47 protein-coding genes (1 of these 47 cut by a window edge) are annotated in these 57307 nt (G+C 71.5%); 25 read left to right on the top strand and 22 right to left on the bottom strand.

The genetic code is table 11. The features are described 5' to 3' along the window. From AB0J64_RS34860 to AB0J64_RS34840, 5 genes are all read left to right on the top strand, one after another. Positions 1–2016, top strand: partial view of a protein kinase gene (locus AB0J64_RS34860; RefSeq protein ID WP_364036701.1) — the 3' portion only. 246 nt of this gene lie to the left of the window's left edge; 2016 of the gene's 2262 nt are visible here — the last part of the coding sequence; its start codon lies off the left edge, out of view; its stop codon occupies positions 2014–2016. 239 nt (positions 2017–2255) lie between these two features. Beyond that, positions 2256–3788: a carboxyl transferase domain-containing protein gene (locus AB0J64_RS34855; RefSeq protein ID WP_364036763.1), complete on the top strand. Its 1533-nt coding sequence runs from the start codon at positions 2256–2258 to the stop codon at positions 3786–3788. Continuing rightward, positions 3785–5662 carry a biotin carboxylase N-terminal domain-containing protein gene (locus AB0J64_RS34850; RefSeq protein WP_364036698.1) on the top strand — a complete coding sequence of 626 codons (1878 nt, stop codon included), beginning with the start codon at positions 3785–3787 and terminating at the stop codon, positions 5660–5662. The genes AB0J64_RS34855 and AB0J64_RS34850 overlap by 4 nt, the downstream gene beginning before the upstream one ends. Next, on the top strand, positions 5659–6420 hold the full coding sequence (locus AB0J64_RS34845) for an enoyl-CoA hydratase-related protein (RefSeq protein ID WP_364036695.1): 762 nt from the start codon (positions 5659–5661) through the stop codon (positions 6418–6420). The genes AB0J64_RS34850 and AB0J64_RS34845 overlap by 4 nt, the downstream gene beginning before the upstream one ends. After that, a complete protein-coding gene (locus AB0J64_RS34840) occupies positions 6417–8216 on the top strand; it encodes an acyclic terpene utilization AtuA family protein (RefSeq protein ID WP_364036692.1) in 1800 nt (599 codons plus the stop codon). The genes AB0J64_RS34845 and AB0J64_RS34840 overlap by 4 nt, the downstream gene beginning before the upstream one ends. Here the strand turns inward: AB0J64_RS34840 and AB0J64_RS34835 are convergent. Further along, positions 8205–9134, bottom strand: a complete 930-nt coding sequence (locus AB0J64_RS34835) for an ROK family protein (RefSeq protein ID WP_364036689.1) — start codon at positions 9132–9134, stop codon at positions 8205–8207. The two genes, AB0J64_RS34840 and AB0J64_RS34835, sit on opposite strands and share 12 nt — an antisense overlap. 238 nt (positions 9135–9372) lie before the next feature. Between AB0J64_RS34835 and AB0J64_RS34830 the strand changes: the two genes are divergently transcribed. The 5 genes from AB0J64_RS34830 (at position 9373) to AB0J64_RS34810 (ending at position 12598) form a co-directional block, all read left to right on the top strand. Next, complete coding sequence (locus AB0J64_RS34830; RefSeq protein ID WP_364036686.1) at positions 9373–9912, top strand: hypothetical protein; 540 nt, start codon at positions 9373–9375, stop codon at positions 9910–9912. A gap of 88 nt (positions 9913–10000) precedes the next feature. Further along, positions 10001–11014 (top strand): phosphotransferase family protein, encoded by a 1014-nt coding sequence (locus tag AB0J64_RS34825; protein WP_364036683.1) that lies wholly within the window; start codon positions 10001–10003, stop codon positions 11012–11014. A gap of 79 nt (positions 11015–11093) precedes the next feature. Next, positions 11094–11354, top strand: coding sequence for a hypothetical protein (locus tag AB0J64_RS34820; protein ID WP_364036680.1), 261 nt, complete (start codon positions 11094–11096; stop codon positions 11352–11354). A gap of 57 nt (positions 11355–11411) precedes the next feature. Then, the gene (locus AB0J64_RS34815) at positions 11412–12263 is read left to right on the top strand and encodes a helix-turn-helix transcriptional regulator (RefSeq protein WP_364036677.1); all 852 of its coding nucleotides are present in this window, start codon (positions 11412–11414) and stop codon (positions 12261–12263) included. A gap of 68 nt (positions 12264–12331) precedes the next feature. Further along, the gene (locus tag AB0J64_RS34810) at positions 12332–12598 is read left to right on the top strand and encodes a hypothetical protein (RefSeq protein ID WP_344993269.1); all 267 of its coding nucleotides are present in this window, start codon (positions 12332–12334) and stop codon (positions 12596–12598) included. Between the two features lie 56 nt (positions 12599–12654). On the opposite strand, the gene AB0J64_RS34805 is transcribed toward AB0J64_RS34810, so the two are convergent. The 4 genes from AB0J64_RS34805 to AB0J64_RS34790 are packed head-to-tail and all read right to left on the bottom strand — an operon-like array spanning position 12655 to position 17821. Beyond that, entirely contained in the window at positions 12655–13629 is a 975-nt protein-coding gene (locus tag AB0J64_RS34805; protein ID WP_364036673.1) for an ABC transporter substrate-binding protein, read from the bottom strand. A 14-nt stretch (positions 13630–13643) separates the two neighbouring features. Next, the gene (locus tag AB0J64_RS34800) at positions 13644–14591 is read right to left on the bottom strand and encodes an ABC transporter permease (RefSeq protein ID WP_364036670.1); all 948 of its coding nucleotides are present in this window, start codon (positions 14589–14591) and stop codon (positions 13644–13646) included. After that, positions 14588–15409, bottom strand: coding sequence for an ATP-binding cassette domain-containing protein (locus AB0J64_RS34795; RefSeq protein ID WP_364036667.1), 822 nt, complete (start codon positions 15407–15409; stop codon positions 14588–14590). The genes AB0J64_RS34800 and AB0J64_RS34795 overlap by 4 nt, the downstream gene beginning before the upstream one ends. 45 nt (positions 15410–15454) lie before the next feature. Beyond that, a complete protein-coding gene (locus tag AB0J64_RS34790; protein ID WP_364036664.1) occupies positions 15455–17821 on the bottom strand; it encodes a GMC oxidoreductase in 2367 nt (788 codons plus the stop codon). A 146-nt stretch (positions 17822–17967) separates the two neighbouring features. On the opposite strand from AB0J64_RS34790, the gene AB0J64_RS34785 reads away from it, so the two are divergent. From AB0J64_RS34785 to AB0J64_RS34775, 3 genes are read left to right on the top strand one after another with little or no spacing between them, the layout of a single operon-like run. After that, entirely contained in the window at positions 17968–19032 is a 1065-nt protein-coding gene (locus tag AB0J64_RS34785) for a hypothetical protein (protein WP_364036661.1), read from the top strand. Beyond that, positions 19029–19940, top strand: coding sequence for an acetoacetate decarboxylase family protein (locus tag AB0J64_RS34780; protein ID WP_364036658.1), 912 nt, complete (start codon positions 19029–19031; stop codon positions 19938–19940). The genes AB0J64_RS34785 and AB0J64_RS34780 overlap by 4 nt, the downstream gene beginning before the upstream one ends. A 23-nt stretch (positions 19941–19963) precedes the next feature. Beyond that, the gene (locus tag AB0J64_RS34775) at positions 19964–21874 is read left to right on the top strand and encodes a peroxidase family protein (protein WP_364036655.1); all 1911 of its coding nucleotides are present in this window, start codon (positions 19964–19966) and stop codon (positions 21872–21874) included. A gap of 39 nt (positions 21875–21913) precedes the next feature. On the opposite strand, the gene AB0J64_RS34770 is transcribed toward AB0J64_RS34775, so the two are convergent. From AB0J64_RS34770 to AB0J64_RS34750, 5 genes are all read right to left on the bottom strand, one after another. Then, on the bottom strand, positions 21914–23944 hold the full coding sequence (locus AB0J64_RS34770; RefSeq protein ID WP_364036652.1) for a glycosyltransferase family 39 protein: 2031 nt from the start codon (positions 23942–23944) through the stop codon (positions 21914–21916). After that, positions 23941–25116, bottom strand: coding sequence for a bifunctional glycosyltransferase family 2/GtrA family protein (locus AB0J64_RS34765; RefSeq protein ID WP_364036649.1), 1176 nt, complete (start codon positions 25114–25116; stop codon positions 23941–23943). The genes AB0J64_RS34770 and AB0J64_RS34765 overlap by 4 nt, the downstream gene beginning before the upstream one ends. Positions 25117–25141: 25 nt before the next feature. Beyond that, positions 25142–26497 carry a HAMP domain-containing sensor histidine kinase gene (locus AB0J64_RS34760; protein ID WP_364036646.1) on the bottom strand — a complete coding sequence of 452 codons (1356 nt, stop codon included), beginning with the start codon at positions 26495–26497 and terminating at the stop codon, positions 25142–25144. After that, on the bottom strand, positions 26494–27195 hold the full coding sequence (locus AB0J64_RS34755) for a response regulator transcription factor (protein ID WP_364036643.1): 702 nt from the start codon (positions 27193–27195) through the stop codon (positions 26494–26496). The genes AB0J64_RS34760 and AB0J64_RS34755 overlap by 4 nt, the downstream gene beginning before the upstream one ends. Before the next feature lie 64 nt (positions 27196–27259). Next, complete coding sequence (locus AB0J64_RS34750; protein ID WP_364036640.1) at positions 27260–28462, bottom strand: cytochrome P450; 1203 nt, start codon at positions 28460–28462, stop codon at positions 27260–27262. Positions 28463–28549: 87 nt separating this feature from the next. Here AB0J64_RS34750 and AB0J64_RS34745 point away from each other — a divergent pair, with 87 nt between their 5' ends. Continuing rightward, the gene (locus tag AB0J64_RS34745) at positions 28550–29107 is read left to right on the top strand and encodes a helix-turn-helix domain-containing protein (protein ID WP_364036637.1); all 558 of its coding nucleotides are present in this window, start codon (positions 28550–28552) and stop codon (positions 29105–29107) included. Positions 29108–29119: 12 nt separating this feature from the next. On the opposite strand, the gene AB0J64_RS34740 is transcribed toward AB0J64_RS34745, so the two are convergent. Next, a complete protein-coding gene (locus AB0J64_RS34740) occupies positions 29120–30628 on the bottom strand; it encodes an NAD(P)/FAD-dependent oxidoreductase (RefSeq protein WP_364036634.1) in 1509 nt (502 codons plus the stop codon). Positions 30629–30897: 269 nt separating this feature from the next. On the opposite strand from AB0J64_RS34740, the gene AB0J64_RS34735 reads away from it, so the two are divergent. From AB0J64_RS34735 to AB0J64_RS34725, 3 genes are all read left to right on the top strand, one after another. Next, on the top strand, positions 30898–31824 hold the full coding sequence (locus AB0J64_RS34735) for a pseudouridine-5'-phosphate glycosidase (RefSeq protein WP_364036631.1): 927 nt from the start codon (positions 30898–30900) through the stop codon (positions 31822–31824). Further along, the gene (locus AB0J64_RS34730; protein WP_364036628.1) at positions 31821–32750 is read left to right on the top strand and encodes a PfkB family carbohydrate kinase; all 930 of its coding nucleotides are present in this window, start codon (positions 31821–31823) and stop codon (positions 32748–32750) included. The genes AB0J64_RS34735 and AB0J64_RS34730 overlap by 4 nt, the downstream gene beginning before the upstream one ends. Positions 32751–32833: 83 nt before the next feature. After that, positions 32834–35320 (top strand): hypothetical protein, encoded by a 2487-nt coding sequence (locus tag AB0J64_RS34725; protein WP_364036625.1) that lies wholly within the window; start codon positions 32834–32836, stop codon positions 35318–35320. 293 nt (positions 35321–35613) lie between these two features. Here AB0J64_RS34725 and AB0J64_RS34720 read toward each other — a convergent pair whose 3' ends face one another. The 6 genes from AB0J64_RS34720 to AB0J64_RS34695 form a co-directional block, all read right to left on the bottom strand. After that, complete coding sequence (locus tag AB0J64_RS34720) at positions 35614–38787, bottom strand: AAA family ATPase (protein ID WP_364036622.1); 3174 nt, start codon at positions 38785–38787, stop codon at positions 35614–35616. A 79-nt stretch (positions 38788–38866) separates the two neighbouring features. Beyond that, a complete protein-coding gene (locus tag AB0J64_RS34715) occupies positions 38867–39301 on the bottom strand; it encodes a GNAT family N-acetyltransferase (RefSeq protein WP_364036619.1) in 435 nt (144 codons plus the stop codon). An 85-nt stretch (positions 39302–39386) separates the two neighbouring features. Then, the gene (locus AB0J64_RS34710; RefSeq protein WP_364036616.1) at positions 39387–40523 is read right to left on the bottom strand and encodes an acyl-CoA dehydrogenase family protein; all 1137 of its coding nucleotides are present in this window, start codon (positions 40521–40523) and stop codon (positions 39387–39389) included. A 2-nt stretch (positions 40524–40525) separates the two neighbouring features. Then, positions 40526–41431, bottom strand: a complete 906-nt coding sequence (locus AB0J64_RS34705; protein ID WP_364036613.1) for a hydroxymethylglutaryl-CoA lyase — start codon at positions 41429–41431, stop codon at positions 40526–40528. Beyond that, positions 41431–43380, bottom strand: coding sequence for a biotin carboxylase N-terminal domain-containing protein (locus tag AB0J64_RS34700; protein ID WP_364036610.1), 1950 nt, complete (start codon positions 43378–43380; stop codon positions 41431–41433). Before AB0J64_RS34700 ends, AB0J64_RS34705 begins: the two co-directional genes overlap by 1 nt. Positions 43381–43384: 4 nt before the next feature. Continuing rightward, complete coding sequence (locus tag AB0J64_RS34695) at positions 43385–44953, bottom strand: carboxyl transferase domain-containing protein (RefSeq protein WP_364036607.1); 1569 nt, start codon at positions 44951–44953, stop codon at positions 43385–43387. A gap of 62 nt (positions 44954–45015) precedes the next feature. Here AB0J64_RS34695 and AB0J64_RS34690 point away from each other — a divergent pair, with 62 nt between their 5' ends. The 4 genes from AB0J64_RS34690 to AB0J64_RS34675 all read left to right on the top strand — a co-directional run bounded on the left by AB0J64_RS34690 (position 45016) and on the right by AB0J64_RS34675 (position 48119). Continuing rightward, positions 45016–45609 (top strand): helix-turn-helix domain-containing protein, encoded by a 594-nt coding sequence (locus AB0J64_RS34690; RefSeq protein WP_364036604.1) that lies wholly within the window; start codon positions 45016–45018, stop codon positions 45607–45609. An 84-nt stretch (positions 45610–45693) separates the two neighbouring features. Further along, positions 45694–46284 (top strand): PadR family transcriptional regulator, encoded by a 591-nt coding sequence (locus AB0J64_RS34685; protein ID WP_364036601.1) that lies wholly within the window; start codon positions 45694–45696, stop codon positions 46282–46284. Continuing rightward, a complete protein-coding gene (locus AB0J64_RS34680) occupies positions 46285–47262 on the top strand; it encodes an ATP-binding cassette domain-containing protein (protein WP_364036598.1) in 978 nt (325 codons plus the stop codon). It begins immediately after the preceding gene. Next, positions 47259–48119 carry an ABC transporter permease gene (locus AB0J64_RS34675; RefSeq protein ID WP_364036595.1) on the top strand — a complete coding sequence of 287 codons (861 nt, stop codon included), beginning with the start codon at positions 47259–47261 and terminating at the stop codon, positions 48117–48119. The genes AB0J64_RS34680 and AB0J64_RS34675 overlap by 4 nt, the downstream gene beginning before the upstream one ends. Positions 48120–48195: 76 nt before the next feature. On the opposite strand, the gene AB0J64_RS34670 is transcribed toward AB0J64_RS34675, so the two are convergent. Beyond that, entirely contained in the window at positions 48196–49539 is a 1344-nt protein-coding gene (locus AB0J64_RS34670) for a hypothetical protein (protein WP_364036592.1), read from the bottom strand. Between the two features lie 198 nt (positions 49540–49737). Between AB0J64_RS34670 and AB0J64_RS34665 the strand changes: the two genes are divergently transcribed. Then, positions 49738–51960 (top strand): thiamine pyrophosphate-dependent enzyme, encoded by a 2223-nt coding sequence (locus AB0J64_RS34665; protein ID WP_364036589.1) that lies wholly within the window; start codon positions 49738–49740, stop codon positions 51958–51960. Here the strand turns inward: AB0J64_RS34665 and AB0J64_RS34660 are convergent. Next, positions 51949–53547, bottom strand: a complete 1599-nt coding sequence (locus AB0J64_RS34660) for a serine/threonine-protein kinase (RefSeq protein ID WP_364036586.1) — start codon at positions 53545–53547, stop codon at positions 51949–51951. The genes AB0J64_RS34665 and AB0J64_RS34660 overlap by 12 nt on opposite strands. 45 nt (positions 53548–53592) lie before the next feature. Further along, positions 53593–54291: a M50 family metallopeptidase gene (locus AB0J64_RS34655; RefSeq protein WP_364036583.1), complete on the bottom strand. Its 699-nt coding sequence runs from the start codon at positions 54289–54291 to the stop codon at positions 53593–53595. Between the two features lie 207 nt (positions 54292–54498). On the opposite strand from AB0J64_RS34655, the gene AB0J64_RS34650 reads away from it, so the two are divergent. Together AB0J64_RS34650 and corA are read left to right on the top strand one after the other, a co-directional pair. Beyond that, positions 54499–54951 carry a nuclear transport factor 2 family protein gene (locus tag AB0J64_RS34650; RefSeq protein ID WP_364036580.1) on the top strand — a complete coding sequence of 151 codons (453 nt, stop codon included), beginning with the start codon at positions 54499–54501 and terminating at the stop codon, positions 54949–54951. 16 nt (positions 54952–54967) lie between these two features. Continuing rightward, positions 54968–56086, top strand: a complete 1119-nt coding sequence (corA, locus tag AB0J64_RS34645) for a magnesium/cobalt transporter CorA (protein ID WP_364036576.1) — start codon at positions 54968–54970, stop codon at positions 56084–56086. Positions 56087–56098: 12 nt separating this feature from the next. Here corA and AB0J64_RS34640 read toward each other — a convergent pair whose 3' ends face one another. Together AB0J64_RS34640 and AB0J64_RS34635 are read right to left on the bottom strand one after the other, a co-directional pair. Continuing rightward, positions 56099–56350 (bottom strand): hypothetical protein, encoded by a 252-nt coding sequence (locus tag AB0J64_RS34640; RefSeq protein WP_364036573.1) that lies wholly within the window; start codon positions 56348–56350, stop codon positions 56099–56101. After that, positions 56350–56856 (bottom strand): hypothetical protein, encoded by a 507-nt coding sequence (locus AB0J64_RS34635; RefSeq protein WP_364036570.1) that lies wholly within the window; start codon positions 56854–56856, stop codon positions 56350–56352. Before AB0J64_RS34635 ends, AB0J64_RS34640 begins: the two co-directional genes overlap by 1 nt. A 6-nt stretch (positions 56857–56862) precedes the next feature. Here AB0J64_RS34635 and AB0J64_RS34630 point away from each other — a divergent pair, with 6 nt between their 5' ends. Next, complete coding sequence (locus tag AB0J64_RS34630) at positions 56863–57249, top strand: M28 family peptidase (RefSeq protein WP_364036567.1); 387 nt, start codon at positions 56863–56865, stop codon at positions 57247–57249. Positions 57250–57307: the final 58 nt, after the last annotated feature.

Genomic DNA, 57307 nt, shown 5'->3' with positions numbered 1-57307 from the left:
GCCGACCTGGAGGGCAGCAAGCCCTACATCGTGAGCGAGTACGTCCCGGGACCGTCGCTGCGTGAGCTGGTCATCAACGAGGGGCCGCGGCGCGGCGCCGCGCTCGAACGGCTCGCGATCAGCACCGCCACCGCGCTCGCGGCCATCCACCGCGCCGGGATCCTGCACCGGGACTTCAAGCCCGCCAACGTGCTCATGGGTCCCGAGGGTCCCGTCGTGATCGACTTCGGCATCGCCCGTGCCCTGGACTCCCCTGGCGCGACGGCCACGGGGATGGCCATGGGCACGCCCTCGTACCTGGCGCCCGAGCAGCTCAGCGGTGGCGCGGTGTCCGAGGCGGCCGACGTGTTCGCGTGGGGCGTCACGATGGTGTTCGCGGCGACGGGCAAGCCCGCCTTCGGCGCCGACTCCATCCCCGTGGTGATGAACCGGATCCTGAACGAGGAGCCGCAGCTCGGGGGGATGGAGGGCGTGCTGGCCGAGCTGGTGGCCGCCTGCCTGTCGAAGGACCCGACGCAGCGGCCCAGCGCGGACGAGCTCATCGTCCGCCTCACCGGCCAGCCGGCCCCGAAGTCGGCCATCGAGCCGGTGACGGGCCAGCAGCTCACCTCCGCCGCCGGTGCCCCCACTGGACAGACGGGCCCTGAGGGCGGCAAGCCCGCACAGGGTGGCGACCTCTACCCCGGTCCCTGGACTCAGCCGGTTCCTTCCGCGGGCGGCCCCGTCCAGCCGGGCTCGGAGGCGGTGCCTCAGACGGGCGCGTTCGCCCACCACGTGGCAGCCGCCCAGGGTGGTCCCGCACACGGCGGTCCCGCGCAGGCGGCGTCGCCCATGGGCGGACCGCAGGCGGGCGGACCGCAGGCTGGGATGCCCGGCAACGGTCCTCAGCCCGCCATGCCGGGCACGCCGCCCGGCAACGGCCCCCAGGCGCAGGCCGGAGCCGCCGCGCCGCACGGAGCCCCGCAGACTCCTCACGGAGCTCCTCAGACGCCTCAGGGCGCCCCTCACGGCGGCCACCTGGGTGCGGCGGCCGCTTCCGGCATGCCGCCTCACGGCCCCGGCATGCCCCAGGGCCAGCCTCCCTTCAAGGGGCAGGCAGGCACCCCGAACGGACCCAGCAGGCCCGGCGGCCCCACCGGCCCGACCCGCCCTGCCGGTGGCGCGCCCGCGAAGCAGCGCCGCACTCTGATGCTCTCCCTGTCCGGAGCCGCGGCCGCCGCCCTCCTCGTGGTCGTCGGCGCCGTGGTGGTCCAGGCGAAGAGCAACCCGGAGGTCCCGGTGGTGGCCGTGGGCAACTCCGCCAACCAGTCCAACGGCGACGGCTCGGGCGCGGGCCAGCCCGTCGACCCCCCGTCCACGGATCAGACCCTGCCCCCGTCGGTCCCCACGGACACGGCGGCCCCGGTGCCCACCTTGGACGTGGACCAGCCCACGAAGGACCCCAAGACCACCAAGCCGAAGCAGCACACCGAGGAGCCCGTCTCCCAGGTCCCGAACCCGGTCACGCAGCATCCCACCTCCCAGCCCACGACGGCCCGGCCGGAGCCCAAGAAGACCCCGACCAAGAAGAAGACGACGGCGCCGACCGTGGTCGATCCTGAGGCCGTGGATCCGGCGGGGCAGCCGAGCTCCGGCCCCACGACGACCGTCCGTCCCAGCGCGACCAGCAAGCCGTATGTCCCGCGCAAGCCCAACACGTCCAGCCCGACGGCCCTGTGCGGCTCCGGCTACAAGGTCGTCGACTCGCACGCCCTGGGCCCCGACGCCACGATCTACCTCCTGTACAGCAGCGGAGCGGGCAAGAACTGCGTGGTCACGATGTCACGCATGATCTTCCCTGAGAAGGCGCAGATGAACGCGATCCTTCAGGTGAAGGGCGGTTCCAGCGCCAGCGCTCCGGGCAGGTACCCGGCCAACGCGGGGCCGGTTCGCCTGCCCGCGAAGCAGAAGTGCGTGATCTGGGGCGGTTCCTGGGCCGAGAAGTCCTGGAAGTCCGGCTGGAGCCACTGCTCCTGACAGCCCGTACCGACGGCAGTTCCAGAGCCGGTGCCCGTACCACGGGCACCGGCTCATCCGTCTCCGCAGCCGCTCGTGACCCGGACGCTCTCCTGCGCTAGCGTAATCGACGTGATCAGCAGGTCCTCGATGCCGACACCCAGGGGCGGGCGGGCTCAAGCGGAGCTGCGGAAGGAGGCTGCGTGATCAGGAGCCGGCTCGACCCCGAGAGCGCCGACTATCGCGGTCGCCGCGCATCCATGCTCACCAAGCTGAGCGAGCTCGACGCCGAGCACGCCAAGGCCGTGGCCGGAGGTGGCGACAGGTACGTCGAGCGGCATCGCGGGCGCGGCAAGCTGCTGGCCCGCGAGCGCATCGAGCTGCTGGTCGATCCCGACTCCCCGTTCCTGGAGCTGTCGCCGCTGGCCGCCTGGGGCAGTGAGTTCCCCGTGGGGGCCGGCATGGTGTCGGGGATCGGGGTGGTCGAGGGCGTCGAGTGTGTGATCACCGCCAACGACCCCACGGTCCGCGGTGGCGCCTCCAATCCGTGGACGTTGAAGAAGTCGCTGCGCGCGGCCGACATCGCGCTGCGGAACAGGCTCCCGTACGTGAACCTGGTGGAGAGCGGCGGCGCGGATCTGCCGACGCAGAAGGAGATCTTCATCCCGGGTGGGCGGATATTTCGGGACCTGACCCGGTTGTCGGCCGCGGGCGTTCCGACCGTCGCGCTCGTGTTCGGGAACTCCACGGCAGGCGGTGCGTACGTGCCCGGGATGAGCGACCACGTGGTGATGGTGCGGGACCGAGCGAAGGTGTTCCTGGGCGGCCCGCCCCTGGTGAAGATGGCCACCGGGGAGGAGTCGGACGACGAGTCGCTGGGCGGCGCCGAGATGCACGCCAGGATCAGCGGCCTGGCCGACTACCTGGCCGAGGACGAGCACGACGCGCTGCGGATCGGGCGGCAGATCGTCCGTTCCCTCAACTGGCGCAAGCAGGGCGTCATGCCGCAGGCGGCGCGGGAGCCGAGGTACCCGGTGGACGAGCTGCTCGGGATCGTCCCTGAAGACCTGAAGGTGCCGTTCGACCCTCGCGAGGTGATCGCGCGGGTGGTGGACGGGAGCGAGTTCGAGGAGTTCAAGCCGCTGTACGGCGCCTCGCTGGTGACCGGCTGGGCGCGCGTCCACGGCTACCCGGTGGGCGTGCTGGCCAACGCGCGCGGCGTGCTGTTCAGCGAGGAGTCGCAGAAGGCCACCCAGTTCATCCAGCTCGCGAACCAGACGCGCACTCCGCTGCTGTTCCTCCAGAACACGACCGGTTACATGGTCGGCAAGGATTACGAGCAGGGCGGCATCATCAAGCACGGCGCCATGATGATCAATGCTGTGTCGAACTCGACGGTGCCGCACCTCACCATCGTGATGGGCGCCTCGTACGGCGCCGGGAACTACGGCATGTGCGGGCGCGCGTACGAGCCCCGCTTCCTGTTCAGCTGGCCGAGCGCCAAGTCGGCGGTGATGGGGCCCGCGCAGCTCGCCGGGGTCCTGTCGATCGTGGGCAGGGCGTCGGCGCAGGCCAAGGGGCAGGCCTACGACGAGGAGGCGGACGCGGCGATGCGCGCGATGGTGGAGGCCCAGATCGAGGCGGAGTCGCTGCCGTTCTTCCTGTCGGGCCGCCTGTACGACGACGGGGTCATCGACCCGCGCGACACGCGTACCGTGCTGGGCCTGTGCCTGTCGGCGATCAACAGCGCGCCGGTGCCGGAGCCGGCGGGATTCGGGGTGTTCCGGCCTTGATCACCCGTTTGCTGGTCGCCAACCGGGGCGAGATCGCCCGCCGCGTCTTCCGCACCTGCGCGTCGCTCGGCATCTCCACGGTCGCCGTCTTCTCCGACCCCGACGCGGACGCGCCGCACGTGGCCGAGGCCGATCTCGCGGTACGGCTGCCCGGCGCCCGCCCGTCCGATACGTACCTGGACATCGGGCGCATCCTGGACGCCTGCCGAGCCACCGGCGCGGACGCCGTGCATCCCGGATACGGCTTCCTGTCCGAGAACGCGGACTTCGCGCGGGCCGTGCTGGAGGCCGGGCTGGTCTGGGTCGGCCCGCCGCCGGAGGCCATCGCCGCCATGGGGTCCAAGGTCGAGGCGAAGCGGCTGATGGCGGAGGCGGGGGTGCCCGTGCTGCCTTCGCTCGATCCGGCGGCGCCCGGGGAGTTCCCGGTGCTGGTGAAGGCGTCGGCGGGTGGTGGCGGGCGCGGCATGCGGATCGTCCGTGAGGCCGGGGAGCTGGCCCTGGAGGTCGAGTCCGCGCGCAGGGAGTCGGCGGCGGCGTTCGGCGACGGGACTGTCTTCGTGGAGCCGCTGCTGGAGGGCGCCCGGCACGTCGAGGTGCAGGTGCTGGCCGACCGGCACGGGACCGTGTGGGCGCTGGGCGAGCGGGAGTGCAGCGTGCAGCGGCGGCACCAGAAGGTCGTCGAGGAGTGCCCGTCCCCCGGGATCACGGCCGAGCTGCGCGAACGGCTCTGCGAGGCGGCGGTCAGGGCCGCGCGGAAGATCGGCTACGTCGGGGCCGGGACCGTGGAGTTCCTGGTCAAGGGCGACCGGGTGGCGTTCCTGGAGATGAACACCCGGCTTCAGGTCGAGCACCCGGTCACCGAGCTGGTCCATGGAGTCGATCTCGTACGGCTGCAGCTCGAGGTGGCCGAAGGCGTCCCGCTCCCGGCGGCGCCGCCCGCGCCGGCCGGGCATGCGGTGGAGGTGCGGCTCTATGCGGAGGACGAGGACTATCTGCCGCAGAGCGGGGCGCTCCGGCGGTTCGAGGTCTCCGGGGACGTCCGGGTGGATTCGGGGGTCGAGTCGGGGTCGGTGATCTCGCCGTACTACGACGCGATGCTGGCGAAGATCATCGGGCACGGTGCGTCGCGGGCCGAGGCGGTGCGGAAGCTGGTCACGGCGCTACGGCGGGCGAGGCTCCACGGGGTAACCACCAATCGCGATTTATTGGTGAAAATCCTGGTAAATCCGGCGTTTGTGGCGGGCGACACCCACACCGGCTTCCTCGCCCCGGACGGCCCGCTCCACGGCGCGGCGCGGCCGAAGGAGCCGGACGAGCTCCCGGCCCTCGCCGCCGCCCTCGCCATGGCCGCCGCCAACCGCCGCCGGGCCAAGGTGCTGCCGGGCCTTCCGAGCGGCTGGCGCAACGTGCGCTCCCAGCCCCGCCTCGCCCGCTTCGAGGAGGCCGAGGTCGTCTACGACCCGCTGCCCGACGGCGTCACGGTGATCAGCGCGGAGCCGTACGAGGTGGTGCTGGAGCGGGACGGCGTCCGGCAGACCTTCCAGGTGGCCCGGTACGACGAGGACGGCAGGATCTACGTCGACCACGCCGGCGGCTGCGCCGAACTGACCCCGGTCCCCCGCCTCCCCGAGCCGGTCGAGCACGTCGTCCCCGGATCCCTGCTCGCCCCCATGCCGGGCAGCGTGCTGCGGGTCGAGGTGGAGGCCGGCGACCGGGTGGCGAAGGGGCAGGCGGTGCTGGTGCTCGAGGCGATGAAGATGGAGCATCGGATCGCGGCGCCTTCCGACGGGGTGGTGTCCGGCGTACACGTCGAAAAGGGCCAGCAGGTCGACGCGGGCGCGGTGCTGGCGATCATCCAGGAGGGGACCTCATGACAAGCCTGGTGCACAAGGACCTGGCGGAGGGCGTCGCGACCATCACGCTGGACTCGCCGCCCAACCGCAACGCCCTGTCCGTACGGCTCCTCGCCGACCTGGCGGACCGGCTGCACTGGGCGCTGGCCGAACCGGAGGCCAGGGTGATCGTGCTGACCGGCACGGGGAACGTGTTCTGCTCGGGCGCCGACATCAAGGAGCAGAAGGCTTCAGGCGCGCCGGTGACGGCGTCGTTCCCGGAGATCCTCTCGCTGATCTGGGAGAGCCCGAAGCCGGTCATCTGCCGGCTCAACGGCACCGCACGGGCGGGCGGCCTGGGGCTGGTGGCCGCGTGCGACTTCGCCATCGCGCCGCTGACGGCGTCGTTCGCGTTCTCGGAGGTACGGCTCGGTGTCGTGCCCGCCATGATCTCGGTGCCGGTGCTGCGCAGGGTCGAGCCCAGGGCGGCGGCCGAGTACTTCCTGACCGGCGAGGTGTTCGACGCCGCTCGCGCGGCGGAGATCGGGCTGCTCACGCGGGCCGTGCCCGAGGAGGAGCTGGACACCACGGTCGCCCATTACGCGGAGCTGCTGATCAAGGGCGGGCCCGAGGCGCTGGCCATCACGAAGCGGCTGGTCAGGGAGGTTCCGGGGATGTCGTTCGAGGAGGGGCAGCGGCGGATGACGGAGCTGTCCGCCGAGCGCTTCACGTCGGAGGAGGGACAGGAGGGCATCGCGGCGTTCCGGGAGAAGCGCCCGCCCAAGTGGGCCGTGCGATGACGCTCGGGACAAAGGGGACGCAGGGGACGCAGGGGGCGCTGCGGATCGCGAACTGCAGCGGTTTCTACGGCGACCGCCTCTCGGCCGCGCGCGAGATGGTCGAGGGCGGGCCCATCGACGTGCTGACCGGCGACTGGCTGGCCGAGCTGACCATGCTCATCCTGGCCGGCAACCGCCTCAAGGGCCGGCCGGGGTACGCGCCGACGTTCCTCCGGCAGATGGAGGACGTGCTCGGCCCTTGCCTCGATAAATCCATAAAAATCGTGACAAATGCTGGCGGCTTGGACCCCGCCGGCTGCGCCGAGGCCGTCCACGACCTCGCCACCCGCCTCGGGCTCTCCCCCACGATCGCCCACGTCACGGGCGACGACCTCACCGGCCATCCCCTGGACCTGACCAACGCGGACACGGGCGAGCCTCTGGCCGCCACCCCGCTGACCGCGAACGCCTACCTCGGCGGCCGCCCGATCGCCGCCGCCCTGTCGGCGGGCGCGGACGTGGTCGTGACCGGCCGCGTCACGGACGCCGCCCTGGTGACGGGTCCGGGCATCTGGCAGTACGGGTGGGGGCCGGGCGATCTCGACCCGCTGGCGGGCTCGGTGGTCGCGGGGCACATCATCGAGTGCGGCTGCCAGGCCACGGGCGGGAACTACGCGTTCTTCCAGGACGTACCGGACCTGGCCCACTGCGGCTTCCCGCTCGCGGAGCTGCGCGCCGACGGCTCCGCCGTGATCACCAAGCACCCGGGCACCGGCGGGCTGGTCTCGGTCGGCACGGTGACGGCGCAGCTCGTGTACGAGCTGGGGAGCCCGCGCTACCTCGGCCCCGACGTGGTCGCCCGCTTCGACACGATCACGTTGTCGTCCGACGGCCCCGACCGCGTCCTGGTCTCGGGCGTCCGGGGCGAGCCGCCGCCGGACACGTTGAAGGTGGCCGTGAACTACCTGGCGGGCTACCGGAACACGATGACGCTCGTCCTGACCGGCCTGGACGTGGAGGCCAAGGCCCGGGCGGCGGAGGAGGCCCTCTGGGCCCGCATCCCCCGGGACTCGTTCGACGAGGTGGACGTCACGCTGACGGACTCGGGCCTGCTGCGGATCACGGTCATGGACGCCGACCGGCACCGGGCGGGGCGGGCCTTCTCCTCCGCCGTGGTGGAAACGGGGCTGGCCAGCTACCCGGGCTTCCACGCCCTCACCCCACCCGGCAACGCCTCACCGTACGGGGTGTACTGGCCCGTGCTCGTACCCGCTTCGGAGGTCCGCCCGCGCGTCTTCGTCAACGGCAAGGAACTGCCCGACTCCGGTGCGCCGCCGAGTCGCACGTCAGCCGCCGCCTCCGCCACGTTCGGGACGGCCGCGCAGGCCAGCGGGCCGGAGAGCCGCCCAGAAGCCACCCCGGCAGCCAGACCCGAGAGCGGCGCCTCAGGAGCCGGGGCGGAGGTCGTAGGTGGACGCCAGGGCGCCGTGCGGGTGCCTCTGGGGCGGATCGCCGGGGCGCGCTCCGGGGACAAGGGCGGGAACGCCAACCTGGGCGTCTGGACCGACACCCAGGAAAGGTACGACTGGCTGGCGGCGAACCTGACGCCGGACACCCTCAGAAGCCTCCTCCCTGCCCTCGCACCCCACCGCATCGACCGCTACGAGCTCCCCAACCTCAAAGCACTCAACTTCGTCATCCACGGCCTGCTCGGCAGGGGCGTGGCGGCGAGCCCCAGGATGGACCCCCAGGCGAAGGCCCTCGGCGAGGAGCTGCGGGCGCGGGAGGTCGACCTCCCCCCGCACCTACGCGGCTGATCTCCAGCCCAGCAACGCCGCCCCGAGCAGCCCCGCGTCGACCCCGAGCGTCGACGCCACCACCTCCGGCGCCCGGCGGAACGCCAGGCGCGCGGCCAGCCGCTCCCGCAGCGGCACCAGCAGCGCGTCCCCCGCCAGCGACACACCGCCCCCGATGACGATCCGCGCCGGGTCGAGCAGCAGCGTGTACGTGGCCAGCGCCAGAGCGAGCGCGTCCACGGCCGACGACCAGACCTCCGCCGCCCGCGCGTCCCCCGAGGCGGCCCGCCGGACCACGTCCCGCGCCGTCGCCCCCGGACCGCGCCCCGGCACCTCCTCCCCGGTCCCCGAGGCGTACCGCATGGCGATGGCCCCGCCCGAGGCGTACCGCGTCGCGATGGCCCCGCCCGACGCGTACGCCGCCAGACATCCCCGCTGCCCGCACCCGCACGCGAGCCCGTCGGGCCGGACCGGGATGTGCCCGATCTGCCCGGCCCATCCCCCGGCTCCTCCGTACAGCGAGCCGGACAGGACGACCGCGCCCGCGATGCCCGTGCCGATGGGCAGGAAAAGCACGTCGTCCCCTCCGGCCCCGTACGCCATCTCCGCCTCCCCCGCCGAGCGGACGTCGTGCCCGAGTGCCACCGGCAGGTCCACGTCCGTGAACGACGCGACGGGCACGTCCCGCCACCCGAAGGCCGCGGAGAAGACGGCGTGGGTGGGCGTGACCAGCCCGGGCACCGCCAGTCCCACGCCCACCTGGCGCAGGCCGGGCCGGGGCCGCGACAGGTCGGCGACGAAGGCGGAGACGGCGGCGATCACCCGGTCGGCGCCGCGAGGTGTGTCACGGCGCTCGAGCTGCAGAATGGTCCCGTCGCGGGCGACCAGCCCGCCCTTGATAGTCGTGCCGCCTACATCAACCGCAACAACGCAATCCATCCGCCCATCGCCCCCAAGGTCCCACTATGACTATCCGTCGCGCAGGGCATGCATGTTGCTGGCGCACGCATTGCGAGCCCGTAGTTCAACGACCAATTGCGACTGAGAGTAAGCGAGTGGTAATGTTCGGCCACAGCCGGGTGCCTGACTGGCGCCCGGTCCCCGCCCCCATTGGGTTCACACCAACGGGACAGCGTCCGGCGGGGCGGTGGCCCAAGAGCCGACACTCCCTCCAGGAATGCGGAGTCAGGCCCCGACAACGCGGCTCTCAACCACGGTCCGCCCGGCTCGCCGGACGGACGCGGCGTCGGCTTCCACCGGATCGCTTCCCAGCTCAGCGGGCATGCGACGAGGCTACGCTGATGTCAGTTTTGCTCATGTAAACACAGAGTGCCGAAGACGCTCATGGAGCACGTGCTGGAAGGCCGTGCCCCGTACGGTCCCTCAACGCCACCGACCACGGCCGACCGCTCTATCTAGGAGCGGATCGGGTTCCGCGTGGTCGGTCGGGCCGCCAAGCGCACGGGCGCCTTCGTGGGCTATCAGCCCCGTCGTGGCGCGGGACGAGGAGACGGCGCGGGCGCTGATCGGCGACCTGGCGCTGCACGCGGGCGGCGAGGTGCGGATGGACTTCGACCTGGCCATGGAGGGCATGGTCCGCTGGGCGGCCGGCCATGGCGTCGGCAACCCGTGGCAGGTCTCGAAGATGGTGCGCGGCGGCGACCTGCCGGGCGAGCGCGCCTGCCAGTTCCTGCCGTTCATGCAGGCCCTCGGCTGACGGCCCCCTGCAGGAAGTGGGTTGACCGTGGGTGCGGGGCTCTCGTAGGGTCGGCAAACCCGAACATGGTTCTGTCGAAGGGCGGGTCATGACCACCACCCACATCGACGTCAGCGCCATCGACTTCGCCGCGCTAGGCACGTGGATGGACGCCCAGAGACTCCCCCAGGGCCCGATCACGGGCGAGGCGCCGGTTCTGGGCGGGACGCAGAACGTCATGGTCCGCTTCGAGCGCGGCGGCCGCCCGTACATCCTGCGCAGGCCTCCCGTGCACGCCCGGACCAGGAGCAACGAGGTGCTGCGCCGCGAGGCGCGGGTGCTGGCGGCGCTGCGTGACACGTCCGTCCCCGCGCCCAGGCTGGTAGCCGCGCAGACCGAGCGGGAGCCGGTGTTCTACCTGATGGAGCCGGTCGACGGGTTCAACCCCTCGACCGGGCTGCCGGAGCCGCACGCCTCCGACCCGGCGATCAGGCACCGCATGGGGCTGGAGGCCGCTGCCGCGCTGGCGGAGCTGGGGCGGGTGGATCCGGGCGTGCTGCCGGGGTTCGGCCGGCCGGAGGGGTTCCTGGAGCGGCAGGTGCCGCGCTGGCTCAAGGAGCTCGACTCGTACGGCGACCTCGACGGCTACCCCGGGCCCGACATCCCTGGCCTGACGGAGACGGCCGACTGGCTCGCGCGCCGTCTCCCCCGTACGTTCACCCCGGGGATCATGCACGGCGACTACCACTTCGCGAACCTCATGTTCGCCTGCGACGGCCCCCGCGTCGCCGCGATCGTGGACTGGGAGATGTGCACGATCGGCGACCCGCTGATCGACCTCGGCTGGCTGCTGGCCACCTGGCCGAGCAGCAACGGCCATGTCCCGGGGCTGCCGGAGCCGCGTGAGCTGATCGCGTACTACGCGGCACTGTCCGAGCGCGACATGTCGGCTGTCGACTGGTACGCGGTCATGGCCTGCTTCAAGCTCGGCATCGTCCTCGAGGGCACGCACGCGCGGGCCTGCGCGGGGAAGGCGCCCAAGGACATCGGGGACGTGCTCCACGCCACCACCCTGGAGCTGTTCGAACGGGCACGGGGCTTTATGGACGGGATTCTCAGCTGATTTCTTGAAAAACGATCACATGGGGTCCCCGAGCCATACAATTGCGCGCAATTGCATCGTTGATCGGGGAAGGATCGTCATGCGCATGCGGTTCCTCGGCTCCACCTCGGAGGCGGGCGCCTGCCCCACCCTGTACGAGACCGACCGCGGCACCATCGTCGTCCAAGGTCTGCAAGTCACCGACGCGGAGGCTCTCGCCGACCTCCGGGACGTGCTCGACGGCGAGGTCGCGGTCGAGGTCCCCCGCGAGCTCATCACCGAAATCGCCCGCCGGGTTCTGCCCGACCACACGGCAACCGCTTTCCAGATCGGCGAAGGAACACCCTCGGCCACCGGTTGATCACATTTCCCGGGGGCCCTGGCATGATCGACACCCACAGGGCTAGCCTCTTGCGGCGTGACGTCGTTTCAGCAGGCGCGTGTCGACCTCGGCGGCCAATTACGCCAGCTGCGCGAGGCCGCACATCTGTCCGGCAAGGAGCTGGCCGAGCGGCTGCGCTGGCAGCCGTCCAAGGTCTCCCGCCTGGAGAACGCCCGCCAGACCGCCACCGAGGACGACGTGGTCGTATGGGCGCAGGCCGTACGCGCCTCACCCGACACGACGGACGAGCTGATCAGGCAGGCCATCGCGCTGCTGGAGCGGCACGACGACTGGAAGCAGCGCCACCGCAGCGGCCTGGCCGCCCTCCAGGAGGACATCCGCGACCTGGAGGCGCGCACGAAGCTGTTCAGGGTGTTCGAGCCGGGCATCATCGTGGGCCTGCTGCAGACGTCGGAGTACGCCAGGCACGTGTTCCGCAAGGTCAAGCGCCTCTACAGCGCCGCCGACCAGATCGACGCGGCGGTGCGGGTGCGGATGCAGCGCCAGGAGATCCTCTACGACCGGACGCGGACGTTCAGGTTCGTGGTGACGGAGGCGGCGCTCCGCACCGCCCTCGCGCCGCCCGAGGTGATGCGCGGCCAGCTGGACCGATTACTCGCCGTCAGTACGCTGCCGAACGTGGAGTTCGGCGTGATCCCCTTCGACTCCGAGCTGCCGTCCAGCCCGATCAACGGCTTCTGGATCTACAACGAGGCCATGGTCTCGGTGGCCACCATGACGAAAGACCTGGTCCTCCGCGACCCGGACGACATCGCCTTCTACGTCCGGGCCTTCGACGACTACGCGAAGGTGGCGCAGCTCGAGGAGGCCGGACGGGACATCATCGTCAGAATTCTTCACGATTACCGCAAACAACCGTCACATTAACCGCAGCAATTGCTTGCCTCCCACCCAAGATCGTGCAATTCTGTCGCGAGACGTTGCGGAGGTGACGCATGATGCTCGATACCGCGCTCTGCCTCGAGCGGTTCGCCTGGCACGCGGGTCGCCACGCCGACCTGTCGGTCCAGAGCCTCGCCCTGTCCAGCGACCCGGCGTACGTGTCGGTCCGCAACCGGTTCTCGGCCACCCTGGCGGAGACGGTGACGTGCTCGGCCGAGGGCGCGTACATTACGTCGTGGGGCTACCGCCTCGGCACCGCGGAGGACGTCGAGTCCGCCGCCGCCCGCCTCGCCTTCCTCCTCGCCGCCCTGCCCGCCTGACCTGCCCGCCTGACCTGCCGGCCGGGCCCGCCTGCCCCCGCAGGCGCGCCGTGAGGTCAGCAACCCGCCTTGTAGAGGACCTTCTGCACCTCCGGCTGGTCCACGTTCTTGGCCGTGACGATGGTGGCGTCCGTGGGGATCGACGGCGTGACCTGCTGTCCCTTGACGGCGGCGACCGCCTGCTCCACGCCCTTGGCGCCGATGTCGCCGGGCAATTGCGCGATGAGCGCCTGCACGACGCCGTCCTTCAGCTGCTTGACCTGAGCGGGACCGGCGTCGAACCCGACCATCTTGACCTGTCCCAGCTTGCCGGCCTGCTGGAGGGCGGATCCGGCGCCGGTGGCCGAGTTGAGGTTCGCGGCGAACACCCCGGCCAGGTCGGGATCCTTCGCCAGGGCCGCGTTGACGATCTTGGAGGCCTCTCCGACGTCGTTGTGCGAATACTGCACCCCGAGGTACGTCATCCCCGGGTGCGACGCCTTGACCTCCTCCTCGAACCCCTTGATCCGGGCGTCCACGGTGCTGACGCCCGGGTCCGTGGAGATCACCAGCACCTTGCCCTTGTCACCGATCTGCTCCGCCAGCGCCTTGGCCGCCGCCGCCCCGCCCTTGACGTTGTCCGTGCTGATCCTGGACAGGCCGATGCTCTGGTCCTCGACCACCGTGTCCACCAGTACGATCTTGATGCCCTGCTGCTTGGCCTGGGTCAGGGGCGCGATCATGGCCTTGACGTCGGTGGGCGCGATGAGCATGGCGTCCGGTTTGGAGGCGACGACGGAGTTCACGATCGGCGTCTGCAACGTCGGGTCGAACTTCTGCGGCCCCTGGACGTCCAGCGCCACACCCAGCTCCTTGGCCTTGGCCTTCGCCCCGCAGGCCATGGTCTCGTAGAACTCCTCCCCCGCCAGCCCCTGCACGAGCGTCACCCTGATCTGCCCGCTCCCACCGCCCTGCCCGCTCTGTTGCCCGCCCTGCCCGCCGCAGGCGGCGATCGTCAGCAGCGCTCCAAGAGCTGCCACAGCCTTGCGCATCGTGGTGCCTCCTCCTACTGGTCCCGGGCCCTGCGCCTCCACTGGTCGACGTAGACGGCCGCCACGAGCACGGCGCCGACCACCACCTGCTGCCAGAACGGCCGCACGCCCAGGATCTGGAACCCGTTCTGCAGCACGACCGGGATGAACACCCCGATGACCGTCCCGGCCACCGTCCCCACGCCGCCGAAGAGGGACGTTCCGCCGATCACCACGGCCGCGATGGCCTGGAGGTTGTCGGTGGAGTGCGCGGACACGCCGGTGATGCCGTACTTGGCGAGCGACAGCTGCCCGGCCAGCCCGGCCAGCAGCCCCGCCAGGCCGTACACCCTGATCAGGTGCCCGCGCACGGCCACGCCGCCGCGCCTGGCGGCCTCGGCGTTGGACCCGATCGCGTACGTGTGCCGCCCGAAACGCGTGTAGGCGAGCATGAGCGCGAGGACGGCCGTGATGGCGGCGCAGATCCACACGATCAGCGGCACGCCGAGCCAGCGAGCCAGGCCGAGACCGAGGTTCAGGTCCGTCGGGGCACGCAGATCGACGCCGCCGGTGAGCAACAGCGCGCCGCCGAGCGACATGCCGAGCGTCCCGAGCGTCACGATGAGCGCGGGGATGCGGCCCAGGGCGATCAGCACGCCGTTCAGCACGCCCCACGCCAGCCCCGTGACGAGCGCGGCCAGGGTGCCGAGGAGCAGCGAGCCGGTCGCGTCCATGACCTCGGCGGCCGCCACGGCCGAGAACACCAGCACCCCGCCCACGGACAGGTCGATCCCCGCAGTGATGATCACGTACGTCATGCCGGTGGCGAGCAGCAGCAGGATGGCGGCGTCGCTGACCAGGTTGAGCAGGTTGAACGCGGTCGGGAACGTGCGCGGCGCCAGGGCCGAGAAGGCCGCCAGCAGCGCGAGCAGCACCAGGCCGATCCACACGACCTGCAGCCGGCCCAGCCGCACGCCCTTCATGCGCCGCTCCCCCGCTCGCCACCCTGCCCATCACGCGGCCCGGGATCCCCCGGCCCGCCGTCCTCCTGTGCGCCGAGCGCCCCGGTCATGGCACCGACCAGCTCCTCCATCGAGACGTTGGCGGTGTCGAACCGGGCCACCCTGCGCCCGAGCCGCAGCACCTCGACCCGGTCCGACACGGCCTTCACGTCCTGCATGTTGTGGCTGATCAGCACGACCGACACGCCCAAGTCGCGTACGCTCCGGATGAGGTCGAGCACGAGCCGGGTCTGCACGACGCCGAGCGCGGCGGTGGGCTCGTCCATGAACACCGCCCGGCGCGCCCACGTCACCGCCCTGGCCACCGCGACCCCCTGCCGCTGCCCGCCGGACAGCGCGGAGACGGGCGTGGTCTGGGACGCGAGCCGCACGCCGAGCCGTTCGCAGGCCTCCTGCGCGGCGCGGCGCATGGCGGCGTTGTCCAGCACGCCGAGTAGGCCGAGGAGGCCGGGCTTGAGGCGTTCCCTGCCGAGGAAGAAGTTGGCGGCGGGGCTGAGGTCGGCGCAGAGCGCGAGGTCCTGGTAGACGGTCTCGATGCCGGCGCTCCTGGCCTCCTCGACCGACCCGAACGCCACCGGCTCGCCGTCGATCTCGATCGTCCCCTCGTCCGGGCGTTCGACGCCTGAGAGGATCTTCGCCAGCGTGGACTTGCCCGCGCCGTTGTCGCCGATCAGCGCGACCACCTCGCCGGGCCGCAGGGTGAAGTCGGCGCCGCGCAACGCCTCGACGTGGCCGTAGCTCTTCACGATCTCGCGGGCGGCGATCAACGGTACGGCCATAAGAACATCAATAATGCGATTGACATCGTTGTCAAGGCTCACCTTTCACGGCACGCGCGACACCGCCGCGAGATCACGGTAGACGTCCCACAGCTCGCCCAGGAACAGCCGGCCGAACCTCACCAGTGCCACCGGCCCCTCAGGTCCCCAGGTGCGGAACGTCGTGAGCTGGTGCATGAAGTCCGGCAGGTGGATCCTGATGACGCCCGCGGCGACCACCTCGGCCTCCGCGTCGCCCGCCGGAGCGGTGTGCCCGCGCAGGATCCGGACGTACAGGGTGGAGGTGTCGTGCCACACGTCGGCGCCGGGATCGTCGTGGACGTCCTTGTGCCCGGTGAGCGTCAGCGCGGCGCCGTCGTCGCCGGTGAAGTGCAGGCGGTAGAGCATGCGCCGGCGCGACGGGTCCTCGCCCGCCACGAAGAGGTTGAACCAGCCGGCCCGCACCGGCAGGCGGCCGCCGCCGAGCACGGGGCAGCTCACCCATCCGGCCGCGGACGCCTCGTGCCCGGCGTCCGCCACGAACCGCTCGACGTCGTCGGCGGTGATGGTCAGATGGACTGCCAGCCGGTGCTCGTTCGCGCGCCCCAGCCGCTCGCCCTCGTCCGGGTCGGCCGATCCGGGCATGACGTGGCCGCGCATCTCCTCGGTGAAGCTCAGCCCCGTCGTCTCTCGACGGGCCCCGGCTGCCACGAGCGCCGACGAGGTCTCCAGCACGTGCTCGCAGGCCCGGTCCGCGAGCGCGGCGATGGTCAGGGCGGGATTGACGCCGACCGGGCCGGGCACCGACGCGCCATCGAGGACGTACAGGCCCGGATGGCCGAACACCTCGCCGTACTCGTCCACGACGCCCTCGCCGGGGTGCCGCCCCATCGGGGCGCCGCCGAGCGGATGCACCGTGATCACCCTGCGGGCCAGCCAGAGCGGGCTGTCGTGGTAGCCGGCCCGCAGCACCCCGGCCATGTCCCGCATGACCGAGCGCATCGCGGTGAAATAGGGCATGGACGTGCTCGTGGTCCAGTCGACGTCGAGATAGCCGCGGCGCAGGCGCATGACGCCGTCGGGCACGTCGCGGCCCATGCCGAGCAGGCCCAGCGACCCGTCGGACAGGCGCCCGTCGCCGAGCAGCGCGGCCAGTTCGGCGTTGATCCGGGTCTGCGGCGCGCGGCTCAGCAGGGCCGCGATCCTGCCCAGCGCGAACCTGCCGGCTCTCCTGACCACGCCGCGCATCCCGGCGAACTCCGCCAGCCATTCGACGAAGGGCGGGTAGCCCGCGTCCTCGACCACGAACCCCCGGCGGCTCCCGGCTCCTGTGTCGGCCGCGTCCGGCACCCGGATGGCGCTGGTGATCACCGGCCCGCGGCTGCCCTCCAGCGAGCGGTGGCGGCCCGCGCCGTCGCGGGCGCGCGTGACCATGGTGAGCAGGTCGCCGTTGCCGCTGAAGCGGGTGCCGAGCATGGGGCTCAGCCCTGGGAACTCCGCTCTGCAGGTCAGCAGCAGGTACGTCGTCCCGAGCGCGCCCGCGGCCAGGACGAGCCGGTCACAGGTGATCGTGCGCCGTGGCAGCCGACGGGTGCGGACCCGTCGCCGCTCGTCGCGGGGTTCGTGCACCACGTAGCTCACGGCGTAGCCGCCGCCCGGCCTGGGGGCCAGCCACCGGACCTCATGCAGGGTGCGGAGGTCGGCGCCGGCGTGCTGGGCCGCGGACAGGTAGGTGTGGTCGAGGGAGTTCTTCGCGCCGTCGTTGCAGCCGATGTCGCACTCGCCGCGCAGCCGGCACGTCGTACGCGGCAGGCCGTGCAGGTTGCCGTACGCGGGGTCCGGGATGGGCAGTCCGGGAGCGGGACGGGCCCCGGGCTCCGGGGCGAAGGCGACGGCCAGCGGCGGCAGCTCCCACTCCAGGCGGAGCCGCTCGGCCGCCTCCCGCATGGCGAGGGTCTTGGCCGTCGTGTCGTACGGCGGCACGTCCAGGGGGTAACGCTGGGGCCGGAGCATCCGCTCCACCGCGTCGTAGTGCGGGTCGAGGTCGGCCCGTGTCACGGGCCAGTGCTCGTGGCCGCCGCCGGGCAGCGGGCTCTGCCGGACGAACCACCGTTCCGGCTTGCGCAACAGCACGTTGGCGTAGATGAGGGAGCCGCCGCCGAGCCCGCTGGAGACGGCCGCGCCGAGTCCGCGGAAGCTCCACAGGTCGAACAGGCCGTACAGGCCCTCGCTCGGGTCCCACAGGTTGCGTGCCATCGCGGCGGGCGCGCGGGGGAACGAGCCCGGAGGATACGGCCGGCCGCGCTCCAGCAGGACCACCCGCAGCCCCGCCTCCGCGAATCGGCAGGCCGCCACGGCCCCGCCGAACCCCGAGCCCACGACGACGACGTCCGCGTGCTCGTCGGCCGGGTGTCTTGCCTGGTGATGGCGCATCTCGTCCCTCTCGCCCGTCCTGGCCGGAAAAGCGGGGGGAGGTAGAATCAAAGGGTAACCGACCGGTGCGCCGAGCACCGGGATCAGGAGTCGAGACCCAGGGCCTCGGCCCCCGTGGACGGCCGCCGGGCCCGGATCGTGGCGATATGCACGGACGACCCGCTACACGCGAACGCCTCGTACCCTTCACCGCCGGTGACGGCAAGCAGCTGAGCCTCGTCAACGTGCGCGGGTCGGCCCCGCTGGCCAGGGCTCCGGTCCTCCTCGTGCACGGTGCGGGGGTCCGGTCCGGAATCTTCCGCGCGCCGGTGCCCGCCAACGTCGTGGACGCGCTCGTCGCGCGGGGCCACGACGTCTGGCTGGAGGACTGGCGGGCGAGCATCGAGGTGCCGCCCAATCCCTGGACCCTGGACCAGGCGGCGAGGTACGACCACCCCGCCGCCGTGCGCAAGGTCATCGAGGAGACCGGCGCGGACCGGATCAAGGCGATCATCCATTGCCAGGGCTCCACCTCGTTCATGATGTCCGCCTGCGCGGGCCTGGTCCCCGAGGTCGACACGATCATCACGAACGCGGTGTCGCTGCACCCGGTCGTCCCGCCCTGGTCGCGGGCCAAGCTCCGCTACGCCGTGCCGGTCGCCTCCAGGTTCCTGTCCTACCTCGACCCCTCCTGGGGTGACCACCCGCCGCCGGGCGCGGCCACGGTGATCACCCGGCTGGTGAAGGCCGCCCACACCGAGTGCGGGAGCACGGTGTGCAAGCTGGTCAGCTTCACGTACGGGAGCGGCTTCCCGGCGCTGTGGCGACACGAGAACCTCGGCGGCGACACGCACGACACCTGGATCCCGCGCGAGTTCGGCCCGGTGCCGCTGACCTTCTTCCGGCAGATGGACCGGTGCGTGCGCAGCGGCCGCCTGGTCGCCTACGAGCATCTGGACGGTCTGCCGGACGACTACACGGCGCAGGAGCCGCGTACGGACGCCCGGGTCGTCTTCCTCGCCGGTGACCTGAACCGCTGCTTCCTCCCGGAGAGCCAGCGCCTGTCCTACGAGTTCTTCGCACGTTTCGGCCGCCATCGCCACGCCCTGCACGTCCTTCGCGGATACAGCCATCTGGACGTCTTCTTCGGCGAACGCGCCCACCTCGACGTCTTTCCGCTGATCATCGAGGAGCTGGCCGGCGCGCCGGCCCGGCACAGGGGGGACCGATGACCTTCGCCGCAGGACGCCGGCGCACGGCCGGCCGCTTCGCCAACGTGGACGGCATCCCGTTCAGGATGCCGGTGGGGACCCCGGGCAGCCCGGCGCTCTTCGCCGCCTATCCGATCGACCCGCGCGGCGCGCGTGAGGCGCTGCCGGAGGAGCTGCGCCCGTACCGGATCCGCGGCGAGGGGGTGCTGCTGATCGCGGTCGTGGACTACCGGGACACCACGATCGGCACGTACGTGGAGCTCTGTGCCGGGATCCTGTGCACGCGGAGCGACCGGCCCACGCCGCCGCCCCTGCTGCCGCTGCTGCTCGGCTCGGCCTTCGGCACCGGCGTCTACATCCGCGACATGCCGGTGAGCACCGAGATCTCGGTCAAGGGCGGGCTCGGCATCTGGGGCATGCCCAAGCGGCGCGCCTCGCTCGACTTCGTGGCCGGCGAGTCCACGGTCAGCAGCCAGTACGACCTCGACGGGCGGATGGTCCTCCGCGTGGATGTCCCGCGACCGGCACGGGCCTGGCTGCCGCTGCGCCTCACCGGCACCGGCTACGCGTCCTTCCGCGGGATGCTCGTGAAGTCGTCCGTCACGCTCCGCGGCCGGATGGGCATCACACCGGGAGGCGGCCCGGGCAGCCGGCTCCTCATCGGCGACCACGAGCGGGCGGCGTGGCTGAGGCGGCTGGACGTACGCGACCGGCCGTTCGTGACCGCTTTCGTCCCCGCCCTGAGCGGGGTCCTCGACGACCATGTGGAGAGCTGGTTCCTCACCTCGGCCGCGCCTCCGCCGCCGCCTGGGGACGGCCTGCGGTCCGTGGTCGATCTGGGGCTCGGGCAGGACCGGCTGCCGCCTCCCGACCGCGCCGGGAGCGACCGTCTCCTGGAGCCGCGCGAGCACGTCACGCAGATGCCGTAGCCGACCATTCACCGGGAGATCCGATGAGACACCGCCAGATCCTCCGTACCGCCGCCCGTGTCACGCCCGCCACCGCACCCGAGTCCACCCGTACCGCCGTGCCCCCGGCGGGCCTCGCCGGTCGGGAACGGCCGGTCGCCGGAGCGGGCTACCGCGGCTCGTGGTTCTGGACGGCCTACGACGCGCTCGCCGAGCTGCTCGACCACCGGTTCGGCTGGGATCGGCTGCCCACCCCGCTCGGCCTGGCGGTCCTGGTGGGGATCCGCAACCGGCTGCGCAAGCGGAACCTGTACGACTCCGGCCGCCTGCCCGCCGTCGGCCCGCCGCCACCCGCCCCGGACCCGGCCGGCCACGACGTACGCCGGACCGCGAACGGCTCGTACAACGACGTGGACCACCCGGCCATGGGCATGGCCGGGACCCGGTTCGGGCGGAACGTCCCGCTCGACCACGCGTACGCCGAGCCGCCCGAGCGGGTCATGACACCGAACCCGCGCCTGGTCAGCCGGCGGCTCATGACGCGCACCCGATTCCAGCCCGCGCGCTCGCTCAACGTCCTCGCCGCGGCCTGGCTGCAGTTCATGATCAGGGACTGGTTCAGCCACGGGAGCAGCCCGTCGGAGGACCCGTGGACCATCCCGCTGGAGCCGGGCGACGACTGGCCGGAGCCCCTGCTGACGATCCCGCGGGTCCCTCCGGACCCGACTCGGCCGCCCGGGTACGACGGACCCGCGACCTCGCTGAACACGCTCACCCACTGGTGGGACCTGTCGCTGGTCTACGGCACCGGTGACGAGGAGCAGCGCGCCATCCGCACCGGGAGCGAGGGCAAGATCCAGCCGCGGCCGTCCGGGGTCCGGGCGATGACCGGGCCCGGGTCCGACCCCGCCCGCGAACCGGGTTTCTGGCTCGGCCTGGTGATGCTGCAGGGGCTGTTCGAGCGCGAGCACAACGCCATCTGCGATCGGCTGCACGCCGAGTTCCCCGCCTGGGGCGACGACGAGTTGTTCGAGCGCGCCAGGCTGATCAACGCCGCGCTGGTCGCCAAGATCCACACCGTGGAGTGGACACCCGCGATCATCAGCCATCCCACGGCGGTGGTCGGCCTGCGGGCCAACTGGTGGGGCCTGGCCTCGGAGCGGCTCAGCAAGGCGGTGGGCAGGATCAGCAGGAGTGAGGCGATCAGCGGCATCCCCGGCTCGCCCACCGACCACTTCGGGGTGCCGTACAGCCTCACGGAGGAGTTCACGGCCGTCTACCGGATGCATCCGCTGATCCCTGACGACTACAGCCTGCGGTCCCTGCGCGACGATTCCGGCATCGATCAGTACTCGCTGCGCGAGCTGTCCGGCCCGGCGGCGCTGACGATCGCCGTCCCTGCCGCCGACCTGCTGTACTCCTTCGGGACCGAGCACCCGGGCGCGATCGTCCTGCACAACTTCCCGCGCCTGCTGCAGGAGTTCGTACGCCCCGACGGCCGGCTGATGGACCTGGCCGCCACCGACCTGGTCCGCTGCCGGGAGTTGGGCGTGCCGCGCTACAACGAGTTCCGCCGGCTGCTGCACCTGCCGCCGGCGCGCGGATTCGACGCGCTCACCGGCGATCCGGCGCTCGTGGCGGAGCTGCGCGAGGTGTACGCGGACCGGTTGGAGGACGTCGACCTGATCACGGGCATGTTCGCCGAGAGGCGCCCGCAGGGGTTCGCCTTCAGCGACACGGCCTTCCGGGTGTTCATCCTGATGGCCTCCAGGAGGCTCAACAGCGACCGGTTCTTCACCACCGACTACGCCGAGCGCGTTTACACCGGGGTCGGGCTGGACTGGATCGCGGACAGCAGCATGGCCTCCGTGATCCTGCGCCACCACCCGGAGCTCCGCCCGGCGCTGCACCGCGTGGAGAACGCCTTCGCTCCATGGCGCCGCGCCGCGGCCTGAGCTCGATGGACGGGGCGCCGTCAACGCGCCCCGTCCCGGTCACGCGGCGCAGTCGTAGAGGCCGTCCTGGCCGTCCACGGCCTTGCAGTTCTCCTGTACGTACGTGGTCACGCCGGTGTCGCCCCTGTCCGGGCCGCCGCGGTCGCCGCCCGACATGACGTAGCGGAGCTGCCCGGAGGAGACGAGCTCCTTGAGGCGGTCCACGGTCATGGCGGGGTCGCTGCCGGTGAAACCGCCCATGGCGAGCACGGGCTTGCCGGTGGACAGGATGACCGGCGACGCCTGCATGGAGCTGTTCACCGCGACCAGCCAGGTGGCCTTGCCCTGGTTCGCCAGGAGGTACTTGACCATGGAGTCGCTGATCCCGCCGCCGGGGCCGCCGCCCATGAAGCCCGCCCGGCCGGTCCGTTCCGTCCCCGAACCCGTGTCCTGGCCGGGCGGCTGTCCCTGCCCGCCGGGGAACTCGCCACCGGAGCCGCCGGGGAACTGGCCCCCGGGAAACTCGCGGAACTCGCCGCCGGGGCCGCCGGGGAACTGGCCGCCCATCCGGCCGAAGCCCATCCCTCCCGCGTTCGGCCCGGCGGTCGGGTTGGATCCGTTCACCTGCGACCGCAGCGGTGTGACGGCGAACGCGGCTGGACCGGCCAGCCCCGCCACCACCGCGGCGGCCAGCGCGACGGCGGCGATCCGGACCGTCACCTGGGCCCGCACCCTGGCCAGCACCAGCACCGCCACGGCCACCAAGGTCGCCCCGAGCACGACCCAGGCCAGCCACGGCGCCCAGTCGGGCGTGCGGCGCAGCACCACGAACGACCAGGCGCCCGTCACGGCCACGGCCAGCGGCAGCGCCCAGGCCCACGCCGGCGAGCGCCGGTACGCCTGCCACATGACCACCCCGCCCATCCCGCACAGAGCCGCCACGGCGGGAGCCATCGCGGTCGTGTAGTACGGGTGGAAGGTGCCGCTGGAGAAGCTGAACACCACGTAGTGGACGGCCAGCCAGCCGCCCCACAGCAGCCAGGCGGCGCCGGACGGCCCGTCCGGGAGCCGCCGCACCCGCATGAGCACGGCGAACGCCAGCGCCACCACGCAGAACGGCAGCAGCCAGGAGATCTGCCCCGCCACGATGTCGTTGAACAGCCGCCCGGCCCCGGCCTCACCGCCGAATCCGGCGCCTCCGCCGCCGCCACGGCCCTGGCCTTCGCCGAAGACGCGGCCCAGGCCGTTGTAGCCGATCACCAGGTCCCAGACGGAGTTGTCCGTCGAGCCGCCGACGTAGGGACGCGAACCGGCGGGCATGAGGTCGACGATCACCATCCACCAGGCGCTCGACACCGCCATGACGGCGCCGGCCGCGAGCAGGTGCCCCACGCGCTTCGCCCAGGAGACGCGGGCGCACACCAGGTACGCCAGCGCGAACGCCGGCACCACGAGGTAGGCCTGCAGCATCTTCGTGTTGAAGGCCAGCCCCACGAAGAGCGCGCACACCAGCAGCGACCGCAGCCGCCCGGTACGCAGCGACTCCAGGCAGAACCAGGCCGCCAGCACCAGCAGCAGCACGAGGACCGTGTCGGGGTTGTTGTCCCGGTTGATCGCCACGGTGATCGGGGTGAGCGTCATGACCACGGCCGCCACCAGCGCGGCCGTGTGCGCGTACCGCCCTCCGGAGAAGGAGCGGCGTACGGCGGAGAAGACCAGGCCGACGGCGGCCACCCCGGCCAGCGCCTGCGGCAGCAGCATGCTCCACGTGCCGTACCCGAAGATCCGCGCGGACAGCCCCATCACCCAGAGCGCCAGCGGCGGCTTGTCCACGGTGATGAACGATCCGGCGTCCAGGGCGCCGAAGAAGAACGCCTTCCAGCTCTGGGTGCCGGAGAGCACGGCGGCGGCGTAGTACTGGTTGGCGTCGCCGCTCAGCCCCCACGCGTAGAGGACGAACGCGACCGCGAGCACCCCCCAGAGCGCGGGCCGCGACCAGCGCGGGTCCTCCGCGGCGCCGAGGAAGACGCGGGCGGCCCGTCCGCGGTCCGCGGGGATCCGGTGCGCGGGCCGTTCGGCGGTGGCGGTCATCGGGCAGTCCTCCTTCGGGGGTTGAAGACCCAGACACGCAGCAGCAGGAAGCGTACGAGCGTGGCGGCGGCGTTCGCGACGATGACCGCGACCAGCTCGACGCCGTGGGAGACCCCGGCAGGCAGGAGCGACAGGGTCCCCGAGGTCAGCACCAGGCCGACGAGGAAGGCGATCAGGCCCTCGAACTGGTGGCGCAGCGCGCCTCCCGACCCCTTGACGCCGAAGGTGAAGCGGCGGTTCGCGGCGGTGTTGGCCACGGCCGTCACCAGCAGCGCGACCGCGTTGGCCGTCAGCGGCGGGACGATCTGCCGCAGCAGCGAGTACAGCACGAGGTAGGCCGCCGTGCTCACCGCGCCCACGATCGCGAACCTGGGCAGCTGCCTGGCCATCCCCTTCGGCAGCTCGGCCCGCTCGACCCGGGCGGGCACGGGGACGCGGGCCGCCCCCCACAGCGTCCTGCGCGCCACCCTGGCCAGGCCGCGCAGGTCGTCGAGCGCGGTCTGAACGATGTCGACCCGGCTGTCCGGATCGTCCACCCAGTCCACGGGCACCTCGTGGATGCGCAGCCCGTGCCGCTCGGCGAGCAGCAGCAGCTCGGTGTCGAAGAACCACTGCTCGTCCTCCACGCCGGGCAGCAGCGCCTGCGCGATCTCCGTACGCACGGCCTTGAACCCGCACTGCGCGTCCGAGAAGCCGGCGCCCATCACGGAGCGGAGCAGCAGGTTGTACGAGCGGGAGATGAACTCGCGCTTCGGCCCCCGCTCCACCCTCGACGCCCTGGCCAGGCGGGTGCCGATGGCGAGCTCGCTGTGGCCGGACAGCAGGGGCGCGACCAGCGGCAGGAACGCGTCCAGATCGGTGGACAGGTCCACGTCCATGTAGCTGACGACGTCCGCCTCGCTCCGCGACCAGACCGTGCGCAGCGCCCGGCCGCGGCCCTTCTCGTCGAGGTGCACGGCTCGTACGTGGGCGAGCTCCTTCGCGAGCTCGGTGGCGATCTGCCAGGTGCTGTCGGTGCTGGCGTTGTCGGCGATCGTGATGCGGAAGCCGTACGGGAAGTTCCCGGTGAGGTAGGTCTGCAGCCGGGTGATGCTCGCGCGGAGCGCCCGCTGCTCGTTGTAGACCGGGACGACCACCTCGACCAGGCGCGTCCTTACTGCTGTTGTCTCCATGCCCCATAGCTCAAGGGGCAGTCATTTAATGGGACTTATCCGATTCTGAGCTGCGCATGAGAGTTCCGGGCAGCTCCATGGTCGCGATGGCTCCGCCACCTGGCGCGTTCGCGAGACGGACCTCTCCCCCGGCCTCCGCGACGGCCTGCGCCACGATCGCCAGCCCCAGCCCGGACCCCGGCAGGCCGCGGGCGGACGGCGAGCGCCAGAACCGTTCGAAGACGTGCGGCAGCTCCTCCGCAGGCAGCCCGGGGCCGTGGTCGCGCACGGTCAGCCGGCCGTCGCGCAGCCGCACCTCGACCTGGCCGCCGGGGCTGAACTTGGCGGCGTTGTCGATGAGGTTGAGCACGGCGCGTTCGAGTGAGGTGGCGCTGCCGACGACGTACCAGGGGCTGAGGTCGGTGACCACCTCGGCGCCGCGCAGCCTGGCCCGCTCGACGGCCGCCGTCACGACCTCGTGGAAGGCCAGCTCGACGTGCGGCTCGTGCTCGGTGTCGCCGCGCGCGAGCTGGAGGAGGTCGGCGACCAGCGTGGACAGCTCGGCGAACTGCGCCTTGACGTTGACCAGCAGGCGCTTCTTGGCCTCGGGGTCGAGGCTGCGGCCCGTCTGCTCGCTGCGGAGGAGGAGGTCGATGTTGGTGCGGAGGGTGGTCAGGGGTGTTCGCAGCTCGTGGCCGGCGTCGGCGACGAGCTGTTTCTGACGCTCGCGGGAGCCGGCCAGTGCGGCGGTCATGGCGTTGAAGGAGGAGGACAGGCGGGCGATCTCGTCGTCGCCCTCGACGGGGATGCGGGTGCCGAGGTCCTCGGTCTGGGCGATGTGCTCCACCGCCCTGGTGAGGCGGCCCACGGGGCGCAGGGCCGTACGGGCGATGAGCAGCCCCGCGGTGCCCGCGCCGATGACGCCGAGGGCGGAGACCACGCCGAGCAGCAGCGCCACGTTGCGCAGGGTGTTCTGCAGGCGGCCGATCGGCCGGGCGTCCATGACGGCCATCCCCGGGCCGACCTGGGCGGTGACGATGCGCATGGGCGAGCCGTCCTCGGCCAGGCCGTTGTGGAAGTGCGGCCTGCCGCCCTGCGAGGCGATGTCGAGATCCTCCTGCGTGACCTTCAGGGCCACGCCCAGGTAGCAGGTGGGGCGGCCGTCACCGTAGATGACCTGCGTCGCCTGGGGCGGGCCGTAAGGTCCCGCGGGTTCGGGCGTGGGCCCGCAATTCTGCATGAGCCAGGGGAGGTCGCTCTTGTGCTTCAGCTCGAAGTCCACCTGGTCGTAGAGCTGCTTGCGTACGATCATGAAGCACGCGCCCGCGCTGACCGCGATGGCCAGCGCCACGGCCACGGCCACCAGGAGGGTGAGGCGGGTGCGGAGGCTACGCCAGATCACGGCGTGGCCCGCAGCACGTACCCCACCCCGCGCACCGTGTGGATCACGCGGGGCTCGCCCCCGGCCTCGGTCTTGCGCCGCAGGTACATCACGTAGACGTCGAGCGAGTTGGACGTCGGCTCGAAGTCGAACCCCCACACCTCGCTGAGGATCTGGTCCCTGGTCAGCACCTGGCGCGGATGCGACAGGAACAGCTCCATCAGCAGGTACTCGGTCCTCGTCAGGTCGAGCCTGCGATCGCCCCGCGTGACCTCCCTGGTGGCCAGGTCCATGCGCATGTCGCCGTACGAGAGGGCGTCACCGCCGTCGGGGGTGGGCACGGCCAGCGCGCCCCGCCGCAGCAGCGCGCGGACGCGGGCCAGCAGCTCGTCCAGCTCGAACGGCTTGACCAGGTAGTCGTCGGCACCCGCGTCGAGCCCCGACACCCGGTCGCCCACGGCGTCGCGGGCCGTGAGCATGAGGACCGGGATGTGGTTGCCGGACGCCCGCAGCCGGCGGCACGCGGTCAGACCGTCGAGCCTGGGCATCATGACGTCGAGCAGCACCGCGTCGTAGGACTCCTGCGCCAGCGCCTCAAGTGCCGCCTGCCCGTCGTTGGCCGTGACGACCTTGTAGCCCTCGAACTCCAGGCTCGACTGCAACGCCTCGCGCAACGCGGGCTCGTCGTCCACCACCAGCAACCGTGCGGGCTCACTCATGGGACAAACGCTAGAGGCTCATCATGAGAACCTGATAAACGCACTCATCCGCGTTTCATGAGGATCACCACGCGACAGGCATCGCTTTGAGGCCGAAGATGGGCCCGTCGCCCTTCATGGGCAGCTCCTCGTCGGGCACCGTGACCCGCAGGCCGGGGACGCGCTCGAACAGCGTGCGCAGCGCGATCTCCATCTCGGCCCTGGCCAGGTTCTGGCCCAGGCACTGGTGCACACCGTACCCGAACGCGACATGGTGGCGGGCCCCGCGCTCGACGTCGAACTCGTCCGGCCGCTCGAACGCCCGCTCGTCCCTGTTGGCGGAGGCTCCGAGCACGAAGATGCCCTCGCCCTTCCTGACGAGCTGCCCGCCGATCTCCTGGTCCTCGGTGGCCACCCGGTCGAACGCCACCCAGTCGACCACCGAGTGGTAGCGCAGCAGCTCGTCCACGGCCATGGGCCACTTGTCCGGGTTCGCGCGCAGTGCGGCGAGCTGGTCCGGGTGGCGCATGAGGGTGAGCGCGGCGAGCGGGACCATGTTGGCGGTGGTCTCGTGACCGGCGACGAGCAGCAGGAAGATCACGCCCACGAGCTCGTCGTGGGTGAGCTGCCCGCTCTGGATCAGCCGCCCGAGCAGGTTGTCCCCGGGCTGCCGCTCGACCTTGGTGACCAGGCCGTCGAGGAAGTCCCTGATCTCCATCATCGCGGCCCGGCTCACGTCCGGATCATCGAAGTTGGACAGCGCCTGCCGGGTGCGCGACTGGAAGAACTCGCGGTCCTCGTACGGGACCCCGAGGAGCTGGCAGATGACCAGCGACGGCAGCGCCAGCCCGAACGCCTCCACCAGCTCCGCCTCGTCGCCCTTGGCCAGCATGTCGTCGATGAGCTCGTCGGTGATGCGCTGGATGCCGGGCCGCAGCTCCTTCATGCGCCTGACGGTGAACTCGGGGATGAGCAGCCGCCGGAACCTGCCGTGTTCGGGCGGGTCGAGGTCGATGAAGTGGCCGACCGCGAACGCCCGCAGCGCGGCCCGCTCCTCCGGCGTCGGCGGCTCCGGTTGGAGCGCCCAGTGGGGGTGGCCGGGGGTCTCCGGGTTGGTGCTGATGCCTGTGCCCGACAGGACCTGCTTGGCCTCGGCGAGCCTGGTGACCAGCCACACCTCGCCGCCGGGGAGTGAGACCCGGACGAGCGGGGCCTCCTCGCGCATCCGCTCGTACTCGGGCGGGGGCGCGAAGGGGCAGGTGCGCTGGACGGGGAAGGTCTGAGCCATAGTCTTGCTCCCTATAAGCCGGATCGCATTGCTTACTTACGCGAAAGTAAGTGATCGCGAGGCCGGCCGTCAAGTGATGGGAGCGGCATGGCAGGGCGGCGGACGGACACCAAGGACCGGATCCAGCAGGTGGCGCTGGAGCTGTTCGCCGAGCGGGGATACGAGCAGACCACGTTGCAGGAGGTGGCGGAGCGGCTGGAGATCACCAGGCCGGCGCTCTACTACCACTTCCGCACCAAGGAGGCGATCCTGGCCAGCGTCGTGGAGGGGCTGCTCTCGTCGCTCGAGGAGCTGGTGGAGTGGGGGCGTGAGCAGCCCAGGACCCCCGAGGCCAGGCGGGAGATCCTGCGGCGGATCGGCGAGCTGCTCGAGGACCAGTGGCAGCCCCTGGTCAAGTTCGCGCAGGTGAATCAGGGCGTGATGCAGGAGATACCGACCGGCGAGCGGATGCGGGCCGAGATGCTCAAGATGGTGTCGCTGCTGGAGGTGCCGGGCGCGAGTCCGGTACGGCGGTTCGAGGCGCGGCTGGCGGTGGTCGCGGTGATCATGGGGAGCGTGGCGTTCCCCATCGACATGGACGTGCCGGAGTCGGAGCGGCAGGCCGTGGCCATGGAGGTGGCCATGAAGCTGATCTCCGAGGACTGACGCTCCGGCGGATCAGCGCCGCAGTACCGCCATGGCCGCGTTATGCCCGGCGATTCCGCTCACGCCGCCACCCCTGCGGGCGCTCGCCCCGCACATCAGGATGCGTTCGTGCTCGGTCTCCACGCCCCATCTCTCGCCTTCTTCCGCGTACGGCCAGCTCAGGTCGGTGTGGAAAATGTGGCCGCCCGGAAGCCCGGCCTCCCTTTCGAGGTCCACAGGGGTTCTGGCCTCGACGCACGGGGTGCCGTCGGGGGCCTTGAGCAGGCATTCTTCGATGGGCTCTGCCAGGACGGAGTTGACGGACGCGAAGGTGGCCGCCAGCGCCGCTTTCCTGGCTTCTTCTGGATTTTTCCGGAAAAGTCGGGCGGGCAGGTGGAGGCCGAAGAGCGTCATCGTCTCGGCCCTGCCTCTGAGCTCCGGGCCGAGAATGGACGGGTCAGTCAGCGAATGGCAATAGACCTCCGCCGGGGGCAATTCCGGAATTTGGCCTCTTACCGCCTGTTGATATGCCGTGTCGAGCTGGTCGCGTCCCTCGTTGATGTGGAACGTACCGCTGAAGGCCGCCCGGGGATCCACGGACGCGTCCTTCAGCCGGGGCAGCCTCGTCAGCACCATGTTGACCTTGAGCTGCGCGCCCTCGGGCACCGTCGCGGGACGGCGCAGCACCCGGTCGAGCACGGCGGGCGGCAGGTTGACCAGCACGTGCCCGCCGTTCACCGTGTGCTCGCCGTCCCCGGCCGCGAACGTGACCTCGCCGGACGACGAGATCCCGACGATCTCGGCCCCGGTCCTGATCTCGGCGCCCGCCTGCCTGGCCGCCGCCTCGAGCGCCCCGGAGACGGCGCCCATGCCGCCGACGGGGACGTTCCACTCGCCGGTGCCGTCGCCGATCACGTGGTAGAGGAAGCAGCGGTTGGCCAGCAGGTCGGTGGCGGGGTCGGCGAACGTGCCGATCAGCGCGTCGGTGAGCACGACGCCGCGCACGGTGTCGTCGCCGAACCGCTCGGCCACGGTCCGGCCGATCGGCTGCCGGAACAGGTCACGCCACGCCTCGGGCCCGACGAGCCGCTCGACCTCGGAGGCGGTGGGAAGGGGTTCGAGCAGCGTGGGCGCGATGGCCCGCGCCACGCGGGCGGTCAGGCCGTAGAAGTCCTGCCACGCCTTGTGGTCGGCCGCACCGCCGGTGACGCGCGCGAACGAGGCCGCCGTCGCCCGCGCGTCCTCGTTGTCGACGAGCAGTCCGGTGTCGCCTTTGGGGGTGTACGAGGCGTAGCGGCGGCGGCGCAGCTCCAGGTCGAGCCCGAGATCGCGGACGATCTGGGAGGGGAGGAGGCTGACCAGGTAGGAGTAGCGCGACAGCCGTACGTCGACGCCCGGGAAGGCCCGCGCGGAGATCGCCAGGCCGCCCACGTGGTCCTGACGCTCCAGCACCAGCACGCTGCGCCCGGCCCGGGCCAGGTAAGCGGCCGCCACCAACCCGTTGTGCCCGCCTCCGGCCACGACCACGTCATACGAACCCATTCCCGCACCCTACGACCGACCCCGCACCACCCGTCAACGCACACAACCGGACATTTCTCCCGGCGTCCGCCGATCTTCACGCGGCCCGGCCGGCCGTCACACGGCCTCCCTGGCGCTGGCGGGTCGCTGGCGTGGGCGGCACCGCTCGTGTGATCCTCAGGTGGACGACCGTCCGACCAGCGCCGCAACGTGTCGTGTTCTGAACAAATCGCGTAAAATTCGCCGTTCGCCCTAACAGGCCAGGACCTCTCAAGGAGCACAAAACACACATGCGCAGCACCCCCGACTCCGTTCTCCAGCCGTCTGACGAGGTCGCCGAGGCCCTGGCGAGTGGCGCGCCCGTCGTGGCCCTGGAGTCCACGATCATTTCCCACGGGCTGCCGCAGCCGCGCAACCTCGAGGTGGCGCGCGAGCTGGAGGGGGTCGTCCGGGCCGCGGGCGCCGTGCCGGCCACGATCGCCGTGCTGGACGGCGTACCCCGCATCGGCCTGAACGAGGCGGAGCTTGAGCGCATCGCCGGCGAGCCCGGCCTGCGCAAGCTGGGACAGCGGGACCTGCCTGTGGCCGCGGCGCTCAAGGCCAGCGGCGCGACGACCGTGTCCGCCACGTCGTTCCTGGCCGCCCGCGCCGGCATCCGGATCTTCGCCACCGGCGGGCTGGGCGGCGTGCACCGCGGATGGACCGAGGACCAGGACGAGTCGGCCGACCTCGACACGCTGGCGCGTACCCGCATCACGGTCGTCTGCGCCGGCGTCAAGTCCATCCTCGACGTGCCCGCGACGCTCCAGCGCCTCGAGACGCGCGGCGTGACCGTGGCGGGATACCGTACGGACACCTTCCCCGGCTTCTACCTGCACTCCTCCGGCCTGCCGATCGACTGGCGGATCGAGTCGCCCGACGAGGCGGCGGCGATCATGCGCGGTCAGGACGCGCTCGGCGGCCAGGAGACGGCGCTGATCGTCGCCAACCCGGTCCCCGAGGACCAGCAGCTCGACCCGGAGCTCCATGACCGGGTGCTGGCCGAGGCGCTGGCCGCCGCGGAGCGCGAGGGCGTCAAGGGGCAGGCGATCACGCCGTTCCTGCTCTCGTACCTGGTCGACGGCACCGCCGGCGCCTCCCTGGAGGCCAACCTGGCCGCCGTGCGCGGCAACACCGCCCTGGCCGCCCAGATCGCCCTGTCCTGGGCACGATCGTGACGGGCAACGCCCTCCTGGTCGTCGGTGACGTGGTCACCGACGTGGTGGCGTTGCACGGCTCGCCGGTCATGTCGGGCACCGACACGTCCGCCGACATCGTCCTGCGCCCCGGCGGCTCCGGCGCGAACACCGCCGCCTGGGCCGCCCGCCTGGGCGCCGACGTGCGCCTGCTGGCCCGGCTCGGCTATGACAGCAGCGAGTGGCACACCACCGAACTGGCCAGGACGGGCGTGCGCACGCACGTCGTCGTCGATCCCGACCGCCCGACCGCGGTCGTGATCGCGATGGTGGACAGGACCGGCGAGCGTACGATGCTCACCAACCGCGGCGCCGGCGGCCTGATCTCCGAGGCCGACTGGGACCCCGCCCTGCTCGACGGCGTCGCGCGGCTCCACCTGTCCGGCTACGTGATGTTCGCCGACGCCGGGCTGCGGCTGGCCAGGCGGGCGATGGCCGAGGCGGCGGCCGCCGGGATCGCGATCAGCATCGACCCGGCCTCCACCGGCCCGCTGCGCGACTTCGGCGTCGAACGGTTCCTCCGCGAGTCCGCCCCCGCCGGGCTGATCCTGCCGAACCTCGACGAGGCCCTTCTGCTGACCGGCGCCACCACCGCGGAGCGCGCCGCCGTACTTTTGAGTGAGACTTACGGCACAGCGGTCGTGAAGCTCGGAGCGCAGGGCGCGGTGGCCGCCGTGGACGGCGAGATCGTCGCGACGGCCGCGGGGGTGTCCGCCGAGGTCGTGGACTCGACGGGGGCGGGTGACGCGTTCGCCGCCGGCTTCCTCACAGGAACTTTGCAGGGTGTCAGCGAAGAGGCGGCTTTGGAGGCAGGTTGCCGTGCTGGTGCGGAATGTGTGGCCCAGGTGGGCGGTCGGCCACGGTACGGTTTGGATCTGAACCGTCTTTACCCTATTCACACTGATTGATAGCTTGCCGCGTAAGCTGCACCATTAGCCACACGCGTTACGGCCAGCACCACGCGGCCCACTGGGGAGGATAAGGTCCGCCGATGGAAGTCGAGTCATCGATCTGCCTGAGCGACCTGGTCCCTGCGCTGCGCTGGAGCCGCCCACAACAGGTGGCCGAGGCGCTGGGCGATCCGCGTCTTCCCGCGGGGTGGTGGTCCTCGCTCGCGCTCTCGAGGGCGCTCGGCACGGCGGGGCTCGACTGGATCTGCGAACGTCTGGCGCGGCTGGCCTCCTCTCGCTGGGATCATCTGCCGCTGTGCGACCTGCTGCCGGCGCTGACCGTTCATCACGTCGATCCGGCTCTGCCGGGCTGGCCTGAGGCCACCCGTACGGCGATCACGGGGCTCGGCGGCTGGCAGCGGCTGCGCCGCCTGTCCCCCAGCGACCTGGGCACGCCGTCGGCGACGCCGGAAGCGGTGATCGGGTCGGTCTTCCGCGAGATCCTCGGCCGCATCCCGGCCCAGCGGGAGGCCCCGGTCACGGCCGAGCATCCTGAGGTCACCCGGCCGCTCCAGGTTTCGCCCCGGGGCACGGGCTCCTTCCCGGCCCAGCCGGACGGGGGGCCGCAGACCGGCACGTTCGCCGCCGTGGGCGGCTCCACGGCCGAGGACGCCGGGCAGCGGCCGGGCGCCACCGGCCCGTTCGCGAGCCAGGGCCAGGCCGCCTCCCTGCCCCCGGACGGCGCCCCGCAGCGCCAGACGGGCTCGTTCCCGGCCCTGCCCGTCTCGGGGCCGCCCTCGGGCGTCCAGACCGGGTCCTTCGCCGCTCAGCCCTCGGACCCCGCCCCACAGCGCCAGCCCGGTTCCTCCCCCACGCAGCGGCCGGCGGATCGCCAGACCGGCTCCTTCCCAGCGCAGCAGGGCGAACCCCTTCCAGGGCAACAGCCGCCCTCTGACCGCCAGAGCGGCCCTTTCCCGGCGCAGCAGTCCGCGGACAGCGGCCCGCAGCGGCAGACGGGGGCGTTCCCCGCGCAGGGCGGCTCTGGACCGGCAGAGTCCCAGGGCGGTGGCCAGCGCCAGAGCTTCGCGGGCGAGGGCCTGCCGCAGCGCCCGGCCCCCGGTCAGCCCGAACAGCTCCCGCAGCGCCCGACGGGCCCGCAGCCCGGCCGCCCGGACGCCGGCCCGATGTCCGGCGGACCCTCAACCGGGTCGATGCCCGCCGTCCCCGGCGGCGGCCCTGGCACCGGCTCGATGCCCGCCGTACCAGGCGGCGGCCCTGGCACCGGGTCGATGCCCGCCGTCCCAGGAACCACGTCCGGCGGCCCGGCAACCGGATCGATGCCTGCCGTCCCCGGCGGCGGCCCCGGGACCGGGTCGATGCCCGCCGTCCCAGGGACCACGTCCGGCGGACCCGCGACCGGATCGATGCCCGCCGTTCCCGGCTCGGGGGACAACTCCAAGGCCGGCGGCCCTTCGCGTTATCCGGCACCTGCCCCCGGCGCGCCTTCCGGCGGTTCTGTGCCCTCCGACACCGACCACGCGATGGTCCGGGTCGTGGACAGCCTGTTCCGCAGCCTGGACAAGCTGGAGCTGGCCGTGGCCGTGCACCGGCTGTTCGCACAGGATCCGGTGAGCCTGCGCACGCTGGCCCACAAGATGCTGGTGGAGCGGGAGGCGCTCTCCCAGGCGCAGCGCACCGCCGAGGAGCGGGTGCTGAACTGGCTGCGCTCCTCGGAATCCGCACCGGTCACGGGGCACATGTTCCGCCTGACCGAGTGGCTCGGCGCGGCGGCCACCGAGGACCAGCTCATCGGCGCCGACCCGGCCCACCCCGTGATGGTGCCCTCGCTGCGTACCCCGCTCTGGCGCGTGCTGGTGACGCTCATGCCCGACCGCCGCCTCCAGGACGGCTGGCTGGTCGTGGGCGACATGTACGGCTTGCAGGCACGTACGAGGCAGCTGCTGGCCGCCAGCCCGCCCGACGCGGACGTCGTGGAGCTGATGGCCGAGCTCGGCATCCGCGCCCACTCCGCCAAGGCCTGGCTCGACGCCCTGCCCCCGGAGACCGGCCCCGACACCGCCGCCTCGGCCCCCTCACCCGCCCAGCCCCTGCCCCGCCGCACGCCCGGAGCCAACGGCCACCACCACCGGGGCGGCCAGCCCATCCCGGCGGCGTCGGCCAGCTCGATCGACCCCTCCGCCGCGCTGGCCACGCTGTCGGCGCTGTCGGGCGGCCGCTCGCCGATGCTCCCCGGCCCTCTGGTGGGCACCCCTTCCACGCCGCCTCCGCCGCTGCCCAGCCCGTCCTCGGACCCGCGCCGCTGGCAGCGCATCGAGGTGACCCCGGAGCACCTCCGGGGCGGCCCCGTGCCGGTGCCGGAGGGGTACGCGGCCCAGCTCGGCATGCGCCCCGGCACGCTGCTGTCGGTGACGGGCCCTGGCGACAACGCCATCGTCCTGGTCTGGCAGGGCCACCAGCCGGTCTTCGACTCCCTCCAGCCGGTGCTGATGCGCCTGAACGCCCGGCCTGGAGACCAGGTGTACGTCACGGTGGACGGCTACCGCCTAGAGGCCCAGCTGACCGGCTGACGGCCCCGGGGCCCTCAACGCCCCTCCGCCACACTCACGCGCTCAGGACGGCCCATCGCCACAGCTGAGCGGGAGACGCCGCACTGCCACGCCCACGCACTCAGGACGCCGCCACGCCGCCACGCCGTCGCTGCGAGGCGCGCAGGAACGGCTGCTCGACGACCCGGCGTGGCCCGGCCCAGCACCGCTCGGCGCAGCGCGGCACGGCACGGCGAGAAGGGCGGCATCGGGTGCACCCCGCTGCCGAAGCCGTGGAGGGCGTCACGGCAGCCGGTGACCGGCGCCCGGTGTCATCAGTCGAACAGGTGGAGGCGGTGGGCGGTGGCGGCGGCCTCGCCCCGGGTGGCGACGCCCAGCTTGGCGAGGATGTTGGAGACGTGCACGCTCACCGTCTTCACCGAGATGAACAGCGCCTCGGCGATCTCCCGGTTGCTCCGCCCCTTCGTCACCTCCCGCAGCACCTCCAGCTCCCGGGCCGTCAGCCCCAGCGGATGCCCGTCGGCCGCCTCCTCGGAGCCCCCGATCCGGGCCCGCCGCGCGAAGACGTCGAGCTGCTCCAGGAGCGGCGTCGCCCCCAATCGGCCGGCGAGCTCCCGTGCGCGTCCCAGCCGTGCCGCGGCCTCCTGCCGGTCCCCGGCCGCCAGCGCCGCCGACGCCGCGCCCGCCAGGCTCTGCGCCTCCGCGTACGGCTGCCGCAGCGCCGCCCACGCGCTCACCGCCAGGTCCCATGCCTTCACCTGCCACGCGGCCGGATCAGCGGCATCGTCGCCCAGCGTCGGCTCGGGACCCATCAGCGCCGTGAAGGTGAGGTGGTACGCCTGCTGCAGCTCGCCGTCCGTCTCGAGCTCCTGCCCCAGCGCCTGGAGCACGGCCATGAGCGACGCACCGAACTCCGACAGCGGCACGGGCGACTCCCCCGAGCCCACGACCCCCGACACGCCAGAGCGTGCGGCCCGCGACGCATCCGAGCCCACAACCCCAGACGCGCCCGAGTCCCCGGCCCGCAACGCGCCCGAGCCCAGAACCCCCAGCGCACCCGAGCGCGCGGCCTCTCCCGGAGCGGGGAACTGGACGGGCAGCGCACCCCGGCGGCCCGCCTCCCCCGGCCGGAGCGCCTCACCGCTCTGGCCCGGCGGTGCGGCGCGCTCGGACTGCGGCACCACGGAGGTGAGCAGGGAGGCGACGGTCACCAGCACCGGCCAGGAGTAGCGCGGAGTCGCCAGCAGGTCGCGCTCCCCCATGGCCCGGGCGGCCGCCTCGACGGCCGCCTCCATCTGCCCGCGCGCCCGCAGCAGCTGCACCTCCCTGCGCAGATGCGGCAGGACCGTCTGATCGCGGAAGGTGCCGCGCGACAGCACGCTCCGCGACGAATCCAGCAGCCTCTCCGCCCGGTCGAGCTCCCCGCGCGCCAGCGCGATGTCGGTGGCGAACCCCTGCAGGCTGGCCCGGTAGGGCGCGGGCGGCGCGAGGTCGAGCGCGTGCTCGATCACCTCCAGCGCCTCGTCCCATCTCCCGAGGGACACCAGCGGCTCGGCCAGGTTGATCGACAGGAACGTGCCGGACGTGCGCGCCAGGCCGTAGAGCCCCGCCTCCTCGACCCCGTCGCGGGCGACCTGCGCGGCCCGCTCGTGCCACCCCGCCCCCTCCAGCGCGTCGGACTCGGAGATCGCGCAGCGCATCACCGCGTTGTACGCCTCGTCGCGGCGAGCGATCCTGCGCGCCTCCGTGAACGCCTCCAGCTGGGCCTCGATCTCGGAGTAGCCGAACCGCGCCCAGGTGAGATTGATCAGTGAGTGCGCCTCCACGTTGGCGTCGCGCACCTCGTGGCCGATCTCCATCGCGAGCCGCGCCGTGGCCAGCTTCTCCGACCAGACCTCGGGCCCGTGAAGCATGCGGGACAGGCTCTCCAGGACCTGGCCGCGCAGTTTGTTCGGCTGGTCGGAGGGGACGAGCGCCGCCGCGTCGCGCAGGTCGTCGACGTAGCCGGGGCGGCCCAGGTCGTAGCGGGTCAGGCCGCGCTGGCGCAGCAGCTTGGCCGACCTGATCGGGTCGGCGTCGCGGTCGAGCTCGGTGAGGGCGGCGCTGGCCAGGGCGATGGAGCGCTCGTACTCCCCGGCGAGGTGAGCGACCGTGGCCGTCTGCGCGAGCACGTCGAGCCGGTCGCGGCCGATGCGCTCGGCGGCGTCGGGCACCTGGTCCCACAGCTCGAGGACCCTGGAGAGCATGCCGAGCTGCTCGTCGTACGCGGTGGACTTGCGGGCGGCGGCGGCCGCGTGCCAGGCGCTGACCAGCGCCCAGGTGGAGTCGTGGGCGGAGTGCCAGTGGTGGGCCAGCTCGATCGCGCCGCGCGGCGCGGGCAGGATCGACAGGTCGCGCTCCAGCGCCTCGGCGAAGCGGGTGTGCAGGCGGGTGTGCTCGCCGGGCAGCAGGTCGTCGTGGAGCGCCTCGCGGATCAGCGCGTGCCTGAAGCAGTAGCCCTCGCCGTCGACGGCGAGCACGTTGCCCGCCACCGCGGGCCGCAGCGCACGGGAGAGCGCGCTCTCGTCGAGCCCGGCGACGGCGGAGAGCAGGTCGTGCTCGATGCGCTGGCCGCCGGCGCTGGCCACGCGCAGCAGCTCCTGCGTCTCGTCGGGCAGCCGCTCGACGCCGGCCAGCAGCAGGTCGCGCAGCGACTCCGGCAGCGCGTCACCCCCGCTCCCCTCGCTGAGCAGCGCCTCCACGAACAGCGGGTTTCCCTCGCTGCGCGCGTAGATCTGGTCCATGACGGCGGAGGACGGCTCCCGCTCCAGGATGCTGGCCGCCTGCGCGACGGCCTCCCTGCGGGTGAGCCTGCGCAGCTCGACCCTCCTCACCCACTCGACCCGGCCCAGCTCGGCGAGGAGCGGCCGCAGCGGGTGGGTGCGGTGCAGCTCGTCGGTGCGGTATGTCACCACGATCAGCAGGCCCGCCGCGCTGGGCTGGTAGCGGACCAGGAACGACAGCAGGTCGCGGGTGGACCGGTCGGCCCAGTGCGCGTCCTCGACGATCAGCAGCGCGGGACGCTCTTCGGCCAGCCGCTCCAGCAGCCCGAGCACCTGCTCGAACAGCCGCGCCCGCGCCTCGGGCCCGTCCTTGTCCGGCTCCCCGAACTCGGGCAGCAGCCGCGCGAGCCCCCGCGTGGTGCCACCAGGAACGAGCGCCGCGACGCCGTCGCGCCCCAGCTCGCGCACGAGCCCGCGCAGCACGGCGGTGAACGGCGCGAACGGCAGGCCCTCCGTGCCCAGCTCCAGACACCCGCCGACGAGCACCAGAACGTCGTCGGCCCGGTCGGTGAACTCCCTGATCAGCCGTGTCTTGCCGACCCCTGCCTCGCCGCCGACGAGCACGGTGGAGGACGCGCCGGCGCGCGCCCTGGTCAGCGCATCGCCCAGAACGGCGAGCTCGCGGGCTCGCCCGACGAACCGAGGGCTGATGGCGTGGATACTCACGCCCTAAGGATGCCATCCGGAGACGACAGAATCCCCCGCCGGTCGCCCGGCCGCCGCGAGGCTGTGGGCTAGCGGTGGGCTAGCGGAGGACCTTGCGGAAGAACGTGGCGGAGGCCTCGTAACCCAGCGCGTGGTAGAACTCCGGTGCCCGCCGCGTGGCCATCGCCACGTATTTGGCCTCACGCGACCGTGCCCAGCGCTCGAACTCTTCCAGCAGGGCCCGCCCGATCCCCTGCCGCCGCGACCCGGACCCGACCATGGCCTCCTCGACCCAGGCCACCGGCCCGTTCGCGAACAGCGTCAGGTGGACGAACCCCAGCAGGTAGCCGTGGACGCGCCCGCCGACGACGGCTGTGAGCAGCAGGGCGTCCTCGTTCGCCAGCAGCTCGGGCAGGGCGGCGTCGAAGGCTCCTCGCTCGGGCCTGAACGTCAGCCCGAACTCGCGGGCCAGCGCGAACACCTCGTCCGCGTCCGCCTTCTCCGCCCTCCTGACAAGAAGATCTTCAGCCGTCATGGAAGATGACACTAGATCTTTCAACCTTCCTCACGCAAACTCCTCGACGTGCACCTCACATGGCGGCACCGACCACGGATGACGCTCAGAGGTCGCCCAGGCCGAGCTGGCGGGCGATGAGCATGCGCTGCACCTCGCTCGTGCCCTCCCCGATCTCCAGCACCTTGGCGTCCCGGTAGAAGCGCGCCACGGGGAACTCGTTCATGAAGCCGTACCCGCCGAACACCTGCGTGGCCTCCCGCGAGTTGTCCATCGCCGCGTTCGACGAGACCAGCTTGGCGATCGCGGCCTCCTTCTTGAACGGCGCCCCGGCCAGCATCTTCTCGGCCGCGTGGTAGTAGGCCAGGCGGGCGGTGTGCGCGCGGGCCTCCATGTCGGCGATCTTGAACTGGATGGCCTGGTAGTGGCCGATCGGGTGGCCGAAGGCCTTCCTGTCCCTGACGTACTTGAGGCATTCGTCCACGCAGCCCTGCGCCAGCCCGACGCTGAGCGCCGCGATGGCGATGCGGCCCTCGTCGAGGGTCTGCAGGAACTGCGCGTAGCCGCGGCCGCGCTCGCCCAGCAGGTTCGCGGCGGGGACGCGGCAGTCGGTGAAGGACAGCTCGCGGGTGTCGGAGGCGTTCCAGCCGACCTTGGAGTACTTCTTCGACACCTGGAACCCGGGCGTGCCACTCGGCACGAGGATCGTGGAGATCTCCCGCTCGCCGGTGAGCGCGGCCACGCCGACGACGGCGGTGATGTCGGTGCCGGAGTTCGTGATGAAGGACTTCGTCCCGTTGATCACCCATTCGTCCCCGTCGAGCACGGCCGTGGTACGCATGCCGCCCGGCACGTCGGACCCGCCGCCCGGCTCGGTCAGCCCGAACGCGCCCATCGCCGATCCCGAGGTCAGCTTGGGGAGCCAGTGTCCGCGCTGCTCATCGGTGCCGAACCGGTAGATCGGCATCGCGCCCAGCGACACCGCGGCCTCAAGCGTGATCGCCACGCTGGAGTCGACGCGGGCCAGCTCCTCCAGCGCCACGCACAGCGCGAAGTAGTCGCCGCCCATGCCGCCGTACTCCTCGGGGAACGGCAGCCCGAACAGCCCCATGGCGCCCATCTGCCGCACTATGTCGTACGGGAACTCCTCCCGCTCGTAGTAGTCGCCGATCACCGGCGCGACCACCTCGCGGGCGAACGACTCGACGGTCTTGCGCAGCTCTTCGTACTCGTCCTTGAGCATGATCAGCCTTTCGACAGTGCCTGCACGACGCGGGAGGGGCTGGGCCGGCCGAGCAACCGCGCCAGCCAGGTGCTGGTGTCCACGAGCTTGCCCAGGTCGAGCCCGGTCTCGATGCCGAGCCCCCGCAACATCCAGACCAGGTCCTCGGTGGCGAGGTTGCCGGTGGCGGACTCGGCGTAGGGGCAGCCCCCGATGCCGCCCGTGGAGGCGTCGACCGTGGTCACGCCCGCTCTCAACGCGGCCAGGGTGTTGCTGAGCGCCTGGCCGTAGGTGTCGTGGAAGTGCACGGCGAGCCGCTCAGGCCGGCGGAACGCCTCGATCAGCGCGGTCACGTGCCCCGGCGTGCCGACCCCGATCGTGTCGCCGAGCGACAGCTCGTAGCAGCCGAGCCCGAGCAGCCGCTCGCCGACCGAGACGACCTGCGCGATCGGCGTCGGCCCCTCCCACGGGTCGCCGAAGCACATCGACACGTACGCGCGCACCCGCATGCCGCTGTCCAGCGCCCTGGCCACGACCGGCTCGAACATGTCGAACTGGCTCTCCAGGCTCCGGTTCAGGTTCTTGGCGGCGAACGTCTCCGTGGCGCTGGCGAAGATCGCGATCTCGTCCACGCTGCGTTCGAGCGCCCGGTCCAGGCCGCGGTGGTTGGGGACCAGCACCGGGTAGCGCACGCCGGGCTTCCTGTGCAGCCGGCCGAGCAGTTCGTCGGCGTCGGCGAGCTGCGGCACCCACTTCGGGTGCACGAAGCTGGTCGCCTCGATCACCTTGTGGCCGGCGTCCGCGAGCCGGTCGATGAACTCGGCCTTCACCTCGACGGGCACGACCGCGGCCTCGTTCTGCAGCCCGTCGCGCGGGCCGACCTCGTAGACCGTGACCTGCTGCGGAAGACCTTCCATGTGATAAGCCATCACGACTCCTGGGTACTCACCACGGCCAGCACGGCGTCCATGTCGACCGGCTGGCCGGCCTGGACCGGCACCTCGGAGACCACGCCGTCGCGCGGGGCGGTGACCGTGTGCTCCATCTTCATGGCCTCCACGATGACCAGCGGCTGCCCCTCGCTCACGCGCTCACCGGCCTGGGCCTTGACCACCAGCACGGTGCCGGGCATGGGGCTCCTGACCACGCCGTCGCCCATGTCCGCTGCGCCGGGCCGGTCACCGGGGTCGCCGATGAGGTGCCGGGTGAGCGCCCACGCCTCGCCGTCCCTGCCGAGCCAGAGCGTGTCGGCGTGGCGTGCGTGGAGGTAGCGGTCGGTACGGCCGCCGATCGTGACCGTCAGGTCCGCGCCGCCGCGCCGGAGGCGCGCGGGGACGACCTCATCGTTCATCCGGATCTCGGCCGACTCGCCGGGCAGGCCGCGGACCTGGACCGCGTGCACGCCGTCCCTGGACTCCAGCCGCCACGTCGTCCAGGCGGGCTCGCCGATCCGCCATCCGTCCGTGACCTCCCACGGGTCGTCGCCCTGGGGCATGGCGTGGAAGGCGAGCGCCGCCGCCGCGAGCACCTCGCCGGGCACCTCCACGGACGGGACCAGCTCGGGAAGCACCCGCTCGACCAGCCCGGTGTCCAGCTCGCCCGCTCTGACGGCCAGGTGCCCGGCGAGGGCGCGCAGGAACGGGATGTTGGTGATCACCCCGAGGACGGCCGTGCGGGCCAGGCCGCGGTCGAGCGTCCTCAGCGCCGACTCCCGGTCCGGCGCCCAGGCGACGACCTTGGAGAGCATCGGGTCGAACTCGCTGCCCACGACCCCGCCTTCGACCAGGCCCGAATCCACCCGTACGCCGTCCCGTGCGCTCTCATTGGGCTCGCGGAGCACGAGCACGCGGCCGCCGGTGGGCAGGAAGCCGCGCGCCGGGTCCTCGGCGTAGACGCGGGCCTCGACGGCGTGCCCGTCGAGCCGCACGTCCTGCTGCCCGAACGGCAGGCGCTCCCCCGCCGCCACCCGCAGCTGCAGCTCCACCAGGTCGAGGCCGGTCACGAGCTCCGTGACGGGGTGCTCGACCTGCAGCCGCGTGTTCATCTCCATGAAGTGGTGGGCCCCGGTGGTCCCGTCCACGATGAACTCGACCGTGCCCGCCCCCACGTACCCCACGGCGCGCGCGGCCTCCACCGCCGCCGAGCCCATGCGGGCGCGCGTCTCGGGGCTCACGAAGGGCGAGGGCGCCTCCTCGATGATCTTCTGGTGCCTGCGCTGCAGGCTGCACTCGCGCTCGCCCAGGTGGACGACGTTGCCGTGGGTGTCGGCCAGGACCTGGATCTCGATGTGGCGCGGGCTGTCGACGTACCGCTCGATCAGCAGCGTCCCGTCGCCGAACGCCGCCCGCGCCGTACGGCGGGCCGACTCCAGCGCGTCGGGCAGCTCGGCGGCCGACCGCACCAGCACCATGCCCTTGCCCCCGCCGCCCGCGGAGGGCTTGATCAGCGCGGGGAAGTCGCGCCAGGACTCCAGCGAGTCGCCGGGCTCGGCCCCGCCGGGCACCACGGGCACGCCCGCCGCGGACACGGTGGCCTTCGCGCGGATCTTGTCGCCCATCGCCTCGATGGCCGCGGCGGGCGGGCCGACGAACACCAGCCCGGCCTCGGCGCACCGCCGCGCGAACGCGGCGTTCTCGGAGAGGAACCCGTATCCGGGATGGACGGCCTGAGCACCCGCGGTGTGAGCCGCCCCGATAATCGCCTCGATATCCAGATATTTCGGCACCTGGAGGGCCAGGTCGGCCTCCAGCACGTGACGCGCCCCGGCGTCCGACGGCGTGTGCACGGCCACCGACGTGATGCCGAGCCGGCGCAGCGTGCGGATGACACGTACGGCGATCTCGCCCCTGTTGGCGATCAGAACACGGTCGAACAGCATCGCGTCACATCCGGAAGACGCCGTAACCGGCGGGCTCGAGCGGGGCGTTGGCCGCCGCGGACAGCGCCAGGCCGAGGACGGTGCGGGTGTCGACCGGGTCGATCACGCCGTCGTCCCACAGCCTGGCCGTGGAGTAGTACGGGTTGCCCTGGTGCTCGTACTGGGCCCTGATCGCGTCGGCGTCTGCGGTGCCGACGGTGGTGAGCACGTTGGCGGCCTGCTCGCCGCCCATGACCGAGATGCGGGCGTTCGGCCACATCCACAGGAACCTGGGCGAGTACGCCCGCCCGGCCATCGCGTAGTTCCCCGCCCCGAAGGACCCCCCGATGACCACGGTGAACTTGGGCACCCTGGCGCACGAGACGGCGGTGACCATCTTGGCCCCGTGCTTGGCGATGCCGCCCGCCTCGTACGCCTTGCCCACCATGAACCCGCTGATGTTCTGCAGGAAGACCAGGGGGATCCGCCGCTGGTCGCACAGCTCGATGAAGTGCGCGCCCTTCATGGCGGACTCGCTGAACAGGATGCCGTTGTTCGCCACGATCCCCACCGGGTGGCCGTGGAGGTGGGCGAACCCGGTCACGAGCGTCGAGCCGTACTCGGCCTTGAACTCCAGGAAGCGCGACCCGTCCACGATCCTGGCGATCACCTCATGCACGTCGTACGGCTGACGCGTGTCGCCGGGCACGATCCCGTACAGGTCGCGCGGGTCGTGGCGGGGCGGCTCGGGCGCGACCGTGTCCCAGGGGCGCGGGGCGCGCGGGGCGAGCGTGGAGACGATGTCGCGGACGATGGCGAGGGCGTGCGCGTCGTCCTCGGCGAGGTGGTCGGTGACACCGCTGGTCCGCGCGTGCAGGTCGCCGCCGCCCAGCTCCTCGGCCGTGACCTCCTCGCCGGTGGCCGCCTTCACCAGGGGCGGGCCACCCAGGAAGATCGTGCCCTGACCGCGCACGATGACGGCCTCGTCGCTCATCGCGGGCACGTACGCGCCGCCCGCCGTGCACGAGCCGAGCACGGCGGCGATCTGCGGGATGCCGCGGGCCGACATGGTGGCCTGGTTGTAGAAGATGCGGCCGAAGTGCTCGCGGTCGGGGAACACCTCGTCCTGCTTGGGCAGGAACGCCCCGCCGGAGTCCACGAGGTAGACGCACGGCAGGTGGTTGTGCAGGGCCACCTCCTGCGCGCGCAGGTGCTTCTTGACCGTGATCGGATAGTACGTGCCGCCCTTGACGGTGGCGTCGTTGGCGACGACCACGCACTCGCGGCCCGAGATCCGGCCGACGCCCGTGATGATCCCGGCGGCGGGCGCCTGGTCGTCGTAGAGCCCCGTCGCGGCCAGCGGCGACAGCTCCAGGAAGCGTGAGCCGGGGTCGAGCAGCCCGTCCACGCGGTCGCGCGGCAGCAGCTTGCCGCGCTCGACGTGCCGCTTGCGCGAGCGCTCGGGGCCGCCCCGGGCGGCGGCGACCAGGCGCTCGAGCAGCTCGGCTGCGAGCCGCTCGTTGAGCTCGGCGTTGCGTTTGTACGCCTCGCCGCCGGGATCGGCGGCCGACTTCAGCACCGGCCAGTCGCTCATGACTCCCCTCTCATAGCACGAGATGTTAGTCATCATTAACGTAGTCGTCTAGCATGTGAGACGTGACCACCACCGCCCCTACCCGAAATCGGCGCAACAGGCGCGGGGAGATCCTCGAGGCGGCGGCCCGGCTGTTCGCCGCGCGCGGCTTCCACGGCGTCTCGATCGAGGACATCGGCGGCGCGGTCGGCGTCTCGGGCCCCGCGCTCTACCGGCACTTCAGCGGCAAGGACGCGCTGCTGTCGGAGATGCTGCTCGACGTCAGCTCGCGGCTGCGCGAGTCGGCCGGCGCGGCGGTCACCTCGTGCCGGGATCCGCAGGAGACGCTGGACGCGCTGCTCAACGTGCAGATCACGTTCGCGATCGAGCAGCCGGCGCTGATCACGGTGCACGACAGGGAGCTGGGCAACGTGCCGGAGCCCGAGCGCCGCCAGATCAGGCGGCTGCAGCGGCTCTACGTCGAGGAGTGGGTGACCGTGCTGGCCGAGCTGCACCCCTCGTGCCCGGCCGCGCGGCTGCGGGCCGCGACGCACGCCGTGTTCGGGCTGCTCAACTCCACGCCACACAGCGCGGGCGAGCTGCCCGCACAGGACATGCGGCCGCTGCTGCACGCCATGGCGCGGGCGGCGATCGACGCCTCCGTTAGCGGTCACTAACTTTCATGGCTCTGTCCGATCTGTCCTTGCTCATGCCAACTATCTAGATATATCGTCAAGATATCTCGATAGTTGGAGGCAATCATGCGTGATCCCGACTTCTGGGATGGCCCCCCACCGCCCCCTCCGGGGCCGGGCAGGTTCGGCGCACCCCCGTTCGCGCCGCCCCCTCCGCCCCCTCCGCCCCCGCACGGTCCCGGGTTCGGCCCCGTCGGGCACTGGGAGACGCCCCCTCCGCGGGTCCGCCGCGGCGACGTCAGGGCGGCCCTGCTGGCACTGCTCCTGGAGGGGCCGCAGAACGGCTACCAGATGATCCAGGACATCGAGGAGCGCAGCCGCGGCGTGTGGCGGCCCAGCCCCGGCTCGGTGTACCCGGCGCTCCAGCAGCTCGAGGACGAGGGCCTGGTGACCGGCGACGAATCCGGCGGGAGCCGTACGTACAGCCTGACGGAGGAGGGTCGCCGGCAGGCGGCCAGGCACGCCGGCGAGGCCCCGTGGGACGAGGTCGCTCGCTCGGTGCCACAGGACCACCACGAGCTGCGCGTGCTCTGGGGCCAGCTCAACGAGGCCTTCTCCCACCTGGTCCGCACGGCCAGCGACAGTCAGCTGGCGCGGACCAAGGAGCTGATCAAAAAGACCCGCAGATCGATGTTCCAGATCCTGGCGGAGGACTGAATGACCGGGGACGCGGCGATAGCCGTTCGTCAGCTGCAGAAGACGTACGGGAAGGTCGAGGCCGTCAAGGGCGTCGACTTCGAGGTGCGGCCCGGCGAGGTGTTCGGCTTCCTCGGCCCGAACGGCGCCGGCAAGACCACCACCATCAGCATGCTCTGCACGCTGGTGAACCCCACCGGCGGCAGCGCGACCGTGGCGGGCCACGACGTGGTGCGGGAGCGCGACGAGGTGCGCAGGAACATCGGCCTGGTCTTCCAGGACCCCACCCTCGACGGCTACCTGAGCGCCGAGCAGAACCTGCGCTTCCACGCCGAGCTGTACGGCGTGCCCAAGAGCATGGTCGGCGACCGGATCCGCCAGGTCATGGAGATGGTCGCGCTGTGGGACCGCAAGGACGCCAAGGTGATGACGTTCTCCGGCGGCATGAAGCGGCGCCTGGAGATCGCCCGCGGCCTGCTGCACTCGCCGCGCGTGCTCTTCCTGGACGAGCCGACCGTGGGGCTCGACCCGCAGACCCGCTCGGCCATCTGGGGCTACATCAACCAGCTGCGGCTGCTCGAGGACATCACCATCTTCATGACCACCCACTACATGGACGAAGCCGAGTACTGCGACCGGATCGCGATCATCGACCACGGCGAGGTCGTCGTCATCGACTCGCCCGAGGCGCTGAAGGCCAGCGTCGGCAAGGACCGGGTGCAGATCCAGACCGCCGACGACACGGAGGCGATCAAGGCGCTGCAGGAGCGGTTCGGGCTGGAGGCGGCCGTGCGCGAGGGCGCGGTGACGTTCGCCGTGGCCTCGGGCGAGGAGTTCGTGCCCAGGCTGTTCGCCGAGCTCGGCATGCCGATCACGTCGGTGAGCGTCTCGCGGCCGTCCCTGGATGACGTGTTCATGTCGTACACCGGCTCCACGATCCGCGACGCCGAGGCCGGCGCCGACAACATGACGTGGATGAGAGCGATGGCGAGGCGATGACCATGGCGACAGAGGCCATCAGCGTCCGCGTGCCGGTGCGCAGCGCCGGGCACGACCTGCGGGCGATCAAGATAGTGCTCCACCGGGAGATGCTGCGCTTCCTCAACGACCGCACCCGCATGCTGTCGATGCTGGTGCAGCCCGTGCTGTGGCTGTTCGTCATGGGCACGGGGCTCGGGTCGCTGGTGCGGGGGTCGATCCCGGGCATCGACTACCGCACGTTCATGTATCCCGGCATGATCTCCATGACCGTGATCATGACCGCGATGTTCTCGGCCGGGTCCATCGTGTGGGACCGCGAGTTCGGCTTCCTCAGGGAGATGCTGGTCGCGCCCGTCTCCCGGGGAGCGATCGTGATCGGCAAGTGCCTGGGCGGCGCCATCGTGGCCACCGGCCAGGGCATCGTCATCCTGGCCCTGGCCGGGCTGGTGGGGGTGCCCTACTCGCCGCCGCTCTTCGTGACGCTGCTGGCGGAGATGTTCCTGGCGGCGTTCACGATCACGGCCTTCGGGGTGATGCTGGCCGCCCGGATGAAGAACATGCAGACCTTCTTCGGGCTGATGCAGATGGCGATCATGCCCATGATGTTCCTGTCGGGGGCGATGTTCCCGCTGGCCAACCTGCCCTCATGGCTGCACGTGCTGACCGTGGTCAACCCGATGACGTACGCGGTGGACCCGCTGCGGGAGGCGGTCTTCTCGTATCTGGACGTGCCCGCGCAGGTGAACGCCGTGCTGAACCCCGGAGTCCGGTGGTTCGACTTCCACGTGCCGGTGGGGCTGGAGATCGGGGTCGTGGCCGCCCTGGGGCTGGCGCTGCTGGGGGTCGGGATCGCGGAGTTCAGGCGGGCGGAATAGGCGCCGTACGAGCCGAGGCCCGGGGCGAGTGTCCCCGGGCCTCAGTCGTCGATCAGGCGGTCAGGCGATCAGCGGGTCAGCGCTTCACGCGTACGTAGTCCGAGCCGCTGGTGTCGCCGTAGGCGTCGTCGTCGCCGGCGAACACGAAACGCCACCGGCCCGAGTTGAACGCCTTGACCTTGGTGTAGAGCCCGCCGCTCGAGTTCGACCAGGTCGTCTTCACGTACTGCCACTTGTGGGAGCCGGCACGCTTGAAGTACAGCGCCACCTTGCCCCGGTAGCCCTCCCAGGTGCCCTCGTCGTCGATCTGCAGCTTGCCGGTGACCTTCACGTACTTGCCGCGCTTGACCGGCTCCGGGTACGCGTTGAACTTGATCAGCCGGCTGTCCGCCTTCTCCGGCGCCGGGGCGGGCTGGTCGACCTGCACCCAGTCGGCGCCGCTGACCGAGCCGCGCACGCCGCGGGTGCCCGCGTACTCGGCGCGCCACCAGCCAGAGGTCTGCGCGGTGGCGGAGGCCCAGAAGCGGCCGTGGCTGCCGGTCACGTCACTGGTGACGTACTCCCACCGGTGCGAGCCGGCGGCCCGGAAGGAGATCGACACGCGCTCGCCGCGCACGCCGTCGCGGCCCTCGACCTGCAGGGCGCCGCTGAACGTGAGCCGGTCGCCCTTGTCCACGGGCTCCGGCCGGGCGTCGAAGCCGGCGATCCGGCTGCCGACGTCGCCCCGCCTGACGTCGACCCTGTCGGTGTCGCTGACCGAGCCCTTGGCCGCGGACGTGCCCATGAACTCGGCCCGCCACCAGCCTGTCTCATCGGCCCGTACGGCGGCGCTGAACGAGCCGTCGGCGCGGCTCGTCACCTTGGTGACGTGACGGTAGGCGTCGGTGCCCCGCTCGCGGAAGGTGATCGCGACGGTCTGCCCGCCGTACCCCTTGCCGTCGGCCAGGAGCTGCCCCGAGACCTTGACCAGGTCGCCCCTGTCCACGAAGTCGGGACTGGCGCCGAAGTCGACGATCTTGGTGTCGAGCGCCTTCTTGAAGACGACCTCGAACGTGCCGCCGCGCGAGGAGCCGCCGGCGATGGCGAGCCAGCTCCACGTGCCGGCGTTCGCCGAGTCGAAGGACCTGGTGCCGGTCCACCTGGTCCAGTCGCCGTCCTTGGTGGGCGTCAGGTCGACGGGCTTGCCGACGCTGATGTCGCCCGGGGGCTTGAGCTGGAGCTCGGCCTTGTCCGTCCCCTTGGTGGCGAAGCGGAACGTGGCCGTGACCGCGCCGTTCGTGACGTCGATCGGGGGACCGGGGTTGATCCCCACACGGGTGACGACCGGATCCGCGGCCGCCGTCGCGGCCGTGGGTGCCAGGACGAGAGCCCCGGCGCCCAGCGTGACGGCGAGGGCCGCCACACGAATGCGTTGCAACATGCGGGTTCCTTTCTGGATACCCCAGGGGTTCAACGCGGCATTGAGGGTGCCACGTATGTCATGTGAGTAGACGTCCGCATCGGCCGGAAAGTTGTGAAATCTGACAAACAGATATAGCTCGGGGCCAATCGGGCTGGTCAACAAGATGTGGGCGGCGTACGGCAGACGTCGGCGCGGAACACAGACATAATCAGTGGTGTGGCGCGGGACACAGTTGAGACTCATTTCACCCAAGCGGTTGCGGCGCTGAAGGCGGGCCCCGCACGAGATCCGGGGCGGCCGGTCCACGAGGGCACGTCCCTGACCGGCGAGGAGTGCCTGAAGCTCTTCCAACGCCAGGTCGACAGCCGCCTGCTCGACATCGCGGCCCGCTGGCTGCGCGAGCGGGACGAGGGCTTCTACACGATCGGCTCGGCCGGCCACGAGGGCAACGCGGCCGTCGCCGCCGCCCTGCGGCCCACCGATCCCGCGCTGCTCCACTACCGCTCGGGCGCCTTCTACCTGACGAGGTCGGAGCAGGCGGGCAGGCTGCCCGAGCAGGGCATCCGCGACGTGCTCATGGGCCTGACCGCGGCGGCCGGCGAGCCGATCGCGGGCGGCAGGCACAAGGTGTTCGGCCATCCCGAACTCGCCGTCATCCCCCAGACCTCGACGATCGCCAGCCACCTGCCCAGGTCGGTGGGCGTGGCGTTCGCCATCGAGCGGGCCAGGGCGCTCGGCACGCCCAGCCACTGGCAGCCGGCCGACGCCGTCACGGTGTGCAGCTTCGGCGACGCCTCGATCAACCACGCGAGCGCGCTGAGCGGCTTCAACACCGCCTCCTACGCCACCTACCAGGGGCAGCCGCTGCCGATCCTGTTCGTGTGCGAGGACAACGGCATCGGCATCAGCGTCCGCACGCCCAAGGGCTGGGTGGAGGCGGCCGCGCGGCGTCCCGGCATCGAATACTTCGCCGCCGACGGCTGCGACCTGGCCGAGACGTACGACGCCGCCGTCCGCGCCGTCCGGCACGTCCGCGAGCACCGCTCCCCCGCCTTCCTCCACCTGTCCACCGTGCGGCTCATGGGGCACGCCGGGTCCGACGTCGAGCAGGCCTACCGCACCCAGCGTGAGCTCAGGGCCGACCTCGAGCGCGACCCGCTGGTGCGTACGGCGGCGCTGCTCGTGGAGGCCGGGCTGAGCACGCCGGAAGAGCTGCTCAGGACGTACGAGTCGCAGCGCGAGCACGTGCTGCGGATCGCGCTCGAGACGACGCGCAGCCCGCGGCTCGGCTCCGCCAAGGAGATCATGGAGCCGCTCGCCCCGCGCAGGCCCGAGCTGATCGCGAAGATCAGTCCGATGGCGGCCATGCCCGCGGCCAGGGAGAAGGCCTTCGCCGGGCAGCTGCCCGAGCACGACAAGCCGATGACGCTCTCGCAGGCCATCAACCGCACGCTCGCCGACGCGCTGGCCGTCTACCCCGAGATGACCGTGTTCGGCGAGGACGTCGCCAAGAAGGGCGGCGTCTACGGCGTGACCAGGGGGCTGCAGAAGAGGTTCGGCGCCGGGCAGGTGTTCGACACGTTGCTCGACGAGCAGGCGATCCTGGGGCTGGCGCTCGGCTCGGGCGTGTCGGGGCTGCTGCCCGTGCCGGAGATCCAGTATCTGGCCTATCTGCACAACGCGCTCGACCAGATCCGCGGGGAGGCGGCCACGCTGTCGTACTTCTCGCGCGGCTCGTACACCAACCCGATGGTGGTGCGGGTGGCCGCGTACGCCTACCAGAAGGGGTTCGGCGGGCACTTCCACAACGACAACTCGGTGGCCGCGCTGCGCGACATCCCCGGCCTGGTCATCGCCTCGCCCGCGCGGCCCGACGACGCCGCGGCCATGCTGCGCACCTGCCTGGCGGCGGCCCGTACGTGCGGCTCGGTCTGCGTGTTCCTGGAGCCGATCGCCCTTTACCACACGCGTGACCTGTTCGAGGAGGGCGACGGCGGCTGGCTCGCGCCCTACCCGCCCCCCGGGCGCTGGGCGGAGACGCACGTGCCCATCGGGCGGGCGCGCTCCTACGGCGACGGGCGCGACCTGACGATCGTGACGTTCGGCAACGGCGTGCGGATGAGCCTGCGGGCCGCCGTGCGGCTGACCCAGGAGAACGTCGGATGCCGCGTCCTCGACCTGCGCTGGCTGGCGCCGCTGCCGAAGGAGGACCTGCTGCGCGCGGCCGAGCTGACCGGCAACGTGCTGATCGCCGACGAGACCCGGCACACCGGCAGCGTCTCCGAGGCGATCGTGGCGGAGCTGGTCGACGCCGGTTTCACCGGGAGGATCGGCCGGGTGACCTCGGCCGACAGCTTCATCCCTCTCGGCAGGGCGGCCGACCACGTGCTGCTGTCGGAGGACGAGATCGAGCAGGCGGCGCGCAAGCTACTGGGATGAGCGGACCACGGCTCCGCGGACGCACACCGGCTTGGACCACGCGACCGTGGAGTTCTTCGAGATCTGGAGCGGCACGCCCACCAGGAAGCAGTAGCCCTTGCCCGGGTCGAGGCCCGCGACCCGGGCCTCGGTCGCGCCCTGGCCCAGGGAGGTCAGGGGGTGCTCGCCCTTCTTGACCGGTGAACGCTGGAGGACCACGGGATAGCGGCGGGCACCGGCCGGGAGCGTCCAGCTCAGCACGACCATGGTGCCCCCGTCCTTCACCTTGAGGCCGCGCGGCCTGAGCGCGGCTATGGACCGCTTGTCGATGGTGGTGCCGGTGTCCTCGATGACGGGCTCGGACGTCTTCGGCTGGGCGCTCCGAGATGTCTCCGGCTTCCTGAGTGAGACGTAGAGCGCCGCGCCCGTGCCGCCGATCACGACGGCCGCCACCGCCGCACCGACCACGAGACTCCGCCGCAGGCGCGTCCCGCCGGGGGACTCTGTCACCCCGCCCTGCACGGGTGGGTTGGTGGCCGCCGCAGGCACACCCGGCTGCCCGGACGCCAGGTGGCCCTGACCCGTCCCCTGGGGTACGTGCTGCCCGGTTGGCGGCTGCGTGCCCGGGTACGCGTCCGGCGCCGGGTGGGCGGCGGGCAGGTGGTTGCCGGTGGCCGGGAAGCGGGAAGATCCGGTGGGCGGGTCTTCGACACGGGTTCGGGGAACGGTGGAGAGCGACGGCCCGGGGCCGGGGTCCTGACCCACCAGGTCCGTCACCGGCAGGCCCAGCTCGGCCTGGACCTCCTGCAGCCGCCTGGCCAGTTCGCGCGCGGAGCCGTAGCGGTGCTCCGGCTGCTTGGACATCGCCCGCAGGATCGTCCGGAGGACCGGCGGCGGCACGTCGGAGCGGTTGATCGGGGGCGGCTCGATGGCGAGCACCCGGTACATGAGAGGCGCGATCGACGGGTCCGTCGGGTTGTGGAAGGCAGGCTGGCCGGCCAGCAGGTGGTAAAGGGTCGAGCCGAGCGAGTAGATGTCGGTCGAGGCGGAGTGGGGCTGGCCGGTGAGCACCTCGGGGGCGGCGTGCAGCGGGGTGAACGCCTGCGACGTGGCCGAGACCTCCGAGGAGTCGACGACCCTGGCCACGCCGAAGTCGGCGATGGCGAGCTCGCCGTACCGGGAGATGAGGATGTTCTGCGGCTTGATGTCGCCGTGCAGGACCCCGGCCTCGTGTACGGCGGACAGCGCCCCGGCCAGCTTCACCCCGGCCCGCAGCACGTCGGGCACCGGCAGCGGGCCCTCCTTGCGGATCTTGTCCCGCAGCGAGCCGTTCTCGAAGAAGTCCATCGCGATGTACGGCTTGCCCGAGCGGGTGACGCCGGTGTCGAAGACGGTCACGACGTTCGGGTGGCCGGTGAGGCGGCCCGTGAGCTGCAGCTCGCGCTGGAACCTGCGCATCGTGCGCTGGTCGACCCGGTCGACGGACAGCACCTTGAGCGCCACGACCCGGTCGAGGCGCTCCTGATAGGCGCGGTACACGACGGCGAATCCGCCCTGGCCCGCCTGATCGAGTACCCGGTAGCCGGGCGCGTCCTCGACTGGCAGCACGGCACTCCCCCCTGTTGCAGGCGAGTTTAGTGCGAATTTTCAAGATTAGAGGGGATTCATGAGGTACGCCCCGAAGACCGCGGACACGACCGATACCAGTAGGAAAAAGAACACGTAGAACCCGCCGGGCAGGAACGTCAGCCTGGCCAGCTGGTCGGCGTCGGAGTCTCTCGCCTGCCGCCTGCGCCGCTTGCGCTGTAACTCGATGATCGGCCTGATCCCGCCGAACAGCAGGAACCAGACCGCGACGAGCGCGACGACCTGCTGGACCTCGGCCGGCGCGTACATGATCAGGGCGAAGACGGCGCCGCCGGTGGCCAGCAGGATCAGCGCGCCGTACAGGTTGCGGATCAGCAGCAGCATGCAGACCAGGAACAGCAGCACGCCCCAGATCAGCAGCGTGATGTGCCCCTTCTCGGTCAGCCAGGCGGCGGCCAGCCCGAGCAGCGGCGGCGCGAGATAGCCGGCGAGCGCGGTCAGCACCATGCCGGGCCCGGTGGGCCTGCCCCTGGTCAGCGTCACGCCGGAGGTGTCGGAGTGCAGGCGGATGCCTTCGAGCTTGCGCCGGGTGACCAGCGCCATCAGCGCGTGGCCGCCCTCGTGGGCGATCGTGATCAGGCCTCTGGACACCTGCCAGGGCATGCGGAAGCCGACGAGCACGAGCGCGGCCAGAGCCGAGACCCCCACGACCCAGGGGTCGGGGTCAGGCTGAACCTTGATCAGGTGGGCCCAGAGCTGTTCCATCGAGGAGAAACCCTATCCAGGCGAAGCCTGGTCCGTGGCCACAGAACAACATTCTGACAGCGGGTGCCGGCCGCCATTGGTTGAACCGGGACTTTCCGGGAAAGTGGTGAACGCCCTCGCCCGGCTGGTCCGGTGGTGACTGGTTGCGGACAGTCTGCCGGGACACCGGCGCGGCCGTGATCTCATAGGAAGGTGAACGATCAGCACGTGGCGCTCATCCGCGCTTTCTTCGACGCCCTGGGCCGCGCGGACCTCGCGGCCATGGAGCGCTGCTATCACCCTGACGTCAGCTTCGGCGATCCGATCTTCCAGGAGGTCGAGGGGCGCGACAGGGTGATGAGGATGTGGCGGCTGCAGCTCGGCGTGCGCGACGGAATGAAATCCGCATATCGTGACGTAACGGCCGACGATTACACCGGGAGCGCGCACTGGACGTCGCGGTACACCTTTGCCAGCACAGGGCGCGAGGTCGTGAACGAGATCGACGCGCTGTTCAGGTTCGAGGACGATCTGATCGTCCGCCATCACGACGAATTCGACTTCAAGCGCTGGTCGAAGATGGCGCTCGGGAGGCCGCACGGGCTGCTGTTCGGGTGGACGCCGATGTGGCGCAAGACCATCAGGGACCGCGCCGCACAACGACTCGACGAGCTCTCGTAATTCCAGGAAGTGAATCATGGCCAGGGTGAAGGGCTTCAGGCGCGGCGGTGAGGTACGCGAGGAGGCGCCTGAGCACTCGATGGACCCGCGCGCCGCAGAGGAGCGGCCGTACCGGCCGACCGTCATCGACAACGCGATCTACCGGAGCGGCGAGCGGGTCGACAACCCCGGCTCGCTCGCCGACGCCTTCGAACGGCTCAAGCAGATGCCGGAGAGCATGGCCTGGATCGGTCTCTACCGGCCGAAGGAGTGGGAGCTGGTCAAGCTCGGCGAGGAGTTCGAGCTGCACGAACTGGCGCTGGAGGACGCCATCGTCGGCTCCCAGCGGCCCAAGGCCGACCGCTACGGCGACACGCTCTTCGTGGTGCTGCGCGCCGCTCGCTACCTGGACGATGTGGAGGAGGTCGCGTTCGGGGAGGTCCACGTCTTCGTCGGACCCAACTTCGTGATCACCGTACGCCACGCGGAGGCACCCGACCTGCAGGCCGTACGCAAGCGCATGGAGTCGGACCCCGAGCTGCTCCAGCAGGGCCCGCAGGCGGTGCTCTACGCCATCCTCGACGCGGTGGTCGACGGCTACGCACCGGTGGTGGCCGGCCTCCAGAAGGACATCGAGGAGATCGAGGTCCAGGTCTTCGGCGGCGACCCCTCGGTGTCGCGGCGCGTCTACGAGCTGTCCGGCGAGGTGATCGAGTTCCAGCGGGCCACGGCGCCGCTGGTGGGCATGTTGCACGCGCTCATCGCGGGGGCACCCAAGTACGGCGTCAACGACGAACTGCAGAGCTACCTGCGTGACGTGGCCGACCACGCGATCACCGTGGCCGAGCGGATCTCGTCCTTCCGGACGATGCTGCAGAACATCCTGGTGGTCAACTCGACGCTGGTGACGCAGGCGCAGAACGCGGAGATGGCCCGGATGACGGAGGCGAGCATCCAGCAGGGCGAGGAGGTCAAGAAGATCTCCGCCTGGGCCGCCATCCTCTTCGCCCCGACCCTGGTCGGGACCATTTACGGGATGAACTTCGACTTCATGCCCGAGACGCACTGGGTGTTCGGTTACCCGTTCGCGATCGTGCTGATGGCGGCCGTCTGCTTGACGCTCTATTTGGTCTTCAAGAGGCGGAACTGGCTTTGACGCCGACCGGGGTCAGTCGAAGAGCTCCTCGACGATGGTGACTTCGAGCGATCGATCGAACCAGCTTTCGAGGAGGGTGCAATCTGTGCATGCCTGAATTCGCTCCCGAACCGACTCTGTGACGGGCAGGCCCCGCGCCGCCAGAACTATCAGCAAGGCCCGCGCCCGGCCGCGGGCCTCACCCTCGGCCCGCCCCTCGGCTCGCCCTTCAGCTCGGAACATCTCGGCGAGCTCGGACTTGAAGCGATAATTCCGCACGGTCATCAGACGTCTCCGTCGAAGAGCTCCTCGGCAGTAGTGACTTTGAGCGACCGGAGGAGCCAGCTCTCGAGAAGGGTGCGATCCGCGCATGCCATGATCCGCTCCCGGATCGGCTCCGCGACGGGGATGCCGCGATCCTGCAGGATCATCAGCACGGACCTCGCCTCGCCACGGGCTTCGCCCTCGGCCCGCCCCTCGGCTCGCCCCTCGGCCCGTCCTTCAGCCCGGAGCATCTCGGCGAACTCGGACTTGAATCGATAGTTCTGCATGGTCATCAGACGCCTCCAGATCTGTCGGGCTTGGGTGTCCCCGAGACCTATTTCCGTTTGTTCGGCGATGTACTTGGCGGTGTCGGTGTCGATCGTGGTCAGCGCGACGTCCAGGGCTTTCAGTATGGCATCGACCTTGGGGGATCGCGCGTGTGTGAGCGCCGAGTACATGGTGAGCACCGCGTCCGTGCACGCTTCGGCGGTATCAGTGATCGCGGGCACGATGTCGGGGCCGAGCACGAGGGGGTGAACATCGAGAAGACGTTCCAGAACTACTACGAGGGGCTCGACCTCGGCCACACGAGCGCCGCGTTCAACGGTCGCTCCGACTACGGCCCGTTCGTCGGGGTGGGGATCCCCGCAGGCGGTGTCTTCAGCGGCTCTGATGGGCTGAAGACACCGGAGGAGCAGGCCCTGTTCGGCGGCACCGCTGGAGCTCCCTACGATCTCTGCTACCACCGGGCCTGCGACACGAGCGGAAACATCGGCGCCAAAGCGCTGCTGGTCAACACCGGTGCCATCGTGTACTCGACGGTGACCTACGCTTTCGACCGTGAATTGCCCGGCTCCGTAGCCAAGCGGGTGGCGGGCGAAGACCGCGCGCGCGATCACGGCCACGCTCTCACCAGCTGACGATCCCACCCTTTCCCGGAGTGGCCAGTGGTGGTACGGCACCGCGGTGCCGTACCAC

It is taken from the genome of Nonomuraea sp. NPDC049695, from assembly GCF_040674955.1.
GTDB classification, from domain to species: domain Bacteria; phylum Actinomycetota; class Actinomycetes; order Streptosporangiales; family Streptosporangiaceae; genus Nonomuraea; species Nonomuraea helvata.
Note: the sequence above shows the minus strand (reverse complement) of the source record. Positions and strands in the feature narration are given on the sequence as shown.

Excerpts from the sequence above, each read along its gene's own strand:
- AB0J64_RS34855 (WP_364036763.1), top strand. The coding sequence starts at position 2,256 with ATGCTCACCAAGCTGAGCGAGCTCGACGCCGAGCACGCCAAGGCCGTG.
- AB0J64_RS34845 (WP_364036695.1), top strand. The coding sequence starts at position 5,659 with ATGACAAGCCTGGTGCACAAGGACCTGGCGGAGGGCGTCGCGACCATC.
- AB0J64_RS34840 (WP_364036692.1), top strand. The coding sequence starts at position 6,417 with ATGACGCTCGGGACAAAGGGGACGCAGGGGACGCAGGGGGCGCTGCGG.
- AB0J64_RS34835 (WP_364036689.1), bottom strand. The coding sequence starts at position 9,134 with ATGGATTGCGTTGTTGCGGTTGATGTAGGCGGCACGACTATCAAGGGC.
- AB0J64_RS34830 (WP_364036686.1), top strand. The coding sequence starts at position 9,373 with ATGCGGAGTCAGGCCCCGACAACGCGGCTCTCAACCACGGTCCGCCCG.
- AB0J64_RS34825 (WP_364036683.1), top strand. The coding sequence starts at position 10,001 with ATGACCACCACCCACATCGACGTCAGCGCCATCGACTTCGCCGCGCTA.
- AB0J64_RS34820 (WP_364036680.1), top strand. The coding sequence starts at position 11,094 with ATGCGCATGCGGTTCCTCGGCTCCACCTCGGAGGCGGGCGCCTGCCCC.
- AB0J64_RS34810 (WP_344993269.1), top strand. The coding sequence starts at position 12,332 with ATGATGCTCGATACCGCGCTCTGCCTCGAGCGGTTCGCCTGGCACGCG.
- AB0J64_RS34805 (WP_364036673.1), bottom strand. The coding sequence starts at position 13,629 with ATGCGCAAGGCTGTGGCAGCTCTTGGAGCGCTGCTGACGATCGCCGCC.
- AB0J64_RS34800 (WP_364036670.1), bottom strand. The coding sequence starts at position 14,591 with ATGAAGGGCGTGCGGCTGGGCCGGCTGCAGGTCGTGTGGATCGGCCTG.
- AB0J64_RS34795 (WP_364036667.1), bottom strand. The coding sequence starts at position 15,409 with ATGGCCGTACCGTTGATCGCCGCCCGCGAGATCGTGAAGAGCTACGGC.
- AB0J64_RS34790 (WP_364036664.1), bottom strand. The coding sequence starts at position 17,821 with ATGCGCCATCACCAGGCAAGACACCCGGCCGACGAGCACGCGGACGTC.
- AB0J64_RS34785 (WP_364036661.1), top strand. The coding sequence starts at position 17,968 with ATGCACGGACGACCCGCTACACGCGAACGCCTCGTACCCTTCACCGCC.
- AB0J64_RS34780 (WP_364036658.1), top strand. The coding sequence starts at position 19,029 with ATGACCTTCGCCGCAGGACGCCGGCGCACGGCCGGCCGCTTCGCCAAC.
- AB0J64_RS34775 (WP_364036655.1), top strand. The coding sequence starts at position 19,964 with ATGAGACACCGCCAGATCCTCCGTACCGCCGCCCGTGTCACGCCCGCC.
- AB0J64_RS34770 (WP_364036652.1), bottom strand. The coding sequence starts at position 23,944 with ATGACCGCCACCGCCGAACGGCCCGCGCACCGGATCCCCGCGGACCGC.
- AB0J64_RS34765 (WP_364036649.1), bottom strand. The coding sequence starts at position 25,116 with ATGGAGACAACAGCAGTAAGGACGCGCCTGGTCGAGGTGGTCGTCCCG.
- AB0J64_RS34755 (WP_364036643.1), bottom strand. The coding sequence starts at position 27,195 with ATGAGTGAGCCCGCACGGTTGCTGGTGGTGGACGACGAGCCCGCGTTG.
- AB0J64_RS34750 (WP_364036640.1), bottom strand. The coding sequence starts at position 28,462 with ATGGCTCAGACCTTCCCCGTCCAGCGCACCTGCCCCTTCGCGCCCCCG.
- AB0J64_RS34745 (WP_364036637.1), top strand. The coding sequence starts at position 28,550 with ATGGCAGGGCGGCGGACGGACACCAAGGACCGGATCCAGCAGGTGGCG.
- AB0J64_RS34740 (WP_364036634.1), bottom strand. The coding sequence starts at position 30,628 with ATGGGTTCGTATGACGTGGTCGTGGCCGGAGGCGGGCACAACGGGTTG.
- AB0J64_RS34735 (WP_364036631.1), top strand. The coding sequence starts at position 30,898 with ATGCGCAGCACCCCCGACTCCGTTCTCCAGCCGTCTGACGAGGTCGCC.
- AB0J64_RS34725 (WP_364036625.1), top strand. The coding sequence starts at position 32,834 with ATGGAAGTCGAGTCATCGATCTGCCTGAGCGACCTGGTCCCTGCGCTG.
- AB0J64_RS34715 (WP_364036619.1), bottom strand. The coding sequence starts at position 39,301 with ATGACGGCTGAAGATCTTCTTGTCAGGAGGGCGGAGAAGGCGGACGCG.
- AB0J64_RS34710 (WP_364036616.1), bottom strand. The coding sequence starts at position 40,523 with ATGCTCAAGGACGAGTACGAAGAGCTGCGCAAGACCGTCGAGTCGTTC.
- AB0J64_RS34705 (WP_364036613.1), bottom strand. The coding sequence starts at position 41,431 with ATGGCTTATCACATGGAAGGTCTTCCGCAGCAGGTCACGGTCTACGAG.
- AB0J64_RS34700 (WP_364036610.1), bottom strand. The coding sequence starts at position 43,380 with ATGCTGTTCGACCGTGTTCTGATCGCCAACAGGGGCGAGATCGCCGTA.
- AB0J64_RS34695 (WP_364036607.1), bottom strand. The coding sequence starts at position 44,953 with ATGAGCGACTGGCCGGTGCTGAAGTCGGCCGCCGATCCCGGCGGCGAG.
- AB0J64_RS34685 (WP_364036601.1), top strand. The coding sequence starts at position 45,694 with ATGCGTGATCCCGACTTCTGGGATGGCCCCCCACCGCCCCCTCCGGGG.
- AB0J64_RS34680 (WP_364036598.1), top strand. The coding sequence starts at position 46,285 with ATGACCGGGGACGCGGCGATAGCCGTTCGTCAGCTGCAGAAGACGTAC.
- AB0J64_RS34675 (WP_364036595.1), top strand. The coding sequence starts at position 47,259 with ATGACCATGGCGACAGAGGCCATCAGCGTCCGCGTGCCGGTGCGCAGC.
- AB0J64_RS34670 (WP_364036592.1), bottom strand. The coding sequence starts at position 49,539 with ATGTTGCAACGCATTCGTGTGGCGGCCCTCGCCGTCACGCTGGGCGCC.
- AB0J64_RS34655 (WP_364036583.1), bottom strand. The coding sequence starts at position 54,291 with ATGGAACAGCTCTGGGCCCACCTGATCAAGGTTCAGCCTGACCCCGAC.
- corA (WP_364036576.1), top strand. The coding sequence starts at position 54,968 with ATGGCCAGGGTGAAGGGCTTCAGGCGCGGCGGTGAGGTACGCGAGGAG.
- AB0J64_RS34640 (WP_364036573.1), bottom strand. The coding sequence starts at position 56,350 with ATGACCGTGCGGAATTATCGCTTCAAGTCCGAGCTCGCCGAGATGTTC.